This window comes from Dendronalium sp. ChiSLP03b, from assembly GCF_034531165.2.
GTDB lineage: Bacteria > Cyanobacteriota > Cyanobacteriia > Cyanobacteriales > Nostocaceae > Dendronalium > Dendronalium minutum.
The window spans coordinates 1-57,671 of the sequence record NZ_JAVRBR020000122.1 but is presented as its reverse complement, the minus strand read 5'-3'; the positions used below and the strand labels follow the sequence as shown (position 1 = coordinate 57,671).

Genomic DNA, 57,671 nt, shown 5'->3' with positions numbered 1-57,671 from the left:
AACTGCAAAACAGCTAGCGCAGTAGGTGAAAAATAACTATGCAGAATAGAAACAAAGCAAAAAACTTATGTATTTCTCCTTCTAACTTTCTACCTTCTGCCTTCTGGAGACATTGCGGGTTTGGGGTCTCACACCACTTCATACCCAGCGCGAAGGTGTTCCGCCGACAACAGGGGTGACTCTCCCGCAGCACTGATTCACCGCAACGGAGTGGCTCCCCAAGTGGAGCAACTACCGTCCTTCTTCACTAGTTTTATCCACGACAACCAATACTATGAATCAAGATATTCCCGGCATTAGTGGCAACTTCAATAAAAAAATCAATCCCGAACAATTTGACCAAATAGTTGAGGCGATTTTAGCCGGAAAGTATTCTTGGGCATGTGTTTTGATACTACGTTTGGCTGGGTACAATCCTTTACACTACATTCCCTACCGCACCTATAACCGATTGCTCAAAGAAAACTCCCAAGCTAACAAATCGCACCAACAGCATCAGGAAAATGTAAAAAATACTCACCCATCTGCTGACAACAAATGTGATACTCATATTGCGACAAGCTGCTTAGGTAAAATTAAAGATGTTGCTTATCTTGAAGTAGTTGGGAAAAAAACAGAAATCCGTGGTGGAAGTCTGGATCGTCAATGGTTAGGTAAGCAAATTCACGAATCTCAATCCATAAAATCTGAACCACATCCTGAAAGTGCTTAAGATTTGCCTTTGAAATTCTGTGAAATCAATTAAAAAATTTATTGAATCAATAGATTTGGCTCTACCGTTCGTGAGTGCCTTGTTGTCTACCATGCCGATCAAAAATCATAGCTTGGCAAGTTGTTTATATAGCAATCCTAAATCATTGGTGAAATATTCAAATTCCCAACTTATTAAATAAGTTGGGAATTTGAATATTTCAATTTTAAAAAACTTAAATAGGATTGCGACAGTGATAGTTATTTCAAATTAACCACTTAATTTATTACTAAATTCTGCCAAAATGGCAATTTTTTAGCACCAAAATCCTATAAATTATAGATAACTATTTAAATGCTAAGGAGTAAATTTGTTTTCAAAAATAACATCAATGATTATCTGACTATCAAACACATCTAACTGATTGCTATTGCTGAAGTAGTCAGTGTCTTGTGGTAGTAAATAACTTCTACACTTAGACTGACGAGCTACTGTTACTGCTGGTGGTTCTTTTTCCAAGAAAGTCCGAGCTAAGAAAAGTGAGAATGGCAGCTTACCCTAGTCTTAACTTTGAATGCTTGGTGTCGAGTTTCCCTGTGGTGGAGGAAATTAGATAGAACTTTCCATACTCCGGCTGGTGTTGCTTGAGCCAAAAAAGCTTTTTAGCACTATTACCGAGAGCGGAACAAGAAGACGTAACGGTTTAATCGTTGTGGCTGATAGGACTTATAGCTTTTACGCTTCTCTTTGGATTAATCATAATCCTAATTCTCCCAATTAGGATTATTTTTTTCGTATTAATTTGCAATTTATATAGTAATACGGTTCAGTTAAGTCTCAGATCCCCCCTAGCTTAAAAAGGGGGGGGAATTAGATTCAAAGTCCCCCTTTTTAAGCTAGGGGGGATTTAGGGGATCTTCAATAATTGAGTTTCACTAGCTGAACTGTATTGATTTATATAGTAATTACTGGAAGCTAAAAAAATTGAACAGCTTCCAGTTTTTTATATATCAAAAAATTTGCAACCCTATAATTAGATAGAGTTTGGTTCCCAGACAAGTATGTAATTTAACTGCAAAGTATTATTGCATCAATTCCTCAGCTTTCATCAGTAGATGTTTGACATTGTCTTGATGATGATCCAAAAGCTCCTCATCAAACACAAAGCAGAACTGTGTTTAATTAATTTCGTCAGAGGGAAATACTAAAAAACTTTGTTTCACGTTGTTTTTGATGTACTTGTGTACCACGCTCACCTTGCGTTCTAGTTTGCCCAGACACATTTGAGGACGAAGACGCACTGATTATGTTGATGAGACGATCTCTATGTATGTAGGATCGTACTGGCTACTTTTTTCCATAATTTTCTAACTTCTCAAGAATGTAAATTTCAAGCTTTTAGTGCAACTTTATATAATTTTTATACTAGAGATAGATACTTAAACATAAAAAAACCTAAGTAGATTAAGCGAGCCCAATATATACTTTTATTGCTAGAGATAGATGTAAAACTAACAAATAATATCAAAAATAGTTATTTTATATCAAACTTATGTATGAAGAAAATAGAGTTAAATAGTAACAGTTACAATTCAATCAGTAATTTCCGATGTTAAATGTTTTGGCAACGATCAATTCAATAATTCACTTATTTTTTTTAGACAAATAAAATTATGAAATTTAAGTAAAAATATTATCAAGTTTTCGTAAAAAACTGACTTTCCTGTTAAAAACTATTGACTATGTAGAGAAAAATTTTTAAAAAAATAACAGTGGAGTAAGACAACAGCGTGAGGAAGTGTCACTTTGTAGTTGAAACTTTCTTTTAGGTTAATTCAGATGTTTCACAATCAGTTGATGAAACTATAGCTAGTGTTACGCTATTGTAAGAAGTAGATTTGTATTTATACCTGATCTTAGCTGCCTCTAGGTTCCAATCCATGGAACAGGTTGCAACCTTTTTTGGGAATCTAAACATAACCAGTTTAAATGTCTTGAGGTTGAACTATAAACATGTCTTGTATAGTTCAATAACATTCTCCAACTAGGAATGACTAGAAGGCTCAAACTAGCTTGCCTGTAATTATCAACTCAAGCAATTGGTTGAAACTAATACCAGCGTTACACCAGTCTTTAGGAAAGTCTGTCAAATTTTTGTAGTTAATGAGTGAACTACTCACTGGTTTTAGGTGTTTTACCAAAAACTGCTGTTTATTAGGGAAGACAACAGCTATGCTTGCTGCATATTTTGTCAGGTTTGCTAACTACTATTCACGAAATATCTACTCTTACCCCTTGAGAGCGCAGTCTCTAACAAAATTTTTACTGGCTGGCAAGATAGAAAAATCCCATGATGCGCCAGAAATTTAATTACCCTCTTATCCTGGCACAGCACATTAACGCAGGATATGGAGGGTTAAAAGTGGCGGTAGCTCAGAAATAACTCCCCTAGTTCACAATACCAGGGGGGTAAACACTCGGCATCGCATCTGACTTTTCAATGCAAAATTAAAAATTAAAGATATTTTTTTAATTTTTAATTTCTTTGAGTATAGAGATTTTTGCAACAGACACAACGGGCATAACTGCCTGGATTTTACAGTGGACAGGAACTGGTAATAATTATGTCAAACTATTCTAGTCAAGACAAAGGTTTTGAAAACTACGATACACAGGAGAGCAAGTTTTTAACACCTTTTCAAAGAAAAACTTTGTTAAAACACTTGCAGAATAATTTACAACCAGAATATCGGCGACGGATTGAAATTATGTTATTGGCAGATATGGGTAAATCTCAAACCCAAATCTGTGAAATATTAGGTTGTTCTCAGGAGATGGCACGCTACTGGGTTGGGTTAGCGGAAGCAGGTTTAGCACACAAATGGAATGAACGGCCGATAGGTAGACCCAAGATTGTGAATGCTCAATATACCGAACGATTGAAAGAATTAGTTAGCAACAGTCCTCGTGATTATGGTTACGCATTTACTTATTGGACAGCCCAATGGTTAAGCAAGCATCTAGCCAATGAGTTAGGGATTGAAATTAGCGATCGCCATGTTAATCGCCTGTTAAAACAAATGGGACTTTCCACCAAACGCAAAAGTTCCTGCCAACAAGAAACTGAGCAAAATCAAGATGCTGGTATTAAAATTGGCGACTTGCAATCTAATCGTGAACCTGGCTTCAATTGGTCATTCAATCTAATGCGGACTAATCAATAAGCGATTACGCATAAAAGTTGCATATTAACTTGAGTGGGGTGTTGACTGTTAACTGTTGAACGCCAGTAGCTACCCTGCGGGAAGGCGGAACGCCTGAAACGGGGGAAACTTTAACGGACACTTGCTACCGTCTACAACGCTCTTAACCCGCGCAACGCAGTGTGTTTGCAACGTACTGGCTCTTGTTGATTGTAAACAACTACTACCAGAGCTGTGCTTTTCTAAGATGTTTTTGCTTAATACTGTCTTGGAGGTCAGGAAATGCCATCAGCGTTTTCCCAGCAGCAGTTAGCGCAACAACTCACCCAAACTTTAGGTGAGTCTTTGTCAGATAGTGAAATAGATATGTGTTTGGCAGTGGTCGAAATTGTCGAACCACCAGTAGCCAAGCAGTTTTGGCAAGCAGTAGCAGCATCTGCGGGAATTTATATCATCCTTGGGGGTAAAGTCAGACTACTAGATAGCTTTAATAACTTAATTACTACCCTCTCAACTGGCGCATCATTTGGCGAGTTAACTTTATTTCCCGAAGAACAGTTTAATGCTTACGTTGCTAGAGCTTCTGTGAACTTAAAACTTTGCTATGTTCCACAAGCAGCGTTGCAGGAGTTGATGCACAAATATCCTAGCATTAGCGATCGCCTGACAAAACGTGCAGAAATTTGGGATTTATTGTTATTACGTTGTCAGAATGGTTTACTTCCTCACAATGGCTCTGTAGAAGAAGTTCTCAAAGCGTTATCTTTATTCGAGCGACACACCTTAGAAAATGGCTCATTTTCAGCCAAACTATTCAAAAACATTAAACTCTGGCTATTACATCGAGGAGAACTGCTAAATACTGACGGGCACACACTGATACCAGGAAACATCTATGTGTGTCCGAAGCTAGGAAATTGGCAGGTGACACAACCAACAATTATTTACACTCTCAAGAATGATGATTGGCAAATAGCAATAGAATACTGGCCGCAATTGGCAGAGTTAATCAAATTGCAAGAGATGGGGAGACAGAGGACTGCGGAAGAAGACACGGAGACACAGAGACACGGAGACACGGAAAATGTCTCACAAACACTCTCCACGTCCCCGCGTCCTCCAATCTCCGCGTCTTCCTTCACCGCATCATCTTCCAACATTCTGCGTTTTCCGCAATCAGATTCTCAGCCAAAACAAAGACAACGACGAGCTTACTTTCCCAGTCCGAAAGTGAGGGCAGGTCATTGGTGGGGACGCTTGACCAAGCGATATCCATTTTTTGAACAACAAAGCGCCTCGGACTGTGGGGCAGCCTGCTTAGTGATGATTAGTCGCTATTGGGGTAAGCGTTTGAGTGTCAATCGACTGCGGGAGCAAGCTAACGTCAACCGCAGTGGGGCATCACTACGAGGTTTAACAGTGGCGGCGGAAAGTATTGGTTTTACTACCCGTCCTGTCAAAGCCAGCCTCGATCGATTAGCGCAACAAACCTTACCAGCGATCGCTCACTGGGAAGGTAAGCACTACATTGTCGTCTATGAAATCAACAAAAAACAAGTGATTGTCGGCGACCCTGCGATCGGGCAACGCACTCTCACCTATGCTGAATTCAAAGCAGGCTGGACTGGTTATGCGTTGTTATTGCAACCTACACCCCTACTCAAAGACACCGAAGAAACAAGCACAACATTGTGGCAGTTTTTTGATTTAGTCAAACCCTATTCGCGAGTGCTTTTAGAAGTCTTCGTCGCTTCGGTGCTGATTCAGGTGTTTGGACTAATTACACCGCTATTCACCCAGTTGTTGCTAGACCGAGTAATTGTCCAAGGCAGCACTCTGACATTAAACGCCGTAGGTTTAGGGCTGATCTTTTTTGGATTATTCCGCGTTGGCATTAATGGACTGCGGCAATATCTCTTGGATCACACAGCCAATCGCATCAGCTTAGCTTTGTTGGTAGGTTTTATCAAACATACCTTTCGCTTGCCTCTGGCATTTTTTGAGTCGCGTTACGTTGGCGATATTGTTTCTCGCGTCCAAGAAAATCAGAAAATTCAACGCTTCCTGACTGGAGAGGCACTGTCTATTACTTTGGATTTGCTGACGGTGTTTATCTATGTAGGATTGATGTTTTGGTACAGCTGGCAAATGGCATTACTCAGTTTGCTGATTGTACCGCCCTTTGTTTTACTGGCGCTGGTCGCCACACCTTTCTTGCGCCGCATTAGCCGTGAGGTGTTTAATGCTTCAGCCAATGAGAATAGTTATCTGATTCAATCGCTTACAGGTATTCGCTCAATTCGCTCAATGGCTATCGAGCAAACAGTGCGCTGGCATTGGGAAGAACTGCTAAACAATGTGATTAAAAAAACCTTTAGCGGGCAGATCATTAGTAACCAATTACAAATCTTCAGTTCTGCGATCGAATCCTTGGTAACTACAGCATTACTGTGGTTTGGCGCATGGTTGGTGATTCAAAATCAACTCACAATTGGGCAATTAGTTGCTTTCAATATGTTGTTAGGTAACATTATTCGCCCTTTTCAGCGGCTCGTGGTGTTGTGGAATCAATTGCAGGAAGTAATCATTTCTACTGAGCGGATTAATGATGTTCTGGAAGCCGAGCCAGAAGAAGATTTACAACATCAACCGCGTCAATCGTTACCGAGGTTGCGCGGTCACATTCGCTTTGAAAATGTCACTTTCCGTTATCACCCAGAAAGTGATATGAATGTCCTCGAAAATCTCAGTTTTGAAATTCTGCCCGAGCAAACTGTAGCTGTTGTCGGACGTAGTGGTTCTGGGAAAACTACACTTTCCAAATTGATTTTGGGTCTATATCCGGCGACAGATGGCAAAGTATTAATTGACGCTCAAGATGTGAGTAGTATTGCCCTGCGATCGCTGCGATCGCAAATTGGTGTTGTCGATCAAGATACCTTTTTGTTTGGCGGCACAATTCGCGAAAATATCAGCATTGCTCATCCAGAAGCCACCCTCGAAGAAATTATTGAAGCGGCGCGTCTAGCAGGAGCAAATGACTTTATTCAGCAACTACCAAGGGGTTACGAAACCCAAATTGGTGAAGGCGGCGGTATGTTATCTGGCGGACAACGCCAACGGCTAGCGATCGCCCGTGCTTTGCTAGGAAATCCCCGCTTATTACTGTTAGATGAAGCAACCAGCCACCTCGATGCTGAATCTGAGCGGATTATTCAAAATCACCTGAAAACAATTCTCAAAGGGCGGACAAGTTTAATCATCGCTCATCGCCTGTCCACCGTGCGTCATGCTGACCTAATTCTGGTATTGGATCGCGGCTTATTAGTAGAAAGCGGTACTCACGATGAATTAATTGCCAGAAAAGGTCATTACTTTTATCTCAACCAGCAACAACTAGCACCTACAGGTTGAGAACCTGGGAAATTTCCGAGTGAACTAGTGACTGGGGACTGGGAACTAAGGACTAGGAAAAAATTTTCCAATATCCAATCCCCAATCCCCATAGCCCCTAATCCCCAGAGGGGGCCCGAGTTCCCCAATCCCCAATACCCAGTCCTCTAAATTACTTATGCCAAACCCATATCAAAATTTATTATCCATACTTGCCACACCAAGGCAAGATCGGGTTTCCCAGGTTGAGGGTTCTAATGCCGTTGTTGATTATCAGACAGAGGTAGAAACTGAGGCAAATGATTGGTATTACGGCACTGAGGAATTACTAGATGCCTTACCAAAACTCTGGACACGCTCAATGCTGTACTTGCTGGCAGGCTTTGCAGCGATTATCTTACCTTGGGCGATGCTGGCCAAGGTTGATGAGACAGGAAGTGCCAGAGGGCGTTTAGAACCCAAAGGAGCAACGCAAACATTGGGTATTGCAGTTGCTGGTAGCGTCAAATCTGTGAACGTCAAAGAAGGCCAGACTGTCAAAGCAGGGCAAGTTTTGCTGGCACTGGATTCGGATGTCTTGCAAACAGATTTGCAACAGACAAATACAAAGCTAGAAGGGCTAATCAGTAGGCGATCGCAACTGGATTTGCTGAAAAATCAATTAATGCTGGCAATTAATATCCAAGAGCAACAAAACCAAGCTCAAGCCTTGGAAAAAATGGCTCAAGTCAATCAGGCACAGCAAAATCTGGATGTGAAACAGAGTACGTATAACTTACAAAAATTGGAAAAACTAGCTTTAGTCGAGCAGGCTAGGCAGAGCATCAATTCTACTGCGATCGCCCAAAAGTTAGCTAGCAGTCGTTTGCGCCGAGATGTAGCGGAAATTGCCCGCTATCGCCAACTTTTAGAGCAAGGTGCAATTCCCCAAATCAAAGTTGTGGAACTAGAGAAGACGGCAGAAGAAAGCCTGATCTCCCAAGAACAAGCAAAATCAGAGGCTACACTAGCTCAACTACGTTTACAAGAAGAGTTGGGTCGCTATCAGACGACAATGAGTCAGGCCATAGCAGATATTCAGCAGGCAAAACTTCGCCTGGAAGAACAGCAAAGTAGCTATCAAGGCGTGGTGCAAGCAGGTAAACTGGCGGTGCTGAAAAATCAGGAACAACTCAAAGACCTGCAAACGCAAATTACTAGCCTGCAAACGGAAATGACTCAAACTCAAAGCCAAATCCTTTCCTTGCAGCTTCAGTTACAGCAACGAGTGGTGCGATCGCCTATTGATGGCACAATTTTTGAGTTACCCATCCAAAAACCAGGGCCAGCAGTAGAAGCAGGACAGGTAATTGCCCAAATTGCACCTAACAATACTCCTTTGATTGTGAAAGCGCAAATGCCTAGTCAAAACAGTGGTTTCTTGAAAGTGGGAATGCCAGTCAAAGTCAAGTTTGATGCTTATCCCTTCCAAGATTATGGAGTGCTGCCAGGGCGTGTCAGTTGGATATCACCTAACTCGAAAATTCAGACGAACAATGAAAACAGAATAGAAACTTATGAGTTGGATATTATCTTGGATCGTCCTTATATCCAAGCTGGCAACAAATACATCACCTTAACTCCTGGTCAGACAGCAACCGCAGAGGTGATTATTCGTCAGCGTCGAGTGATTGACTTTATTTTAGATCCTTTTAAGAAATTGCAAAAAGGCGGTCTGGAGCTTTAATAATTAGTCTGAAATAAGTTTCTAGTTACTCGTCATTTAGAACATATATCTTGAACATGAAGTAGGGCAGACTTGTATCACCTGCCCTATTTTTTACGCTTCAAGGTCAACACCTCTGAACTTGAAGATTGTAATTGAGCCGTTTCAGCTTATCTGCTATAAATTAGCAAAAGCTCATAATATATCAATTAAGAAGATGAAATTCATCGTTAATCCTGAAAAGTCAATAGTGAACAACTTATTTCCCTCTATACTATATAAACTAGATTTCTCGGATTTATTATTTACACCATCTTGAATGTTAGTTAATGTCAGATCCGAACCTCCTGAAGCTGTAGCCATTTCTATTGGTGTTAGGTCATGAAATAATTTGTTTACACCAATAGTTTTTGATTCAGAACTTACTAGTTTAGCCATGATTTTATTCTCCTTTGTCAGGTTTTGTTACTTAGTGAAAAACTCTATCCATCAACTCCTAAAATCAAAGCACTTAACTCTCAATCAAAAATATAGAACCAATTGTAATTAGATCTGGAATAGTCTACAGTGTGAATTTTATTATCACGATAGTTAAATGAATCTGAACCTTCATATGTATTCTCGGTATTGTTTACGCCATCACTAATGTTAGTTACAGAAATAGAGTTAGAACCTCCACGTATAATACTTGCTTGTATTGGAGTCAAATCGTGCAGAAATACTCCTACATCAGTAGGATGTAAGTTGGAAGTTAATATTTTAGTCATTGTCTTACTTTCTTAGTCAGGTTATTTGGTCTGGATTTTTCAACCAGAAACTGAGCAATTGTAGAAATTGATTGCGACGCAACTACTTATAACTAATAAAACTAATCTGCCTTATACCTGCTGTGTCACAGTATCGGTAACTATGTTATTCGGCTTTTGTGACACAAGGGCATAAAATATTTATCAATAAGAAAAAATCCTATTGTAATTTGACCTTGAAAAATCTACAGTATTCACCTTATTTTCACGGTAGCTTATCGAATCTGTACCTTCAATTGTAGTATCTCCTTGACTATTTATGTTTACAGTATCAGTAATATTAGTTATATAGATATATGGAGAATAACCTCCAATTATAGTTTCCGCTTGTGCTGGAGTTACATCGTGTATAAATGTCTCTACTTCAGGAGGATGTAAATCAGAAATTATGATTATTTTACTCATTTTTTAGGTTGTATGCTAAGTAGATAACGGACTTTTAAATTATTACATTAGTCAGGCAATATTTAAGCTGGTATTATATGAAGTTTTGATATAGGTAAGCAATTCTTGAGAATATTTTAGGACATAATCCCAGTAGTTTTGTCTGTGCAAAAAATATTTATTTATAATAAATAGCTGAATATATAAATTTAATTACCTCTAGTAGTTATATCGTCTTTCTTGCTGCTAAGAAACTGTTTACTGAAATAACATATACGTTGTAAATTGACAGCAACGGTACTTATCTAGTTTCAGTAGTTACATATATCGATCCTAAACTCTGAGTTAAATAATATATTATTCCGATACTAACGGATTTGATATAAAGACTCCACGGAGCAATTTAACATAAGTAGCTAAAACTATACTATAAAGTTTTATAACTTGCTAAATATAAAATTTAATTAATTTATAGCTCTTAGATAAACGTGCAATAGTTGATGAATTATTTTTCAGATGTATTGGTTTATAAACAGTGAGTTTGTGTGTTTTCTTTTAATTTATAATAGTTATATAGAATACATAGCTTTTTATTACATCGAATTGTACTAATTATTAATCATTATATTAAAAGTATCATTAGATAGAGACATGAAATTATATATAAAGTGAATATGATAGATACGCTACTAATTTATCTGAAAACTTCGAGTAACTAATTCAAAATTAATTGTGTGACCGGAGGAATTACATGATGCTAAGTATTTTAAATCTTTCTCATGAAGATATTATTTACCATCTCAGGTTATCTTGCCAAATTCCTAGCTTGGTAGAAGCGATCGCTACTCGAAAAATTATTACTGATACCGCTGAAAAATCCGGAATTGAAGTTGAGACAGAAGAACTTCAACAAGCAGCAGATAACATGCGCTTGGCTAACAAACTGATTAAAGCAGAAGATACTTGGGTCTGGTTAGGAAAACATCATCTTTCTCTAGATGACTTTGAAGAAATTGCCAAAACAAACCTAATATCTGCAAAGTTAGCAAATTATTTATTTGCAGATAAAGTTGAACCATTTTTTTATGCTCACCAAATTGACTATTCTGGGGCAGTAACTTATGAAGTTGTCTTAGATGATGAAGACTTGGCGCTAGAAATATTTTATGCTCTACAAGAAGGTGAAATCAGTTTCCAAGAAATTGCTCGCCAATACATCCAAAATCCAGAAATCCGCCGTGCTGGTGGCTATCAAGGAATCCGCCATCGTAGCGATTTTAGACCAGAAATTGCAGCCGCAGTCTTTGCCGCCACTCCGCCACAGATTATTAAGCCAATTATTACACCAAAAGGAGTACATATAATTGCAGTCGAGGAAATTATTAAACCACAATTAGATGAAAAGTTACGTTTGAAAATTATGGGAGATTTCTTTGCCAATTGGTTACAGCAACAAATCGCAGCTGTAGAAATTGTAGTGCAGCTTCAGGATAATGTGAATTCTCAATTATCTAAAGAACTGCTAGAATCAGCTTAAGCTAGCAATAATAATTTAATTAACCAAACACAAAGAAAGACAAGAGCGGTATTAAAATGCTAAGTATTATGTCTATCTTTGTGTTTATTTTTAAATTATTTTATTCTAATTTACTGCTACTCAGTTCTGTCCATCTTGATTTGATAGTAAAAAATTGTAATTTCATCCCGTTAGTTTTATTTTTACTGCTTTTGGCAAGTATGCAGTTATTTTTTAGTAATCGCATATAAGTGCGATAGGGTATATATTCAATAGGATTTAACCCAATAACGTGGAGGGTTAAAATACAAGCCCAGGAATACTTGCCAGCTACAATCGCTTTGATAATTGGTTCCCATTCTTCAGAACTGATTATTTTATTTAAAGTTTGACTACAGTTAGAAAATTCTTCATTCATCGTATTAGCTCTCATGCGAGAATTTACACCAGCGGGGAGAAAAGCACCAAGCGAATAGAAATCGCAGCTATACAGGCAAAACCACTTTGGGTGACGCACCAGAAGGAGCGTCTGCTACACGAACCTCGCTAACGCCAGTCGTCGCCTGGGTCAATAATCCTTCCCGCAACACTGGACTCACCGCCTGCGCGGGCTTGAAACCTTTGATTTCCAATCGCTAGGGCTAGGTGCAAGTATCAGTCAACTACCACAAGGTTATTGAATTTTATATGTGTAAGGGAGTGTAGATATCCTCAGAGTTGGCATTGAGGTAAGGACGTTGTAATTCAATTTCCTGGAAGGAGAAATGTTGGAGAATCGATGACATCCGAACTGCTGGCGTATCATTTCCTTGCTGCCAAGCATCTATCAACCCGTTAGCAACAATTTGGCAGCGGTGCGTACCGAAACTTTCTTTATCACCAAATTTACGGTCTGGTTCTTCTGCGATCGCCAATCCTGGTGCCATCAACTTGGTGAACAAAGGCACTTGTTCTTGAAAATAAGATTGATTTTCTACATACACCCTCTCTAATACTGGGTGAACAGCGACATAGTTGTATTTGTCAAAGTAAAGCACTGCTGAGTCGCAACGCCCATAATCGGAAGGGTTGTACAATGTTTTAAAAGAAAAGGAAACACCTATGGAGTTGAGTTGTGTAGTTAAACTTTCCATGACTGCAACTGCACCTTCTGGGGTTAAGTTGAAGTAAACGCGCACAATATTTTGACTACCATGGGAAGCTGCATTACTAACTGCCATGTAAAATGCGCTTTGTACCAAATTCTTGGGCATTTTGATTGCAACTGAGTCGCCGACAGTAACAACTCGTTCTTCTGGTTGTAGATGAACATCGCGCTCAATGTACAGTTTCAAACCATTCTTCTCGACCACCAAAATGCCATCCATTTCTTCTTTAATCACAAGCCAATCGCGGCTCAGATAGCCTTCACCTTTGTTGCTTGTATGCAAGCGTTCGTAAAAAGCCACATCTACACCTAATTTTGTATTATTTTCCAGATTTTGGCTTAATGGTACATTTGTTGTCTCTGCATCGGGTGCGAGCGAAAGTTTCATTGAACCGTTGTAATAAATGCCATAGAGAAAACTACGCAATTGCAAACTCAAATACTTGTTTTGGAGATCTAAGGGCATTTCCAGAAAGCGCGAAACTGCTGATTCTGGCAATTCCAATGCTTTGTAGTCTGGGTGCTTAATACAATACCGTGACTGAATTTCAACCTTATGAACAATATCTTGCAGTGATGTCTGCAATGGCTCTGGAATATCTGATAGTTGAGTTGACAACGAATCTAATAGTTGCATAAGTGCTGGCCTGTGAATTAAGAGGGATTAGGGAGAGATAAGGGAGAATTTCTCCCTTGTCTCTACATGAGTTGTCTTTATCTACCTCTGTATGGGAGACAAACTGGTGGGATACAAATCTAATGCTTCTATACCAAAAATTGTTTGTATAGATGCTTCCGGACGGCACAATAAACTCTTAGCAACCTGAAGCATACAGATACCGACATTACCAAAGGTTTTTTGGTGCTGGAGTTGTGCTTGAATAGCTCTAATCAAAGCTAGACCGCAAAATTGCATGACTCGCTCGATGAAATCAGGACGAAGCTCTAGGATTTCGGGGAAGTGAGCCAAATAAGTACTAACCAGCATCGCAATTGAAGGCTGAAGCAATTGCAGAGGAATTGTGGCTAGACGTAAAGACTCTTGGATCGCAATCATATTGCTAGCGACCAAGCTGTAAAGCCAGATTTGCAGGTAGCTGGCCACCAGTGTTCCTAAATCATTAGCTGGATCTCCCCAATTACCGCGTTCCCAGTCAATCAAGCGAATGATACTGTCATATCCGAGCGATTCTTGGAAAACTGCTTCTTCCCAATTTAAGGATAAAAGGATATTGTTCAGCTTCAGGTCATTATGGGTCAGACAACAAGGGGTAAAAGCATCACTCAAATCTGCGATCGCCTGTCCTAAGCTGTCGTACCGTTGATAAAGGGCAAAGAATTTCAATCCATCGGCAGGAACTCTACCATAAATTTCTGGGGTAATCCTATCCATTCCCAAATTTAGGTTTGGAGTTTTTTGACTAGATGCACCCTCAACATTTTGAAAGAATTCCTGGTAATCTTGCCGATTAATACTTACACGATGAATAGCTGCTAAAGTATTTCCGACTATCCTTGCAATTTCAGTTGGAAATAAATTCTCCTTAGTGTAGAAATCAGCTAAATCCCGATAGTTACTCAGATAATTGAAAACAATAATGGAATTTGCAGCATCAAAATGCAAAACTTCCGAACAATAAGAGCGAATGTGGTTAATTTCTGGAAACCTTCGGAAAAAATTATGAATTTTCCATTCCTCAAAAAATTCACCAACAGATTTTCCTTCTAGGTCGAGACGCTCTTGTTTAACTAGAAGTTGCCGACCATCAGACAAACTAATTAACAAATTAAAGTTCTTGGCAGGTTTTAGCTCAATCTTACTCAATGACTTTTCTTCTTGAGTACATAATCCTAGGGGAATCAGGTAGTCAATAACATTTTGAGAACTTAATAAGAAAGGCATAGTGTCAAATAATTATTAACAGAAGTGAAATTTGCTGTTGGTTAATCAAGAAACTGTAAAACCACAGTAATGCTAACCATGCATAGATTGCACATAACATCTTATTGGTCATCATGTCAATTTCCAGTTCAATCATCAAAGATAAATAGACAAAGAAGAATTAGACTCACTAGCATTGAAGGATTTTGCTAGTAATGCAATGTTGTAGATGCCAAAAATAGCTACAACAAAATCCAGAAATTTATAAGCAAAGTTAATAAGCTCAGATAATGCATAGTCATCACCACCATATACAAACATGGAATCGATATCATTCATCACGGTCAGGTAAGTTTCTGAATCAGCAGTATGCAGATCAGAAATTATGATTTTTGCCATTTAATTACTTCCCACAAAAATCATTGATGAAATAGTCTATGTAAGCCTGATTAAGTTCTTGATTACTAGCTCAGACTCAGCATATAAACCTCGTCCATGTTGAAACCTGGAGTTGACAATAATTCAGATGCGTCATTGCGACATAAGGAAGCAATCTTAGTATCTTGGCAAAAAACTACAGTTCTCAAGGTAGATGAGGTTTAACTACAAATTAATTAAATATAGTGTGGGTAATATGAGTATTGGTTACAAAGTGGAAATGTCAGTCATATTGTTCAAGTACTTGAGGAAGATTTCCAGCTATTGCAAAAGTACAAAATCCCTAATAGATAGTTTCGGAATATTGAAACTAGCAATTGTTACTTCCTGAATTAATTGTTAAAACCTGGCTCTTTAAGATTATAGCTATTAAATAAATCTCAAAAAAATAGATTACTTTTTAGTTTAATCCTTGAAGAGCCATCTAGCCTAGTAGTTAATTACAAAGCTATTAGACTGTGTAGTCATGGCTGTATGAGGTTACTAAAACGGCAATGTGACCAACTCCATATGTCAGGACATATGCTTCAGCTAGTTTTGTTAGTCCCGATAGATCGCTGACGTTGCTAAGACTCTCAGAACCACCAGAGATAGAATCTACATCGCTCAGTTCATTAAGAAAGCTTTCGGTATCTTGGAACAGTTCAGAACCAGCAGCGTGTAGTTCAAAAAGATTGATAGTTGCCATGATTTACTCCTAAAAGATTTGTTGCAAGTGAGCTGTAGATTAATTAATTTGGCTGGCTTTCAGGGATTGTTAGTCACAAATAAACTTCATGTTTATCGCGGAGATTACTTTTGAGATTAAATCCCTGAACAGCCATCTAACTTAGTAGTTAATTACTAAGCTATTAGTAGTTATTGCTGTATGACTTGGTTAAAACGACAATGTGACCAACGCCATATGTCAGAACAAATGCCTCAGCTAGCTTTGTCAGTCCCGATAGGTCGCTGACGGACTCCGTAGCATAACTACCACCAGAGATAGAATCTACATCGCTCAATTCATTAAGAAAGCTTTCGGTATCTTGGAACAATTCAGAACCAGCAGCGTGTAGTTCAAAAAGATTGATAGTTGCCATGATTTACTCCTAAAAGATTTGTTGCAAGTGAGCTGTAGATTAATTAATTTGGCTGGCTTTCAAGGATTGTTAGTCACAAAGAAACCTCATATTTATCGCAGAGATTACTTTTGAGATTAAATCCCTGAACAGCCAGCTGGCTTAGTAGTTAACTACAAAGCTATTAGTAGTCATTGCTGTACGACTTGGTTAAAACGACAATGTGACCAATGCCATATGTCAGAACAAATGCCTCAGCTAGCTTTGTCAGTCCAGAAAGGTCGCTTACAGACTCCGTAGCGGAACTACCACCAGAGATAGAATCTACATCGCTCAGTTCATTGAGAAAGCTTTCAGAGTCTTGAAATAGTTCAGAACCAGCAGCGTGCAATTCAGAAAGATTAATAGTGGCCATGATTTACTCCTAAAATATTTGTTGCAAAGAAGGTGTAGATTGATTAATCTGGCTGACTATCAGAGATTATTAGTAATAAAGAAACCTCATATTTATCGCAGAGATTACTTTTGAGATTAAATCCCTGAACAGCCAGCTGGCTTAATAGTTCACTACAAAGCTATTAGTAGTTATTGCTGTATGACTTGGTTAAAACGACAATGTGACCAACGCCATATGTCAGAACAAATGCCTCAGCTAGCTTTGTCAGTCCCGATAGGTCGCTGACGGACTCCGTAGCGTAACTACCACCAGAGATAGAATCTACATCGCTCAATTCATTAAGAAAACTTTCGGAATCTTGGAACAATTCAGAACCAGCAGCGTGTAATTCAGAAAGAGTGATATTTGCCATTTTTTACTCCTAAAATATTTGTTGTAAAGAAGGTGTAGATTAATTAACTTGCCTAGCTCTTCAGGGATGATTGATAATCAAGAAATCTCATATTTATCCAAGAGGTTACTTTTGAGATTGAATCCCTGAAGAGCCATTTAGTTTAGTAGTTAACTACTAAACGATTAGTAACCGAAGCCGTAACCACCATGGCTGTATGACTTGGTGATAACAGCAATATGACCAACGCCATATGTTAGAACATATGCTTCAGCTAACTTTGTCAGTCCTGAATTATCGCTGACATTGCTACCGTAATTTCCACCAGAGATAGAATCTACATCGCTCAGCTCATTGAGAAAGCTTTCGGTATCTTGGAACAATTCAGAACCAGCAGCGTGTAGTTCAGAAAGATTGATATTTGCCATTTTTTACTCCGAAAACATTTGTTGCCAATAAGGTGTAGATTGATTAATCTAACTGACTCTCAGGGATTATTAGTAATAAAGAAACCTCATGTTTATTGCAGAGATTACTTTTGAGGTTGAATCCCTGAAGAGTTATTTAGCTTAGTAGCTAACTACTAAGCTATTAGTAACCGAAGCCGTAACCACCATGGCTGTATGACTTGGTGATAACAGCAATATGACCAACGCCATATGTTAGAACATATGCTTCAGCTAGCTTTGTCAGTCCTGAAATATCGCTGACATTGCTACCGTAATTTCCACCAGAGATAGAATCTACATCGCTCAGCTCATTGAGAAAGCTTTCGGTATCTTGGAACAATTCAGAACCAGCAGCATATAATTCCGCAAGATTAATAGTTGCCATGATTTACTCCTAAAATATTTGTGGAACGTAAGTGATAGATGCTAGCAAGTAAGCTGTGTTTGCTTAGTTGCTAATGCAATTTTTATTTATAGAAACTGAGAAAGTCAAGGCTATAAACCTGCATAAAAAGACATAAACGAGCAATTTGTGTCTTTCTTAAAAATTAATTTAATTATGAATATTTTTTTGAATTGATAGTAATACTGGTTTGGATAATTGCACCATACCAACTACAGATTTAATATTGTCTTGTCTTTAATCTCTTGAAGCTACAAGCTTATAAAAACTGTCACAAATCCCAAGCTTACTTTGAGAAGTAGGGAATCTTGTGTAAGTAGATAGCTCAAAATATTTACAGTCATTGCAAGCGTTAGCGTCAACGTCTCGTACCCCTGCGGGGAATCAATCGCAAGGGCTGGGATTGCTTCACTCCGCTTCGCTCTATTTGCAATGACGTTGTGTAATTAATTCTGTTCGACTGCTTACGATGAATAATTTAGGATTGCTGTAGAGCATCCATAGGGAACCTCACGCCAGTTTGCTCAAGTCGGGAGACCTTTCGGTAGTCGCTCATGGGGGAAACCACGCCAGATGCTCCACTTGGGGAGCTACTCCGTTGCGGTGAGCAGTCCGTTGGGCGGCTTCGCCGACTTGAAGGAACTGCGAACCCGAAGGGGGGTTCCCCCCGTTGTAGGCGGAACGCCTTCCCGCAGGGTAGGAAGTAGCGTGAGACCCCAAGACCGCGCTGCCTCACCACGCAACTGGCTCCGCAACTTATTGTCTCCCCAACGGAGTGCCTTGGAAACCCGCGCAAGCCATTGCTTCCCCGTTGTGGCAAGTGGCGTGATTGGGAATACGCACAGTTAGCCCTCTTTAGTCACTCTGGGAAAATAAAAATAGTAGCCAATTTTTCAACTGTAGATAGAGCGAGCATTTGAGCGTTTATTTTCTAACACAATGGCTGAAATCAAGATTTTTGGTAAAAATCCTATGCTGTAAGGATTCTAGATTATTCTCTCCCGAAAATGATAAAAGAGGGGTTAGTCTGTTTTGTCAATTTCAAATAATACTATATATCCCAATTTGCTATGAATTGGCGTTCTAGCTACTCAATTTATACTGTTAACTATAATTCGTATAAATATGTTTTTTGAAAATTTATCTAAAAAAATCGTGCATTCCAATGTCAATGAGACTCAGAATACACGATAATCAGGAGAGTATAGAATTAGGCCATGTCCGCAGTTTGCTGCTGTAGTTGACTTTGCACATTGGACATTTCTTCGTCTATCTGTTTCCTTAAGTTACCGAGAAGATTATAAACCTGGTTTAGTGAACCTGATATAGCATCATTTGTGCTAGTTGTGGTGTCAGTTGTATTTGATGTATTTGACCTTCCTCTTCTGTAACCACCTGCCACAGATTTAATTTCTAAAGGTTCTAGTTCAGTAAGTAAGTTTTCACTATTAGTATCCAAATTGGAGATTATTATTCTTGCCATTTTTAGATCCCACAATACAGTGATAGTAAGTAAAACGCTCTTGGATAAGATTAAACTGCAAATACAAAAGCTCTCTTTTCTATTTTGTAATGTAATTTGATAAAGTCAATATTTGTCTGCTAATTTTCAAGACAGAACAAAAGATATTTTGTCTTTAAAAGTGTATTTTTCATAGTGTTGATAGTTTTTTTGTCTTGCTAATCGTTTCATATAAGTAGAGACGCGCCATGACGCGTCTCTAACCGCAGTTTTTATGAATAAGTAACCTCAATTAATTCTTCGCTTGTGGTGGCGAGGGAATTGTCACGTCTATTGGTATTACCTTTGCTGCTAGCTGCGTCAAGGGCGGTTGAATGGCGGTTTGGTTGCCCACTACTAGAGTCACTGTATTTTCTGGCTTGAGGTATTGCTTGGCTACCCGCTGGACATCAGCCGTTGTTGTTGCGGCTACGGCTTTTTGATAGCGAAACAGAAAATCAGCCGGATAGCCGTAATATTCGTAGCGCATCAACCGCGATAAGGTTTGGCTGGGATCTTGAAAATTGAACACAAAGGAGTTGAGTGTGGACTCTTTAGCAAAAGCTAGTTCTTCTGCTGTCACTCTTTGAGCTTGGATACGTTTAATTTCAGCTTGTAACGCTTTGACAAACTGTACGGTAGCATCAGAGCGTGTTTGTCCGCCAGCAACGAACATGCCTGGGTAGTCGAAGCGGGGATTCCAGTAGCCATATACCGAGTAAGCTAAACCTTGACGCGATCGCAACTCATTAAATAAGCGTCTGCCAAACCCATTTAACACTCCATTCAGCACATCTAGGGCTGGATAGTCTGGATTGTCAAACCGCCCGCCTAAATGCCCTATGAGAACGCTACTTTGGGTCAGTTGCGGCTGATTGACAAAAAACACTCCACCTGTGTTGGCTGGCGACACTTCTGCTAACTGGGGTTTAGTGAATTTGGGGTTAGGCTGCCAGTCGCCCAACTTAGCTTGAATGAGCGATCGCATTTTCTTAGTATCAAAATCCCCAACAATCCCCAAAATTATATTATTGGGATGAAAATACTGCTCGTAAAACTTGACTAAATCGTCACGAGATATGCGATCGACTGTGGCATACTCTATCGTGCGCGCATAGGGGCTATCTTTCCCATAGATTAATTTGCGAAATTCGCGAGTAGCAATCTCATCTGGGTCGTCATTGCGACGGGCAATACCACCTCTAGCCTGTGTCTTAGCCAAATCTAACTTTTCGGCAGCAAACACTGGTTCTCGCAGCACCTCAGCAAACAGCCCAAACACCGTTTCTAAATCTTCGCTAAGTGCTTCAAAGCTAGCACTACCCGTAGCTTCGCTAATACTAGTTTCTACAGCAGCTGCCCGTTGTTCTAATATTTGATTGAGTTCATCAGGTGAATGCTTCTTAGTTCCCCCTGTACGCATCACTGCGCCTGTAAAACCAGCCAACCCGACTTTAGCCGCTGGTTCTAAGCGACTTCCTGTACGCACCAACGCCGTACCATTCACCAACGGCAGTTCGCGATCCTCTACTAAATACACAACCAAGCCATTTTGGAGAACAAACCGCTCATATTTGGGTAACTTAATCTCGCTTAGCGGTGCAAACTTCAACTCTGTGTAGTACTTTGCCTCCGCTGTCGCCGCTAGAGAAAAGTTAAAAGTTGCAAGTAAAAAGGCAAAAACCAGCATCAAAGCAAAAACAAGCTGCTGACTCTTTTTAACTTTGAATTTTAAATTTTTAATTTTCAATTCCATCTGCCTTCTACTCTTCACCTTGTACCTCTGCATACTCTCTCCCTTCGCGTTCTTTGCGTCCTAGGTGGTCTGTTTCTCATCCCTGTTTCGACAACAGCTTACCAATTGTGCGATTCTCAGGCGTAAAAGTCTGCTTTGCCACCCGCTGAATATCCGCAGGTGTCACCGCTGCAATTTCATCCAACTGCTTAAATAAATTCCGCCAAGAGCCAGTTTTCACTTCAAATTCCAATAATTGCTGAGCCATCCCCGTATTTGAATCGAGGGTGCGTAACAAACCCGCTCGTGCTTGGGTTTTCACCCGCTGCAATTCATCTGTTGCCACAGGCTCAGTTTTCAAAGAGTCAATTTCCTGGCGCAAAGCCAGCGCCAACTCATCTACTGTGCGTCCAGGAGCTGTGAGAGCATAAAACAGCATCAGGTTCGGGTACTTATCCCCAGGAAATCCACTAAAACCCTGTGCATTTAGCGCCAAGCGTTGCTTTTCTACCAAAGACTTGTACAGCCGCGATGTTCGCCCGTTACTTAATAAACTACCAATGATTTCATAAATCACATTATCGGGATGAGTAACTGCTGGACGATGATAACCTTCTAAATACCAGGGTTGAGAAGGTAGCTGCAAAGTAACTTCCCGTGTTTGTTTTTGTGGTGGTTCCACCAGGATTTTGGCAACAGCTTTTGGTTTGGTCTGAAAGCGTCCAAAATAAGTTTGCGCCAGTTTCTTCACCTCAGTTGGGTTGACATCTCCAACAATGGCGATCGCTATATTACTGGGAACATAGTGGGTATTAAAAAACTTTTGCACATCTTCCGGTGTCAGGTTACGGATATCTTCGTCATAACCAATTACCGGCCGCCTGTAAGGATGAACTTTATAAGCTGTATCGATAAACTTCTCCACCATCAATCCGATGGGTGAATTCTCTATCCGCATCCGTCGCTCTTCTAAAATCACATCTTTTTCTTTATAAAATTCGCGAAATACAGGGTTGAGAAATCGCTCTGACTCTAATGACATCCAGAGTTCCAGCTTATTGGCAGGAAAGCTGTAAAAGTAACAAGTGGCTTCTGTCGAAGTATTGGCATTTAAACCTACACCTCCCGCTTGTTCGACAATTTGCCCCATCTCGTTTGGCTTGACTAGCTTGGCAGCTTGCGATTCCAATTGCTGAAACTCAGCTTGTAAACGGACGACTTCATCTTTTTTACCGTTGGTTTTCGCGGTTTTAATTTGAGCATCTAACTGCTCCAATCGGTCTAGTAGAGGTTTTTCTGCCTTGTAGTCTTTTGTACCAATGCGTGTTGTACCTTTAAATGCCAGATGCTCTAAAAAGTGTGCTACACCAGTTTTCTTGTCTGGTTCATCCACACCACCTACATCCGCATAGGTAAGAAAGGAAACTACTGGTGCTTGATGCCTTTCTAAGACAATGAACTTCATCCCATTTTCGAGGCGAAACTCTGTCAACTGCTTAATCACTCGATCCAGATAGGGTTGAATCGAACTTGGCGCTGGTGGAATTTCGGTTTTGCTGGGTTGTGTCCTTTGAGGAGGAGGTGCAGTCTGAGTCTGTGCTAGAGCAACTTCTGGAATTAGCCCACACCAGAAAATTATCAGTGCTGTTAACATTGCCAATAGCCGACGCAACATTACAGATACTTGATGGGATAAATCCCAAATTGAACGGCTGTGCTGATTCATAAGCGACAATTGAGTAAAATTTCACTACCGAAGAAAAAAACGACTTGGCAAACAGGGCGTTAATCTAGTATTAAGCTTTCGGTGCTTTTTTACTTGACGTTAGACAATAATGCTACAAGTCGTGTTCCGAAAATCACACAATAATTGTTAGTTATGCGAGTTTTTAATTCTCCCCCACCCTCAGAGGCTCAAACGCGTACCCGCATTTTACAGGCGGCACAACGGTTGTTTGCCTCCCAAGGATTTGATGGCACTACTACCCGCGACTTGGCACAAGCCGCGGGTGTCGCTGAGGGCACTCTGTTTCGTCATTTTCCCAACAAAAAGTCGATTTTGGTGGAAGTAGCAACTAGTGGCTGGGTGGAAATTTTGACAGATTTACTCACAGAATTGAGTGAAATGGGCAGCTATAAGGCTGTAGCTCAGGTGATGCGTCGCCGGATGTGGAATTTTCACAAGAATGTAGATTTGATGCGGGTTTGTTTTATGGAGGTGCAGTTTCACCCAGACTTGCGCGATCGCATCCAAATGGAAGTGATTAACAAAATGACCGATGTTGCGGAAGCATTCTTTCAAACGGCAATGGATAAAGGCATCTATCGCCAAACTGATGCCAAACTTGTTGCCAAAGTTTTCTTAGGAATGTTTGCGATCGCTGGATTTTCTAACAACACCCTCATGGAACCCGATGCTTCCCCCCAAGAAATGCAGCAGATGGCAGAAGGACTCGCTGATATCTTCCTCAATGGAGTTTTAGCCAAAGAATGAGGAAGTTAGAGACGCGATTAATCGCATCTATACAGGAGTTAAGAGTTATAAATTAATCACTCAGCACTCAGCACTATTTTCGCTTGCTGATTCCACTGTTGCACCAGTTCAATCGCTGGACACAAATCTCGTCGTTGCATTGTTGCTACCTGTAAGCGCAAAATTTGTTGATGCAATCTGTGAGTGGGAACCTGAGCCAACTGCGCTACAGAACCAATACCCGCATGAAGCAATAAACTGCAATATTGTGTGCCGACACTAGGAACACGCGCTAAATCAGCCAAAGCCACTCATTTATTTACATACTGAAGATGAACTTGTAATTTATTTGCCATTGCCAGCCTAGCTGCTGGACTATTGCCTTGTTTGAATAGCATTCCTGTGGTTGCGATACCACAATTTTGCAGTTGGGATTGTTCTTCCTGACTCAATCCAGGCAATAGCTCAATAGGCCAGTCACAAGATGTGATGGTACTTCTACTATTTGTGTGTTTAGTAGACATTTCTCAAACTCAAACATAGGCTTATTTTAATATTGTGACTTACAGAAAATCCTATGCTATATTGCACAACGACAGCAAAGTTATGTTCGCCCAAACCGTTTGCTAGCTAATTCCTGTAATATCGAAATCTTATGTAATTGCTTGATTGCTACCCTTTGACCCTTGCGATCGCATCACTTGCAACTCAGGTTAGTGTGGCAAACTACAGATATCCCATACTTAATACTTAACTGTAACGCCTACTTTCAAACTGCCCTCAGAAGTTTGGTGGGAAGCAAAACTCACACGTTTTGTTTATGGAGTTCGGGGAATTTGTGGCAGATAAATCAAGCTAAAATCCTGATGCTTCCCTGTTCTCTTCCTCATGTAATATCAGGTTCAAACTTGAGGGGGATGTAACTAATACTCTATTTTTATTTATAGTGTCTTAAGAAGTGTTGCCTGAATTAGGAGAATATACTCAATGCATTTACATTTATTCATGCAAGCAGCAGATTCTGTTGCAGTAGGTGGCGAGCATTTTCCTTTTGCTTTCACCTTGGTATATGTGGTTGGCTTTATTGCTGCTGTAACCATTGGTTCTATTGCTTGGTATAACTCTAAACGTCCTCCTGGTTGGGAAAGCAAAGAACGCCCTGACTTTGTTCCCAAGGTTGAAAAAGAAGAAACTCCGGGTCTGGGCGAACCGAAGTCATAAGCAGTCATTGGTCAATGGTCAATAGTCAACAGTCAAAACTTTAAACTCTTGACTTGGACTCTTGACTCTTGACTTATGATTAGTTTTGCACTTCAACCCAACGACGGTAAAGCTTTTGAATTTGTTTGAGTAACGCATTAAAAGCTGGTTGGTTGGATTCATTCAGCTTGCCTAACTCCTGTAATTTCGTCAGAAGCCTAGCTTCTTCGATCGCCACATCACCATCGCTATAAATTAAGCCACTGATAGCTTCAATTAAGTTTTCGTAATCTTCCAAGCTGGGGCGATCGCCTAAGTAATCTTTCACCCATGCATAACACTCTTTTGGTTGTACAGGAACTAATTCGTACAGCCAAGGCTTAATTTCTGGATCGGTTGCCAAACCTTTTGCTTGAGCTATTTCGCGCAGATATTGCCGTTCCTCTGGCTGAATTCTGCCATCAATCCAAGCGGCTCCAATTAAGATTTTAACTAAGTTTTTTACATTGGAATCAGTAACCATTGCTGCCTCCTCTGGTAGATTCGGGGCTTTCACCAAATCGTACAATCCCAAACAGTATTCACGCGGAATCGTTGGTTTTTCTTAAGCGCACCATGAAAAAGCCATCCATGTTCTGACGATGAGGCCAGACCTTTAGCCAGCCTTGGGGCGTAGAATAGGCAGAGTAAGGCGAATCAGTCCTAGGAGGCTCAATTTGCCAATTAGGATTCTCAGCTAAAAATGCGGCGAGCGCATCTTCATTTTCTGCCGGATGCAGCGTACAGGTGGCATAAACGAGTACACCACCAGACTTGACAAAATTAGATGTATGTGAAATAAGTTCTTTTTGTAAAATCGAGAGTTCCTGGACAGATTCTGGTGTCTGTCGCCAACGAGCATCAGCATGACGATGCAGGGTTCCCAAACCAGAGCATGGTGCATCTACTAATACGCGGTCAGCAGTATTGTAAAATTGCAGTAAATTGCGGCTATCGCCAGTGCAAACTTGAATAGATTGCAAATTCAGCCGTTCTGCATTTTGTTGAAGTTTGCGAAGACGAGAAGGAGTGCGATCGCAAGCCCAAATTTTTCCCTTATCTCCCATTAATTCCGCTATATGAGTTGTTTTACCCCCTGGTGCTGCACAAACATCGATCGCTAATTCTCCTGGTTGGGGGTCGAGCAAGTGACTGACTAGTTGAGCGCTACTATCTTGTACAGACCACCAACCCTCACTAAAACCAGGTAGATTTTGAATTGGCCCGGTGCTACCAATCAATCGTAAAGCTTGAGGCAAATAAGGAATTCGCCTAACTAAAATCCCAGCCGATTGCAACGCTGCCTCAACTGTCTCTATATCAGTGCAGAGGGGATTGATTCTGAGGTCGATCGTTGGTGTTTGGTTCATCCATTCACACAATTTTTCTGTCTCAGCAAAACCAATTTGGTCTAACCACACTTGAATAATCCAGTCAGGAAAGCTGTGTAAAATGCCCAAGCGTTCCACCGGATTTTCTGGTAGTTGTAAAGGAAGATGGGGAGATAAGGGAGATGAGGGAGATGAGGTAGACAAGGGAGAATTTTCTTTCTTATCTCCCCCTGCCTCCCCTGCTCCCCCTGCTCTCCTACTCCCCTGCTCCTTTTCCACAAGGCGGATATACTGCCGCAATAGACCATTCACAAAACCCGTGAGTCCAGAAAAACCATTTTCTTTGGCTAGTTGCACAGTGGTATTAACAGCAGCTGAGGCTGGAATACGCTCTTGGTAGCACAGTTGGTATAAACCTAGATTGAGAATAGTGCGGAGGTCTTTTGGCTGTTGGTGGGATTTCTTTTTGCCGAGTTGGTCAATGAGGGTGTCAAGGGTGCGCTGCCTCCTGACGCTACCATAAACTAATTCTGTCACCAGACGGCGATCGCTATCAGACAAGTTAACTTTTTGCAGCACTCTATCTAGGGCAACATCAGCATAAGCTCCTTTGTGAACGTCTCGCAGGGCAATAAAAGCTATTTGACGGGGGTTTGTCATGGAAATATTTAAAACCGTTAAATTTGAGTTACCCTCTGTCTCTAGAGGTATAAATAATTGGACTTTCAAGAAATCAGGCAGAAGGCAGAAGGGAAGAGCATTTGACTTGTTTGTTTCATTTATAGTGGGTGGCGCACCGCCTATCGTCTGCTTTGAAGCATCACAGCTTTTCTTAAATGTAATATCTTGCACTGTATATGCTCTTTTGACTAATTTTTTGGCATAACAGATACTGAAAGATCCTCAAAAATTTTTATCATTCAGCTTTCAACTTTTATCCTTCTGCTTTAGCAGTACAGCAAGCCGCTACTCTACCCTTCGGGAACGACTTCGTCGAACGAGAACGACTTCGTCGAACGCGTCTACATACTTCATGTTGCACAATTATTGTGATGTAAAACTTCGCGTATTTGCATGAGGCGATCGCCGATAAAAATATGTGCAACGCTTGATTTTATATTTTTCCTTGAATGCAAAACCCCAAATCTCCAAATCAAAGTTACTTATGGCAAAAATTTTTGCAGTCCATCCTGATAATCCGCAAACCCGGCGAATAGAGGAAATAAAATCAGCGCTCTCTGGTGGCGCAGTTATGCTCTACCCTACAGATACAGTCTATGCGATTGGTTGCGATTTAAATGCTAAGTCAGCGGTGGAACGAGTGCGGCACATCAAACAGCTAGCAAACGATAAACCACTGACATTTTTGTGTCCCTCACTGTCAAATGTGGCGACTTATGCCTTTGTCAACGATACAGCTTATCGAATTATGAGGCATCTGATCCCAGGACCGTACACATTTTTGCTACCTGCGACCAAGTTAGTTCCGCGACTAGTACAAAGTCCTAAGCGCAAGACTACCGGGATTCGCGTACCAGATCATAATGTATGCTTAGCACTGCTGGCAGCGTTAGGAAATCCAATTATTTCGACTTCGGCACACCTCCCGCCAGATGAGGAAGATGAACATTCAGGGCTAGATTCAGAACTTAGACTATCGCGTGTGGAGCTATTTGACCGTTTGGATAACTTAGTAGATGTAATTATTGACACTGGTAAAGAACCAACATACGAAGTGTCTACGATTTTAGACTTGACGGGAGATGAACCAATGATTACAAGGCGAGGTTTAGGTTGGGAAGCAGTGACAGCATGGGTATAAAAACTAATACTTCACGGGGCACTTTGTCAGTTTCGGAATCATGTAAAATAAATGCTCCAGTTTGGCGATCGTCATACTTAAAATAACTGGTAGTGGGTAAAATAGAATGGCAGTAAAAGTCGGCACAGCAAATGTTGTGGCTACTTTTATGGCATGGTGGATATCTTTGTGCCACCGTCAAATTGGTTGCATGTGAAAAAGCGACACACTAATTGACCTGTAACTTTTTTGAATTTATTACAGTCTTAATATGTCAGCAGTACTTGCAGTAGGTCTTGATGGATCAACTAGCAATTGATTATCCTAGCAAGATTAGTTTTAAGTGCTGTCTCTGCGTTGTAGTTAAGGTGCAATACCACACCCAGGAAAAGTTATGAAAGTTAACCTTGCAAATCTACCAATCTCTACGTCTACTATTGACCGCTGCATTTCAACTAAAGAATTGCCAGCCAATAATACTGATATTTTGATGCAACTGCTGTGTCAAGAAATGCAGGCTCAAGTGAAAGCAGCTTCTGGGTGTGTACAAGCCGTGGCACAACGCATAGCTATAGAAGTTAAACGCATTTGTGATAAAAGCTCACGCATTCAAACATCAGGAGAAATTCAGTCTTGGCAACTTACTTTGTCTAGACATCGCCTGCAAAAGTGCCTGCATTATTATCGTCTGGGTTCCAGAAGAGGACGTGTAGAATTACACAGCACTTTGGGCGCTATGGTTTACCGTCATGTGACTGTTGCAGGCTCTGAGTTAGGTTTTGACGCTCGTTACAGCCTGATTGAAGATTTTCTCCAAGCATTTTACATTGAAGCCATCAAAGCTTTCCGGCGCGAAAATGAACTGCCTGAAGATTATACACCGCGCACGCAGTTGCAACTAGCAGAATATATGGCGTTTACAGAGCAATATGCCAAGCGCCGGATTAATTTACCTGGTGGTAATAATCAGCAATTAATTATCTTACGTGCCCAAGGTTTTGCGCGTCGTCAGCCCCAAGAAACTACAGTAGATATTGAAATGGCGGTGGAATCTGCCAAGGGTGAAGAAGCAGAATCTTACCAGCGGAACTCGGCGGTGCAACAAATTCGATCGCAAATGATTGCCCAAGCTAATTTTGACCCATCGGAAGCATCAGAACGCGATCGCGTCATCTCAGAATTAATCAAATACTTGGAATCTCAAGGTCAATCTGACTGCGTGGACTATCTCACCCTCAAACTCCAAGACCTCTCCGCACCAGAAATTGACCAAATTCTCGGTCTAACTAGCCGTCAGCGCGACTATCTCCAACAGCGTTTCAAATATCATGCCGAAAAGTTTGCTAAGCAGCACCAATGGCAGTTAGTACATCAATGGTTAGGCGCAGGTTTAGAGCAAAAGTTAGGATTGTCTTGTCAGCAGTGGGAAAAGTTTTTGAGTTCGCTGTCTCCCGAACAACAGCAAATATTAGAGTTGAAAATATCACGCCAGAGTGACCAAGCGATCGCCAGAGCAATCAAATGCACTCCCAAACAAGTCCAAAAGCGCTGGACTCAACTTTTAGAACTAGCATGGGCTATCCGCAACGGTAACACTGAAGTGCAAACAGGTTTAAGCTAAGAAAAAATTCTAGAATTAAACTTAGTTCAATCTCGCTGATTACCGATGTTGTTACAGATAAATTTCTCCATAAACCGACCACCACAAAACAGACCCTCTACTTCTTTGCCACTTATGGAAGAATTAGAGGGAACGGTAGGGAAATAGTCCAAATTTACTCCTATTTAGAAACTATTCAAGTTTGCAATATTGGCATTTTTTAGTACAAAAGTATTAATATTTATTCCTTTCTACCTATTAATCCAGCCTTGTACAGCCAAAATTAAAAATTCATATTAAGTAGGCGATCGCTTGCTGCTACTTCCATGAAATTCTAGAATACATGGGACTTGTGGCACAGGAATTTGAGATGACTATGACTCAAGGCGCACGGGCTAATCAGGCAGGGAAAATTTTAGAAAGTAACGTAGAGACAATATTAAGTGTACATGGTTATTTCCAAGTAGGAAATCATGTATCCAAGGAATTTTTATTTGATGCTAGTTTATTAGCAAAACGCTATGCAAAGCAAGTTTATATCGGTTCTGGAATTTATAAAACTACCCTAAAAGTTGATTTTTATGTGGTGGGTTCACCTGTAATGCCATCTGGACTAATTATCGAATGTAAATGGCAAGAAAGCGGTGGTTCGGTGGATGAAAAGTTTCCTTATTTAAACTTGAATATTCAGGACTCATATCCTGCACCAACTATTGTAGTTATAGGGGGTGAAGGCATGAGAGAAGGAGCTATTAAATGGCTCAGACAGCAAGTTGCATGTAACCATAATTTATTAGCGGTTCATACTTTAGATAGATTTATAGCTTGGAGCAATAATCATCTATAAAATTTCATATGATGTAATTAACAATTCGTAAATCATCCCTCTTTTTTTAGTATTAGAATTAATAGAACGTGAAGCTGCTATTGTGTAGATATTAAAATTAATCTGCTTGTATAAGTTTTTTATAAAGTCACAATCAGAATTACATACCATTACTTTCACACCACGACTTGCTAGTTCTGCACAAGTATCTCTCAAAAGTTCTTGCTCTTTGTCACCAAAAGAATTACCATTATATCCGGTGAAATAGCTGGTACTACTTATAGGATGATAAGGTGGATCGCAAAACACGAAATCTTCACTACTAGTCGCCTGATTCAGCACATCTGTGAAATCTGCCTGTTGAATTTTAGATTTAGAAAGTGCTGTAGAAGCTACTCGCAGCAAGTCTTCAGGACAAATATTAGGATTTTTATACTTGCCTAATGGCACGTTAAATTTCCCCTGAGAATTAACTCTATACAGACCGTTATAACAAGTTTTATTCAGATAAATTAAACGTGCAGCTCGTTCTATATCATTAATTCGGGAATTTGCTCTTACATCATAATAATAATCTCGATCGTGGTTAATTTTATGTTCTTTAAGTAAGCAGATTAATTCCTCAACATTATCTCTAACACAGCGATAAGTAGTAATCAATTCAGAATTAATATCAGTTAAAATTGCTTGTGAGGGTTGCAGATGGAAAAAAACAGCACCGCCGCCCAAAAATGGCTCATAGTAAGTTTTATAATCCTTAGGAAAATAAGGATTATATTGTTGAATTAACCTGCTTTTACCTCCCGCCCACTTTAAAAATGGACGTGGGTAAGCTGCTTTAGGGATTTGAATTACCATTTAATCGAAATTTAGCTGAAACTAAGCTACTGAATATAACAAAATTTAACTGAAAAACCATATTTTATATTAACTGAGTAATATTTCACCTATATAGATTACAATTGGTATAGATAAAACACATCCCAAGAAACGTAAGTTTATAGCAAGGCAGTTTATATTCAGATGTTTGACGGATTTTGGAATAACGTCTTTCGCTACCCCCGCTACTTTGTTACTGTTCTCTTAGGCGTGTTTCTGAACACGATCGCGCCATTAATGCCCCTATTGAAACGCCCTGTCACCTTAATCGCCCTCTTGGGTTTATTTGTAGGTAGCTTGGTCTTTGTCACTTTTACCTTACGTGCAATGCTTGGATTGAGTACAATCTAGACTAAATCTATATCAAGGATCTGCCCCAAAAGCAGTTTCCGATGGCTTTGCAAGCGTCAAGGGCTGTCCTTCACTCTGCGGGTGATGCTCGAAGACTCGCTAACGCTTTTAGCGTCGTCCCTTGGGCGAAGACTCGCTAACAGCAGTCGCTCATGGGGTTTCCCCCAAGACCCTACCCTGGGGGTTGTGCTTTAGCAGTACGGGTGACGTTCCTGCGTCGCTAACGCTGCGCTCACGCCACTTGCTCCACTTGGGGAAACCCAAGACCGGACTGGACTCACCGCGCTGCTTCACCAACTTGCTTTTTATTGATGTCGTATAACCTCCCAGAAGAGGCGTAACTATTATGGCTACAAATCGCCGCATTTCCCGTGTTGCTGAATTGATCAAACGGGAAGTTAGCCAAATGCTGCTCAACGGTATTAAAGACGATCGTGTGGGTACAGGAATGGTAAGTGTTACTGATGTAGATGTTTCTGGCGATCTACAACATGCCAAAATCTACGTCAGTATTTATGGTACAGAAGAAGCTAAGGCAGAAACAATGGCAGGCTTAAAGTCGGCGACAGGTTTTGTCCGCAGCGAACTCGGTGCGCGGGTAAGGCTGCGTCGCACACCAGAAGTAATTTTTATCGAAGATCGCTCTATAGAACGCGGTACTAAAGTATTGTCACTCTTGAACCAACTCCAGTATGAGCGATCGCCTGAAACTCAAGCAGTAGCAGAAGATACTACAGATGAATATGATGAACAATCTTGGGAATAAGTAACTAACACAACAATGTAATATTAGAACAATTCATCCCTAGGGAATTCGCCAAACAGTTTACAGACGTGACTCAATCGCGTCTGTTTCAATGTGAGTATACAGGAGCATCCTACTTAGAGTTAAAAACTTATCATTAAGGCTGACGCGGTGGGGCAGTCGCAGTTTTGGATGCCACTTCCTCTACTTCGGGAGCTATTTCCGTGGGCGGGTCTCCCACGTCACTTGCCAGAACGGAGGGAACCCCGCAAGGCAGTCTCGATTTGAGGGGCGTGGCGTGAGACCTCAAGACCCTTTGGGCAAGAAGGAAGACAAGAGGAGTAAAAAGAATAGTTGCTAACTACTTTCCTCTGTCTTTCTTCAGTAACTTTACTGTTAGCACAAAGCATTAGTTTAATAAAACTTCACAATTTTAACACTTAGAATTTACCTAAATCCAAGGTGGTAGATGAAGGTTTAACTAGTGATTGTTTGAATCATTACCCCCTAGCTACGACTTAAATGGGCGATTTGGCCAGCTTTTCACATAAGTTACTGCTACTCTAGAGGCACATCATCTCAATTTGCTCCTAATGTTTATCCAGGGCAGTCTATTTATTTGCAGTGCTGCAATTAACCAAGAAACTACGGTCATTTTTAAAAAATTATTAACAGATGGCGCGTTACAAGTTTTCGTGGTGTACGGTAGCCGTTAGATTTTGCAACACTTTATACCCATGCTTCTACCAGAAATCCCTGGATTGCTAACTCAGGGAAAAATCCCAACGTCTCTAGCTAGGGTCTCATGGTGATTATTTGGTACATCAGCAATCCGTCATAGGAACTATTCTCACCCACACAATTATGCCTAAAAGTAGTAACAGCAAAACTTTTAAACCTGGGAAATGCCAGTTATACAAAGTTTTTAGCAGGTAAGTTAATAACCTACTTATGTCAAAGTGAAGCACATTTACCGAAAATGTCAGCATTTGTTGACTTTCTTAACATTTCTTTGGATAATTTGAGGATATGTAGCGTCAAAATGGAATTAGTTCCGTATAGCAAACTACAAAACCCTAGCCACAAGTCTCATCCCTGCCATGTTTGTTCCCAATAGTTAATGGGAACACTATCTACGTGTAAATTTGTGAGTAAAAACCATGAGTGTGAATACGGTGCCCTCTATCAATTACTATTCTTTGGATGTAATTCAAGACGAAGCTCGCCGATTAGTGCAAAAGGGAATGATCAGCCGACAACAGCCAATATATACACTCTGCCAATACATTCCAGCGAGAGAGTGGGTGTGCGTCGAATGTGAACTGGAGAAATGTGACTTTCTGTTACGCGATCGCATCGGCGATTTAATTGGTCGCGAACAATGGGAAAACGACTAGTGCCAGAAGGCAACCATGCTGAAGGCAGTTCGACGTACTCTTCGGAGAACCCGAAGGGTGGTTGTTCTCGAAGAGTATGCAGAAAGAGAGAAAGCTTACTATATGAGCTTTTTAACCTTTTAAAACTGGATAGTTATTTCCGCCACCTGGCACTAGTTGATTGTGTAATTTCAGATTTTGGATTGGGAGTTTATTTTGGATCTTTAGATGTAACAAGAAACGATTCAATAACCTAATTTGAGGGATGATCTCTGATTTTGATGAATATTTCCCAATTCAAAATCTTTAATTTTTTACTAACGCAGAAGCATTAAAGCCTGATTTATACAACTTTTAGAGTTAGCGATCGCATTAAAATTAAGCTTTCTAGAGAGTCATTGTTAAGTAAGTAAACAGAATTAATTACACAAAGTCATTGCCAAGAGAGTCTTTGCCCTTGGCCTTCCCGTTCGCGTAGCGTCTCCGACAGGAAAAGGGTCGCGGAATGTATACGCATTCGCGGTGAGGGGGTCGCAGTCTTGTCGGTAAGGCAGTCCGGTGAAGCACTTGCTGTCTTTTCCCAAAGGGGAGACACTGGCGCGAAGGCGGTTTTCGTCGATAGCAAAGTGCTGTTAGCGTAGCGAAGCGCGACGTTAGGAGCATCACCCGTACTGCTAAAGCAGAACCCGCAGGGTAGAGTCTTGAGGTATCTCTAAATAGAGGAACTGCTGTTAGCGAGTCTTCTCTTCTCCCAAGTGGCGTGAGACGCTACGCGACAGCACAGCATTAAAGAGTCCTCGCCCAAGAGGCGACGCTAAAAGCAACCGAGCGTCACGAGCATCACCCAAAGGGTCAGAACTAAAGTCCTGATAACCCTGAAAAAGCCATAAATCGCTTACTACGAACTGACATTTGATTGTATGTATGTTTATTTGATTTAAAATCTAGGCAAAAAAAGCACTCTACAATAAATGCTAGAGTACAACAATACTTTTCGGAATAGAAGAGGGGAAAAGGACGGATTTTTCTCTTTCCTTTTCCCCAACGAAGCCTTACCCGAAGGGCTTTTCCCTTTCTCTGTGAATCGTCAAGTCTTGAGAGAGAGTAGACCTTAATGCTATTCGTCTTCCTCTAATTCGTCGTCTTCCTCTTCTTCATTAGCCTTCGCCACAGAGTTAGCAGAAACAACAGCTCCTTTGTCTAGCTTTTCACGCACCTGTTGCTTAATTTGTTCAGCAAATTCCGTTTTTTCTTCTAGATACTTAATGGCGTTATCTCGTCCTTGGGAAATATTATCACCGTTGTAACTATACCAAGCACCTTTGCGAACGAGGATGCCAGTTTCTTCTGCCAAATCCACAAGACAACCTAAAGTAGAAACTCCCTTGCCAAAAATGATGTCAAATTCCGCCACTCTAAAAGGCGGTGCTACTTTATTTTTGGCAACTTTGACTTTGACTCGGTTGCCAAATTCATCTGTACCTTTTTTCAAAGTTTGAATCCGGCGAATATCCAAGCGCACCGAAGCGTAAAACTTCAATGCATTACCACCAGTTGTGGTTTCTGGGCTACCGTAAGTAACGCCGATTTTTTGCCGTAACTGGTTAATGAAAATTACAGTGCAGCCAGATTTACCGATATTACCAGTAATTTTACGTAAAGCTTGGCTCATCAATCGCGCTTGTAGACCAACGTGAGCATCACCCATATCGCCTTCAATTTCAGCGCGAGGAACCAATGCTGCCACTGAGTCGATAACTACAATGTCAACTGCTGCTGAACGGACAAGTTGATCGACAATTTCTAAAGCGGCTTCCCCTGTATCTGGTTGAGAAACTAGCAGATTTTCTATATCTACACCCAAAGCTGCGGCGTAGGTGGGGTCAAGGGCATGTTCAGCATCAACAAAGGCAGCAATACCGCCATTTTTTTGCACTTCGGCGAGCGCGTGTAGTGCTACTGTCGTTTTACCAGAACTTTCCGGCCCATAAATCTCAATCACCCGCCCCTTGGGTAAACCACCACCCAATGCTAGATCCAGGGTAAGCGCCCCAGTGGAAATCGTCTCCACCCGCATCCGGGTAGCATCGCCCAAGCGCATGATTGCTCCCTTACCGAAGCTGCGCTCAATCTGGTTAAGCACCATATTCAGCGCTTTTTGCTTGCCAGAAGTATCGGTGTTGATAGCCATTCCTGCCTCTAAAGTATATGGATTTTAAGGAGTGTTGGTTTCGGAGTCTGAGTAGAACAGATATACTATTTTAGCCAGAAAAATTCGCGAATAGGACTTCTGAAATTAAAAAGTCAGCGTGACAAGATCCTAACCCAATCGTTACCTCATTGGGGTAGTCCTGCACAATGATACTAACTTGGATTGCGACATAGCTTCAGGGATCTTTAGACTCCGTTATTTTGAACAGAGAAACGCCCAGATACCATCTCAGTTCAAGACAAAACTTCTAACTTGCGAAAGCTTGGTGTTGTAAAAGATTTTCAAAACTTTAGGTGATTCCCACCCGCGAGATATTGCCTACAATTTTGGCTTACACTCCAGTATACCGCTGGAATTGTTAGTCTAACTAAAAACACGGGTATACTAAACTTGTAAATTGTAATATATTTTACATTAACTCTTATAAAGAACCGTGAATAAGTCACAGGCTATTAAGCTACTAGAAAGTGAAGGATGGACAAAAGCAGATGCTATGCGTGCCCTAGAAGTGATTGACTTTAGGATTAATCCTGATGAAATTACTATTCGCAGAGGTATTTCTTCTTTTGCTGGTTCTGAACTAAGTAAGCGTCAACGTCTTCAAGCTGCTCAGAAAGGTATGGTAACGAAGAAAACTAAAGAGATAGAGAGGAATAATCAGGAATATGCTACAAAAATTGAAGAAGTGAAAAAATATAAAAAACAGGAGCAGGAAAAATCCGAAGCTGAAATTCAACGTTTATCTGACACAAACAAAGTGTTAGAAATGAAAATTAAAACAATAAATTCTCATAATAATGAGCTAATTCAAGCAAATGACCAACTAAAACAAGATAATAAAGCATTGAAAAATTTAATAGATGAAATCAGGCTGAAATTAGCTATTAATACGAAAAAGCTTCTTCAGTACGAAGATAGTGAAATTCGTAAAGCTTTAATTATTATGTTCAAATCGACATTGGGTTAAACAATTAGCTTTGTGACTAAAAATAAAAGTAAAAAAAGAACTTTTCAAGGAATGAGTTATCGTGATGTTCAACGTACTAACTCAAATAATCGAGTTAAGCTTCATCAAGAAGACCAAGCTTGGCTAAAAGAAAACTTTTATAAAAACATTGGCTGGAATAATGTTATTAATCTTTATCAAAAAATCAAGGATTTCCTAAATAGATGCCAATTTGAAGATTTAACGCTTGAGGAATTATTTTTAGAGTGCGATCGCATTGGAAATAAATATCTCACAATTCAAGAAATCGAAAATTTTTATCAGAGTTTATCTAGAGAAGTTAATGAGATTGCAGAAGAAATAGATAAGCAGTTTCCGGAAACAGAAATTGAATTTATTGATTTTAGTAAAAATACTAGTAATATATATCGAAAAAAATATAATTAAAAATTATTTACAACTATTAATATTTAGTGATAAAGACGGTGAATTTTAAAGGAAAAGAACTGAAAGAATTATTTGAGCTTGCAAATAAAATTGGTAATAGACGATATCACAAGCTAACTAATCAAGATTTTGAAAATTACAGAAAATTCGATTACTGGCGCTATGTTAATGGTGATTATGAATGTGGAACAACCCAAGAAAGCAAAGATTGGGTAAAAGAAAATTCAAACTGGTACTGTCCAATTTGTGGGGATCGCTACTCTGACAAAGGTGGTAAGACAATAGATCATAAACTACCTCGTTCACAGTATCCCTGGTTATCAATGGAATTCAAGAATTTATGGGTTATTTGCCAAGTTTGCAACCAAGAAAAAGCTGAGATGCATTGGTATGATTATGAACACTATATATTTGTTCGCTATCCTAATTTGTATCTTTCTGTGAAAGCTGCGCGTCCTAGCTCGGTGCTTCAATCTTTAAAAGATTAAACTAACCAGGACTTTTTGATTGCTCTAAACAGACTTTATTAGAGAAAATAAATGGAGCGATTGCTTCCACAACTAGTAAAATCGGGTATGTTAGGCTGATAGCAAAGCAAAACAAAAGTAACCAATTCTCTGTTTTACAGTTACAAATCAGTATTTGATTTCATCCTGATTTCATTTTTGGCTGTCAAACTATGTAGTAAGTATAGTCGCGTTGTAAGCAAACAATTATCTAAGCGGTTTGATTACTCCAGCCAAGGATAAATCATCTGAAAGCTTAATCTAGCTAACCAGATATGTGTAACATCAGGAAACTATCTCAATCATCTCTATGCAATTACCTAATCTGAAAAACAACTTTTTGGCATTTATTTTAGTGGCGATCGCTTCTTTTTCTAGCAGCGTGCTAACAGCTTGTTCTACAACTTCTTCCAAGAACCAAAGCCAAGCACAAAACACTACTACCACCGCTACTGATACTATCAACAAGCAACCGATGAACCACAACATTGGAATGCATCACGGTAGTGGCATGAACCATAGTATGGCAATGGATTTAGGTGCAGCTGATGCTAACTATGATTTGCGGTTTGTTGATGCGATGATTTTACACCACCAGGGGGCAGTGGAAATGGCGAATGATGCACAGCAAAAATCAAAACGCCCGGAAATTAAAAAGCTAGCAGACGACATCATCAAAGCGCAAAATCAAGAGATTACGCAGATGAAAAAGTGGCGCACAGCTTGGTATCCCAAAGCGGGAGATAAACCAATTGCGTATGATGCCCAACAGAATAAAACAGTGCAGATGTCATCCGCACAAATGCAAGCCATGATGATGAACATGGATTTGGGCGCTGCTGATACAGAATTTGACTTGCGCTTTATCAACGCAATGATTCCTCACCATGAAGGAGCTGTAACTATGGCTAAAGATGCTTTACGAAAGTCTAAGCGTCCAGAAATCAAGAACTTAGCTCAAGAAATTATCAAAGCACAAAATACAGAGATTAAGCAAATGAAACAGTGGCGCAAAGCTTGGTATAACAAGTAATGTGAAAAATTAACTTATGTATTCTGTCCTTACGAACATTGGTTTTTGAGCTTACCGATCAGAGAATTAAGATTCAGTTGAGTTGGCCAACCTTGAGGTAGATTGGCTGAATTGTATCCTCTATCCCTTAAATCCTGGATAAATCGGTTACGAATGTAAGTTGTATCAAAAGTACCAAGACCATCGAAGTAAACATCAGTTAAGTGAGCGGGGTCTAAAGCCATCTCGCCCTTGTATACTGAGCCATCATTAGAATCATCCCAGCCCCAAGGTGCATTGGCGGAATTTGTACTGCAAGTTGGCGCACCAGCGCCACACCCACCACTAGAGTCTCCCTTGAACGTTCCCCAACTAGCGAAAGTTAGCGCAGAAGAACTTGATAGAGAGGTTTCATCTAATTGATGTTGCCACACTCCACTAGGGGCAAATACATCAAGCAACAAATATTGTACGTTGCGATCGTTTCCTGAAGCTGGAACTTCGGCAGTGGTTTTAGAAGGATAATAGATAATTCCATCCTCGTTGCTGGCTCCCTGAAAATCTCCAGCGTAGGGCCAAGCTTTTAGTCCATGACCTTTAGCTTCCTGAGTCGTCAACTGGTGCAAAGAACCGTTATAGCTACTCGTGGTAAGGGTTCCATCAATATTTTCCGTACCATTTCGCAAAGGACTACCAGATGGCGTATAAGAGTAAAAGTCATTATGAAATACAGTGACGATGCCTTCGAGTTTGCCAAAAGTTGAACCATCCTTACGAACGATCGCAAGCTGTCCCTCTAAATCATTTTCATGCTCTTGGTCGAAGGGAATATCAGTCCAGTCTTGGGGATGGAAAAAAGAATAAGTGATGAACCAATGAGTGCAAGTCTCTGCCACAGAATAGTAGGCATGAGCATTCAGCGGAAATTGTAGGTTGTCCCAGTTATTCGTTCCTCGCCAATCGCCATCGTAATCAAACCGCGTGATATAGTCTCCCCTATACTTGGTGCTGTCTGTATCTTGATAGTGAATTGGAGCATGATAAACAGCTAAATCTAGATCGGTGGGAGATTGGGCAATTACCTTGAAATGCGTCAAACTGCCAACTAATATTGCTGCGATCGCTCCAATTACTACCAGAAAAACCTTTTTTCGTACCATTTCCCATCACCCTGAGATTATTAACAAAACTCAGAATAAAGATTGATATTTAAGAATTGGTAATGGGAAGTATATAACACTAACCAATCGCTCTTGAAACTGGAGAGCAGGGGAGGCAGGGGGAAACAAAGAGAATAACTCCTGTACGGGCGTAGGGCTTTGCCCTTCCCGCAGGGTACAGCCGTTCGCCCCTACTAACTCCTAACTCAGCACTCAGCACTATTTTTGTGCTAAGGCTACTGCTGGTTGCTGCCAGCGTCCTACTGCTTTAGCAATCACTGCTAATTCTTGCATTAAATTGTCGAAACGCTCCGGTGTCAGCGATTGTGGCCCGTCAGATAAAGCTTTGGGAGGGTTGGGGTGAACCTCAATCATCAACGAATCAGATCCAGCTGCGATCGCTGCCATTGCCATAGAAGGAACAAATTCAGACCAGCCAGTGCCGTGGCTGGGGTCAATCATAATCGGTAGGTGAGTCAGCTTGCGTAACACTGGCACTACTGATAAATCTAGTGTATTCCTTGTATACTGGCGGTCAAAGGTACGGATGCCTCGCTCGCATAAAATCACATTCGGATTTCCCGCTGCCAAAATATACTCGGCTGCCATCAACCAATCTTCAATTGTTGCTGCCATTCCCCGCTTTAAGAGAACTGGTTTCGACTGTGCGCCCACTTTTTTCAGCAAGGAGAAGTTCTGCATATTCCTTGCACCCACCTGAACCACATCAGCAATTTCCGCGATTTTATCTAGTTCGGCGGCATCCATCACTTCTGTAATAATGCCCAATCCGCTTACTTGCCGGGCTTTTGCTAACAATTCCAAAGCACTCTCGCCGTGTCCTTGGAAAGCGTAAGGTGAAGTTCTGGGCTTGTATGCCCCACCACGTAAAAACTTGGCTCCTGCTGCCTTGACACGCTGCGCCGTTTCTACAATCATTTCTTCATTTTCGACCGAGCAGGGGCCAGCAACGACTACCAAGGGGTGATGTTCTCCAAACACAACCGGGCCATCAGGAGTACCAACTACTACCTCAGAAGCTTCGCCGTGACGGTACTGGCGGCTAGCTCGTTTGTAAGGCAGTTCTACCCGCAATACTTGCTCAATCCAAGGGCTGATTTCCTGAATTTGTAATGGGTCTAAGGCAGCAGTTTCACCTACTAGACCGATTACCACTTTGTGTTGACCAATAATTTTTTCTGGCGTTAGCCCCCAGCTAATTAGTTCCTCACTAATGCGGTTAATTTCCGCTTCCGGGGAACCACTTTTCATGACTACGATCATAGTTATTAAAGTAGTATAAATTTTTACGTAGCAATGTTGAAGTTATGAAATCTAAACTTCAACATTCCAAAACCGCAGTTATTTGATATCTAAGCGCCGAGCATCGTTACTTCTGCCGAGTTTCGCGCCAAACTGCCACCATTCGTCCCCAATTGGTGCTGAACTCACCCAAGCCCAGCAGGCTTCCAGCTCTTTCTTCATCCCAAGAGGCAGACAGAACGCCATAGGTTATCCCTAACACTCCTAAACCAAAAAATCCCATATTCACTAGTAATACAGCGATGGGAGGCAGTGTGATGTCAGAGTAGATGGTAAGCAGATAACTCGCCACGAGGGTGACAATACCCAAAGCTGTGGGTACACCACAGAATCCAGCTACGCGCCGGATCATCCGCTGGCTAACTACTTGGGGAATTGCCATCTCTTCTTTGCTAAAGAGCGGCTGTTTTTCAGGCTGTTTTGGCTGTACTGGTATTTTACTAGTAGCTTTTACAGGTTTTTGGCGCTTTGTTTTCGGTTCAAAGGGCAACCGAGACTCGGAAGCAGGAGATCCGCTAACTCGCTCAGATTCTTCAGCAGACATAAGCGCTAGTTCCTATCCACGAATACCAAGGCGAGCAATCAAGGCTTGATATTTTTCCCGGCTGTCTTGCTGAATATAAGCTAGAAGACGTTTGCGCTGACCAATTAGCTTCAACAATCCTCTGCGGGAAGAATGGTCTTTTTTATTCGCTTGCAGATGTAAGCTGAGGCGGTTAATCCGCTCGGTCAGCATGGCGATTTGAACATCGGCAGAACCAGTGTCGGTTTCATGAACCTGGTAGTTGGAAATTATTTCTTGTTTGCGCTGTTGCGTCAGAGCCATGATCGATTTAATTTCTAGTTTTTCAAATGTATGCAGCAGTCTCCCATAATATCACAGCAGCCCTTGAGGTGCATGTGGAATCGATAGGAGACAGAAGCTTTTTGAATTCTAGCTACTACCGAAACTTAACTACCGGGAAATGAGTATTTTGGCTGTATGGGCTGGCAAGTTTATAAGTATACCATCTTTTTCTATTTCTACCTCACGGTCGGCGAACCAATCTTGCCAAGAATTAGCAGTTGGGAAGTTGGGAATGTGATATTTATTTAGATTCTGGTCAGAGAAATTTCCCACAACGACGACACTAGAACCCCACTCATAATAGCGATGGAATGCTAGCACTTTAGCATCTGCATTTTCATAGAAAAACTCTATATTTCCATTTTGCAAGGCTGGAGTTTGCCGACGTAAAGCAATGAGTTTTTTATAATACTCGAATAGATTGTGATTCAGCTCGCCTGCCAATAAAGACCAAGAAATTGGCTGTGGCTGAGTGACGCTTTCACTTTTGGCTTGGTATTCGCCAAATTCTTCTCCCATCCACAGCATCGGTATACCCATTGCTGTAATCAAGAGAACGGCTGCTAATTTGGCTCGCTTAAATGCAGCTGTATCAAAAATACCGCGATCGCCTAATTCTCGCAACAGACGTTGGCGATCGTGAGTTGCCAGATAATTAATCGTATTAATAGCAGTCGCGTAACCTTGCTTTCTGGGGTCTAAAACTTCCTTTAGCCTTTCTAATTCAAATTTTTCCCCTGTGATATGAGGAATCATAAAATAGTGAAAACTCTCATGCCAACAACCATCCAATGGACCGTCTGGCTTGACTACAGTGTTGGTATCGGGAATGTGTTCGGCAATGTTGTAAAACGGTTTAGGAGCAGCATGAATTTGCCCTTGTTTAGCCAACCAATCTAGAAATTCAAAGTTAGCCAACTGACGCACAGCATCAAAGCGAATTCCATCTATGTGATACTCTTCAATCCAAAATTGCACTACATCGCCGATGTATTTCCACGCTGGCTTAACATCTAACTTTTCGTCGTAATTGTTGTAGTTAAATTCTGGCCCCCAGTAGTTATCTGGGTCTTCAGGATAATGCATGTGTTCGTAGTACCAATAGTTCCGGTCAATTAGCATTAATGGACATTCTTCATCTGTATGGTTATAAATTCCATCCATAAAAACGCGAATGCCTCTACCATGACACTCATCAATCAGATGCTTTAAATCTTCTGTTGTACCGTAACTGGATTCTGTAGCAAAAAAGTGGCGCACTTTATAACCCCAGCTATAGTTACCAGGGTACTCATTAACTGGCATTAGCTCAATTGCATTAATTCCCAGTTCGCATAGATAATCTAATTTTTCAATTACTCCTGTATATTTACCTCTTTTTTCTGGGTCAACCTCATCATCAGTAAAATCAGCAACATGCATTTCATATATGACTAATTCATGATTATTCGGCAATGGTTTATCATCGTGCTGCCAAACATAAGTATCAACAATACGTTGACCATCTTTAATTCGCACAACCCCGTATTTTCTTTCTTCATTGATATCTGTGGTATAGGGGTCTATAACATCTACCCATTCATCAGGTACAAAATTTGGACTCTTAGTTTGAACGCGGAATTTATATTGATAACTGCCGTCTTCTAATTTAACCTCTGTCCGAAAATAACCATCCTCACCTTTTTGCATTGGTATCTCTTCCCACTCAGAAAAAGACCCAATTAAAGCAGATTCTTGATTACGAGGAGCAAACAACTTAAATTCAATTAAGCCTGCCATTCTACACCTTTAAGGTAATTACTATATTTATAGTCAATAGAGTTATTTTTTCAGATTTAATTATTTAACACTTCTTGCTTAAGTAATAATAAATAACCCCCTTTGCTTCTTTAGAAAGGGGGGAATATTTTACTCTAATTTAAGTTTATTAGAGGATATTAAAAGAAAAATATTGACTTTCCACTCAGCTTAAATGTATGTGCTAAAAGTTAGATGCTTGTTGCACTAACTGCTAGGGGGACATCTGGCACAGTGCCATCATTCAAGATAGGCCGGCGAGTTTTGAGGTCAAATTTGTAACCATGTGGCAAAATATGCAGTTTTGCTCCGAAAACGGCTAACGGTTCATCCTTCAAGATTTCGTTAATATTATTATGTGTAGCTTCTGATTCATCGACAACTGTAACACAGCCTTCGCCAATCACTTCAATTTGGCTATCAGTCACAACCATAGCAGTATTCTCATCAATACCAAATCCTAGGTCAGCAGGTTCCTGTAACAAAGCAGAAATCAAGCGTCCTAGGCGACCACGCTGTGAGAAATGCTGATCGATGACAACTCCCGGCAAAAAGCCCATACCTGGACCCATTTCGACAATTTCAATCCGGGGATTGGTTTCGGAATCGCCTTCCACAATCATTTTATCTGGCATGACAGCGGCTCCGGCGCTTGTGCCTGCAATCACTATGCCTTCAGCAAAACGTTTGTGAATGGCTTTGTCGATTTCAGTATCCTTGAGGATACTGGTGATACGAGCTTGATCGCCTCCTGTAAAGAAAACGCCTGTTGCTTTAGCGATCGCTTCTAATGCTGTGGAAGAAGTTGCATCTTCACGGGTTTCCGTATCAACAATGCGAACATTTTCAGCTCCTAAGCGCTCAAACACTCTAATATAATTTTCTCCTACCTCTCTGGGTAATTCTGTCGCTGCTGTCATAATGACAATGTTCGCTTTCGTACTCCCAGCACGTCGCACAAAATCTCGTAGAATTTGAGAGTCTCCGTCTTTATCTTCAGCACCCCCAATGATCACTAATTGCCGTTTGGTTATACTATCCGCCATAGTGCCTCCCCGATATAAAGTTAATCTATTTCAATAAAGCATGACAATTACAGCTACCAAATCAGCCATTTGGTAGAATACACTGTAAAAAATAAGGTTAAGAAGTATATAGTTTATTCATTAAAAAATACTTAAGAAAAATCTCGTAAATTTATGTGCTAAAAAGACTCAACAGCCTCTAGAAACATTTTCTAGAGGCTTGATTATTGTAAGTATAGTTTAGTAATTGAGTTTTGTTATGTTGTTTTCAAGTACTGTTAGTACTTATTAACTATCAGGTAATGCATTTTATAGAATTACCTCTTCGAGAAATGAACAATTTTGATTGCGTTTTCGTATTAAGATTTAGACCCATGTAGTTGCCTATCTGGAGCTTCTATCTTCTACTGTGAATATTTAAAGCATCCGACTTCTGTAAAGCAAGTTAGTTAAGAAAAGACGTGCTTGTTCAAGTGGAAGATGTCTAGGTTTACCCTGGTATACAATCTGGTATTCTTTAATGTCTGGCCCATCTCCGTGACCAGAAATCAGTTTAGAGCGAAAAGCTTCCTCAGCAAGTTGTCTAACTTCATCTCTAAGAGCAGTTTGTGTACTATTCATTCTTTAGCTGTCTCCCGAAAATTTTTATTCTTATTATTCTAACAATTATATAATTTTTAAGAGATGATTGCACCTTTCAAAGGTTATATATTATATAGTCTGTGTCTGTATAGTGACTGAGTAGTGGGGCTTAATTATGCCCTGAGATAGTTGTAAATGCTTATAGATAGAGTTAGGGTGGCGCTAACCATCTTAATGGCAAACCAATCACTCCCTAGAAAACTCCCTAAAAAATAATGTGAGGTAATCTACAATCGAGAAGTCTAAGTAGCAACAACTTAGAGTCCAGATTTCAGGGTGTTTAGTCGAAGGTTTATTATCAATGGTTCAAGAAAAAAGCACTAGTTTAGTCCGCATTAATGCTAGAAAAAATGATGTCTTCGATATTTTCAACTTCAAGCATTACGTTGGGGCTAACCCTTATTTAGATACAGGGGCGCTAGTATTTGATTTTGCTCTGATTGAGTATAGAGAGCCTCTGCCCCTTGAGGATTATATTTCAGTTATTGGCGATCGCTATCCCCACCTTAGCAACCAAACCTACGAATCCTATGCCGATTTGTTTGCCCATGTGGCATCAGAGGTAGGAAAGCTGGATATGGGTTTGCACCTCAACCATTGGAGTGTCAAGCCTGATATTAGATATACGCGGATTAGCGTCCAATCCCTGTATGAACGCACAACCAGAGAGGTAGTTTATTTTGTTTGGGATTGGTTTGAAGCCATTACCCAAGATGATGATTTCGATTTTGAGGAGCGGCTTGAAAGGCTGCAAAGTAAATTTCGCGCCTCTGTTTACGGTGGCCCCACAGTTTATGCTTTATTGCGAACAGCCGCTGAAAAAGGTATTCCTTTCTTTTATTTGTGGGAAGAAGGACTAATGCAATATGGACTGGGGAAAAAACACGTTCGAGGTGTAGCAACAACATTTAATTGTGACAGCCACATAGATTCAGATTTCACAACCCGCAAGGATGATTGTAAAGCATTTCTTGATACCTTGGGTTTCCCAGTACCTAAGGGGGAAATCGTCATTTCCCAAAACGAAGCTTTATCAGTAGCGAGAGAAATTGGTTATCCAGTGGCAGTTAAACCTGTGGTAGGTCATAAAGGAATTGGCGTAACGGCTGACGTGCAGGATTCAAAAGAACTAGAATCTGCTTATGGCAGGGCACTGGCAGCGATTCCCGAAAACCAACCAACACGAATAATTGTTGAGAAAAGTATTTCCGGGTCGGATTTTCGCTTGTTGTGTGTCGATGGCAGATTTGTCGCCGCCACAGAACGCCGTCCAGCGTCGGTTGTTGGTGATGGCTATCTAACCATCGCTGAGTTAATTCGTCAAGAGAACCGAAAACCTGCACGTTTAGACTCACCAACCTCACCGATGAGTAAAATTCAGGTTGATGAAGCGATGGAACTCTACTTAGATGAACAGCGCTTGTCATTGAACAGTGTTATTGAGAAGGGACGTACTGTTTACCTACGTAAAGTCGCCAATCTTTCAGCTGGAGGCATAAGCATCAATGCAACAGACACGATTCATGACGATAATATTATCTTGGCCCAAGACATTGCCCAATATTTTCAGCTAACTTGCCTTGGTATTGATGTCATTGCCAAAAATCTGTCAGAATCTTGGAAATCTGGTGGCTTTGCTATCTTAGAAATCAACGCAGCACCGGGCGTTTTGATGCATCTTAATCCTTCTGTTGGTGAAAGCGTTGATGTACCGTCTCGTATCTTAGAAACCTTTTTTAATTCGGGTACAGATGCCAGGATACCGATTATTACCTTTAATAAAATCTCAGTTCAAGAACTGCAAGAAACGATTGATCGTATTCTTTTGCAGCATCCCGAATGGATAATAGGCGCTGTTTGTCGTGACGCAGTTTTTGTGAATCGGTCGAAAAAAGTATTACGTGAAGAATACAATAGCAACGTCCAAAGTTTACTACGCAATCCAAAACTGGATTTGCTGATTGCCGAATACCAGGAAGATATCCTAGAAGAAGAGGGTATGTTTTACCATGGGAGTAATATGGTAGTTCTGAATAATCCCACGGAAACTGAGATGATATTAATGCGAGATGTATTTGACGGTTCTACCGTGGTGATTAAGAAAGACAACGACATTTCTATTCGTCGCAAAGGGCTGATTGAAGACTACACCTTGGGAGAAGATGAACCATTTACGCGGGTTTATTTGAAAGAAATCGGCACTATTTCATAATATTTTCAACGCAGAGGTACACAGAGAAAAGGACTTCTAATTCAAAAATAGCTAACTTGTAGTGGCGTGGCACATCTAAAAATAGTGCAAATTTTAATGAGGTCAACTCAAGTTTTAGCAAAGCTTTTGCCTCTTGATTTATTGCACCAAATTAGCTGTGTTGCGCCAGTATTGGCATGGTATAGTTAAATACAGTACAACAGCGATTCTTTCCTTTCAACCTTCTTTCTGACTGAAAGGTAACTCTGCGTTAATTGCCTCAATTTCCTGCTGTTCCAGTTGATTTACTTCACTAATATAACGGCTTAAAATTTGTTCTAAACGACTATTGTAAAAGCGGTGTAAACTGTGATTGGGCATAGCAGGAAAACCACGGCGTTTTTTGTGTCGTCCACCTGCACCGGGATCGAAGATTTCGATATTGTTAGCGATCGCCCACTCAATCGGTGCATAATAGCAAGCATCAAAATGCAAACAATCTATTTCTTGAAAACTACCCCAATATCGCCCATAAAGTCGATCGCCCTTAAATAAACAAAAGGACATACCAATAGGTTGACGATAATCTTGCTCGTTATAGGCAGCGAAAAACACAACCCGATGGCGATAATCGCTGTGTAGTTGCTCAAAAAACCGCTTTGTCAGGTACTTGCTACCCCACCAACCAAACTTATCACAGGTATCAGCATAAAACTGGTACATCAAAGGAAACAAAGACTTGGGAATTTCATCACCAGTTAGCGGTTGCAGTCGTAAACCTACCTTCTCTACAGCTTTACGTTCCCGTTTGATATTGCGGCGCTGATTGGCGTTGAATACTGCTAAGTAATCATCAAAAGTCTGAAATCCGAGATTTTCCCAGATATAGCTATGGTGTAACCAAGTTGTAAAACCTTGCCGTTCCAACACTGGCCGCCATTGTGGATCGACATAGAGAAAATGACAGCCAGAAATTCCGTGTTGGATGCAGAAACTGTCAATTTCATGCACCATCATCGCTGTAATTTCATCTTCATCTTCCCCAGGAGCTATTAAGAATCGATAGCCTTCAGCGGGGGTAAATGGTGTCATGCCTAGAAGTTTGGGATAGTATTGCACGCCGATGCGATCGCTTAACTCTGCCCACTGATGATCGAAGACAAATTCACCTTGGCTATGTCCTTTCAGGTAAAGTGGGGCTACCGCAATCAGCATTCTGTCTCGCCATAGCGTTAAGTGATTTGGCAACCAACCAGTTTTGGCTGTAGCACTCTGGGAAGTTTCCAGATTGTTCAGCCATCGCCACTCTAAAAAAGGAGTTTTGAGTGGCAGTGCTAGAGCATCCCAGGCATCTTGGGGTACTTCGGCGATTTTATTAATCCAAACAATAGAATAGCGAGGCTTGAGTTGTTCCATGTCAGGGGGCAAGGAGGCAGGGGAGCAGGGGAGGCAGGGGGAGCAGGGGGAGCAGGTGAGAGTATTAATAACTGACCACTGACCACTGACTACTGACCACCGACCCATGCCTTACTTAAGGTAATCTAATCTACCAGTCTTTGCAGCCGATAGTGCAAAAATACTTCTTGCTCAACTGTGTGAACTTCCAGAAGTTCTAATCTAGGAGCTAGTTGAGATAAAAATCCCTTGCCCTCTACTGGTGTAGGTGCAGTAGTACCGCCTAAAATCAATGGGCAAACGGTAAGCCATAATTCGTCTATTAAATCTGATTCCAACATAGAAGCGACTAATTCGCCACCACCCAATACCGCTAAGCGTGTTATATCTATAGATGCCAGGTGTTGTAGAGCAGCTAGAGTGTCAATCTTCCCTGTTCGTGTCTCAAAAACTAGAATCTGCTCAAATTCTCGAGGATACTTCTGTGCGGGAGTTCTCTCGGTTGAGGAAAGTGTCCGTGAGCGTCCTTGCCAAAAGATTGCTCCTGTTGCTGTCGTAATTAACCAGCGTTTGACTGGTTGTTGAAAAAACTTAATTTCCGGATTGAGGTCAGCAGAGTGTGTAATGACTATATGAATCGGCTGGGCAGGCTTGCCCTCCTGTATTCGATGTTGCAGCAGAATGGGTTGTGATACGGTAAGGGTAGTACCGTAGGCACGGAGAGTGCCAGCGCCAAACAAAACGGCATCAGAGGCAGCGATTTGTTTTTCGAGGTGTGCTTTATCAGCCCCTGAACCAAACCGAGCAGGCGATCGCCTAAAATCTGCTATTTTGCCATCTGCACTCATTGCCAAAACTACTGTGGTATGAGGACGATGTTGCACCATTGGGTTGGTTTGATAGTCTGGATATTTTCCTTGCTAAGTGTGTTGATTAAAAATCTATGCCTGCAAGCTAATGTTTACCAATTTCACAACTGTATCTATATGCAACACAAGTCTCTTTCACATATACCGTCTATAAGTTTTAGTATAGGATGTTTCTTTTTGTATTTTAAATACTTGGTATTGTTAGGGGCTGACAATAAAGTTATCATAACTTCATGAAATGTCTCCTTTCTCTGGTCTAATTGCATATCTTTGCTGTTGTGGTTTGCAGATGCGAAGTGAGACAATCGATGGCTAAGCACCGTCAATCATCCTTTCGTCGTATTTTAGTAACAAGAATTTTGCTGCTATTTGTCCCAGTTTTATTTATCGGGCAGATTGTAGCTTTGAATAAGGCACGCTCCAGTTTATTGAAAACTGCCCGTCAAAACTTGACAGACAGCGCCATTATTAAAGGAGAAAAGATTGTCAATGCGATCGCTACCCTCAAAACCAGCTTGTTAGTCGCAAGTCAGACAACGGTTGTTCAGTCTGGTTCACCTGATGAGGTAGAAAAATTTCTCACACAGCTAGCACAACAACTGCCAACTTACATTGAGTGTTTGCAATTAACTAATCTGCAAGACGGCAAAATTATTGCCAGCAGCTGTGGCGACAAAGCAATTACAGAATCGATACCACCTTTCCCTGGTGATGGGGTTGATGTCAAGACAATACTACCACCAAAGGCAGGAACAACTGGTCAACGCAACCCAGAGAATCAACTGCAATTAGTGTTATCTGCCCCAGTCTATAATCAAACTGGGCAATTACAGTATGCTTTGAGTCTTCAGTCGGCACTTTACCAGCAAACCCGCATCCAGCCCCAGCCGGGATCGCTAACAGGCTCGATGCTAGTAATTGCCGAGGACGGGACGATATTAGCACACCCATCAATACAGCGAGTGGGAACTAATATCAAACAGCATCCAGATGCTTCTAGACTACAAAACATTGTTAAAGATGCATTGGCGCATCCTGTCACAGGCATCACTGAACAAAATAATGCGATAAATTTATCTTTTGAAGACAGTAGAGAATTAGTCGCTGGCTATACAGTTATTGCCAATCCCGTTACACAACAGCAGGGGCAAAAATGGGTACTTCTAGCAATTACGAGTGTAGATAATGCTTTATTTGGTTTAGAAGAAATCAAACTCATCCTCATCGTTTTAACAGTTGGCTTGATTGGTGCGAGTTTGTTAGCATCGCTGTGTTTGGCTCCTTACCTTGCACGTCCCGTAGAAGAACTACGAGACTATGCTTTGAATATTCACAGCCACCACGCCGCACAGCCAGTTCCTCACAACTTCCAAATCCGGGAATTCAATCAACTGGCGCAAGCACTAGACCAAATGATGGAGAGACTCAAAGCTTGGGCAGAAGAATTAGAAATCGCTTGGCAAGAAGCGAAAACTGCTAACCAAAGTAAGAGCCACTTTTTAGCTACGACTTCCCACGAACTGCGGAACCCGTTAAATATTATTATTAACTGCGTGCGTCTGGTTCGAGATGACATGTGCGATAGTCGGGAAGAAGAAATGGAGTTTCTCAAGCGTGCCGACGACACAGCCATCCACTTGTTAGGTATCATTAACGATTTACTTGATATTTCTAAAATCGAAGCTAACAAACTCTCAGTAGTCACAGAACTGCTTGACTTGCGACAAATACTGCAAGATATCATTAATTTACAATCAGTGAATATTCAACAAAAAGGTTTGCAGTTGAAAATTGACCTAGGCGATGAGCCGATTTCCGTGAAAGCAGATGCAGCAAAGTTGAAGCAGGTACTGATTAATGTTATCGGCAATGCCACTAAGTTCACTGACGAGGGAACCATCACGATTGCTACAGCGATTCAACAAAGTGATGACAAATCTCAGGCGATCGTTACTGTTACAGATACAGGTTTAGGCATTGAACCTGCCCAACAGCACAAACTATTTCGCCCCTTTGTAATGGTGGATGGTAGCACCACACGTAAGTTTGAGGGTACGGGACTGGGATTAGCGATTTCACGGAACTTAATTGAACTCATGGGAGGTAGCATTACTCTTGAGAGTCCAGGACTGAATCAAGGCACGATAGTGAAGATCGCGCTGCCGATAATTGATCTTTCACCGTTACCTATTCCAGCTGAGGAAGAGGATTTAGAGAATCCAGAAGTTACTGCTGAGAATGAAGGAGCAATAGGAAATTGTTACCCTACCCTGCGATAGTTTAGGGAAAGGGGTATAGGGGTGTAGATGTTAAAAATCCCCATACCCTTACACCCCTATATCGAGAAAAACAGGGTTGCCGCCCTGCTGAAGAGATACTGTTAGAGCAGCTAGAATTTCTACTAACTCTTTGCCTACCCAGCCAGACGACACTTCTGAAGGAATGTTCTTAAGGACGGAGACAACAAAGCGATCGCACACTTGCCGTAACGGTTCGCCTGTTGCTAGTTCCAGCACCTCACGCCTTTGATTCACAGGCAGAAAGTGATTACCTTGAACTTCAAACTCACCATGTAGTAAGGTCAAAGGTGATGAGGGTGACATTTCATCAAAAATCAAGCTGCCAAGGCTACCCACAATCGCAAGTCGCCTTTGTTTATCGGGATTAAGCCAGCACAGATGAATATACGCCTGAAAGCCATCTGGGTATGTCAGCGTTACCCAGACTAAATCAGCCAGTCCTGGAGGCAGAGGGGAAAAACTTACCGGAACTTTCTCTGTGTTCCCTTGCTCCCCCATCTCACTCTGCAACCACACAGTACCCGTTGCTTGTACTTTCACAGGTACTTGACCCAGCCAGTTGTTAAAAATAGCAATATCGTGAATGGCTAAGTCCCAGAGGGCATCGACATCTTGTCGCACAGGCCCTAAATGAGTACGAGTGGCGTAGCCATAGCGTAAATCGCCTAATTTACCTGCCTGAACTATAGCTTGCCCTTGCTGAACTGCTGGATGAAATAAATAGGTGTGGTCAACCATCAGCATCAGTTGCTGTTGTTCTGCCAAATAGCAAAGTTCCCGACATTCCTTTGGGTCTAAGGTTAATGGTTTTTCTGCTAAAACGTGGTATCCCTGCTTCAGGGCATCCTTAATTAAACCATAGTGGGTGGAAGCTGGAGTTGCGATCGCGACTGCTGTCAACCCCGGTACTTGTTGCAAATCTTGCCACTGAGTTGTCAATAGTATATTTTCATCTAAATTAAACTGCTGCTTCACTGCCGCCAATCTTTCCGGGTGTGGATCTACTACTGCAACTACTCTCACTTGGGGGTGTGCTACAAAATTTCGTAGTAAATGCACTCCCCAACGACCAACCCCGATAATTGCGATTTTAATCATTAGTCATTAGTCATTAGTACAGACGCGATTAATCGCGTCTGTACAATAGTCATAGGTAAATCTTCAATCGTCAATAGTTACTTTTATGACTTTTGACTATAGACTATTCAAATATTTTGCTGATTAGGAATTGCTAAAAAAGCTACTTTAGCTGCGGCTTGTTCCGCAGCTTTAATTGAACGCCCCTTACCTTCACCTAGTTTGTTGCCGTGCAGCCATACTTCAGCAACAAAACGGTCTTGATGGCGATTAGTTTGATTGACCTCTACGACCCGATAATCGGGTAAAACTTTAAAATGTGCTTGCGTCCATTCTTGCAGCGCAGCTTTGTAGTTAAGTCTGGCGGGGTCGAGACGAATTTCTGTTGCTAGGCGTTGGAAATGCGAGTCTAGCCAAGGGCGAATCAGGTCTAGATTATGAGTGCTGAGATAAAGCGCGCCCAGAACAGCTTCAAAAGCGTCTGCTAGTCGTGATTCTTGACCAACTTTATCACTAGTAGCACTACCAGCAACCAGCAAGTATAACTCTAAACCATATTCTCTTGCTAATTGTGCGAGGATGCGATCGCTCACCAGTACCGAACGTATTGCTGCAAAATCTCCCACTTGGCAATCTGGATAATTTTCCCACAACACAACTGCTGCTGCCAGCCGTACCACGGCATCACCGACAAACTCTAGTTGTTCGTAATTTGCTGATTCAGAGACAGTAGGATGAGTCAACGCCAAATCCAGCAGTTGCCATTTAATAGGTGCTTCTATTGGTAGACCTAACTTTCTAACTAAGCTTTCAAGCTGCCGCTGACGGCGTGGGTAAACAAGTGTCATTAAGGGAGATAGGGTGCAGAGGAGTGGAAGACAGAGAGAGCATCGGGAAATAAGATTTCTAACTCCTAACTCAAACAAGAGAGCAGGATATTAAGCCGATTTATGTTTACATATAATTTTCCCAATTTGCAAGCATTTCTGCCTATACAAATTTGAAATCTACAAGTTTTGTACATTTTAACGATATTTTAGGCTTCTAAAAGGCGTTCAAAATATTACTTATAGTACAGAATCTTGACAAATGCACACTAAACAGTATGTTCAAAAATTACCTGTATCTTCCTACCTTTCCTTTAGTCATCTCAAGTTTTCTAAGCTTTCTAGAACTTCTGTCAGGCTAATATCGGGAATGCCAAGCGATCGCTGTTTTGACTCAACAATTTGTGATTGGAAGCTAAATGATGAAGCTTGGAGGTCGAGCGATCGCCCTTTCAACTCGACAAATCGCGTTCAAAAGTCGAATGATGAAGCTTTGAGGTCGAGCAATGACTCTTTTTGCTCGACAATTGGTGTTTAGAAGTTGAATAATGAGGCTTTGAGGTGAAGCGATCATCCTTTTTACTCGACAATTCGTGTTCGGAAGTTGAATAATGAAGCTTTGAGGTCGAGCGATCGCTTTTTTTGCTCGACAATTCGTATTCAAGCGCAACAAATCGGCTTTTTTTTGCGTAGACACGAAGCGGCGAGTCAAAAGACATCACCCCAATATAACCGTTGATACCAGCTAAATTAGTAATTACAGCGTTTTTTAATTCATTGGAATACATTATTCCCTACTCTCCACTCCCTACTCGCTGTTTGCCATACTCTGCTCATGATCAACCGAGAACTGCTAAAAACCATTGAAAAAGCAGCCAAAGACAAAGTTACAAAATTAGACCTTTCTCACAAAGGCTTAATAACACTGCCAGCAGAGATTGGTCAACTCTCCAACCTCAGCAAACTTTCTCTCTACTCCAATCGACTGACGACGCTGCCTAAAGAGATTGGTCAACTCTCCAATCTCAGCGTACTTTACCTCGACTCCAATCAACTGACGACGCTGCCTAAAGAGATTGGTCAATTCTCCAACCTCAGCGTACTTTCCCTCTACTCCAATCAACTGACGACGCTGCCTAAAGAGATTGGTCAACTCACCAACCTCAGCAGACTTAACCTCCACTCCAATCAACTGACGACGCTGCCTAAAGAGATTGGTCAACTCACCAACCTCAGCCAACTTTCCCTCGGCTCCAATCAACTGACAACGCTGCCTAAAGAGATTGGTCAACTCACCAACCTCAGCAAACTTTACCTTGACAAAAATCCCCTAGAATCACCTCCACCAGAAATTCTAAAGGAAGGATTGAAAGCAATTCTGAACTTTTACAAGCAACAGCTAGAACAGGAAACCGATCGCCTCTACGAAGCCAAATTACTAATTGTGGGAGAAGGTGGTGCTGGTAAAACTACCCTAGCCAAAAAAATCCAAGACCCAAATTATCAGCTACGGCAAGATGAAAATACTACTGAAGGCATTGACATAATTAAATGGAAATTTCCACTAGAAAATGGGAAAGAATTTCAAATTAACATCTGGGACTTTGGTGGTCAGGAAATTTATCATACTACCCACCAGTTTTTCCTCACAAAGCGTTCCCTTTATATTTTAGTTGCAGATACTCGTAAAGAAGATACAGATTTTTACTACTGGCTAAATGTAGTTGAGTTACTTAGCGGCGATAGTCCCTTACTAATTATCAAAAATGAAAAGCAAGAACGCAAACGAGAAATAAACGAGCGAGATTTACGGAGTCAATTCCTCAATTTTAAAGAAACACTCACTACAAACTTTGCTACTAATCGCGGTCTGTCAGAAATCCTAAATAAAGTTAAACATTATATTAGTAACCTAACCCATGTAGGAACAGAACTACCCAAAACATGGGTGAAAGTGCGGGAAGCTTTAGAACGCGACCCCCGCGAACATATTAGCTTAGAAGAATATTTCAACATCTGCCAGGAACATGGGTTTACAACACAAAAAGATAAACTCCAACTGAGCGGCTATTTACATGATTTAGGTGTATGTCTTCACTTCCAAGATGATGACTTGCTAAGAAAAACTATAATTCTCAAACCCACTTGGGGTACAGATGCCGTTTACAAAGTATTAGATAACCCGCAAGTCATTCAAAATCTGGGTAAATTTGACCGCAATGATTTAGCAAAGATTTGGCATGAAAACAAATATGCCAATATGCGACCAGAACTGTTGCAGCTAATGAGGAAATTTAAGCTGTGCTACGAAATACCTAGTCGTCCCGATACTTATATTGCGCCTCAATTACTTTCTGTCAACCAACCTGAATATAACTGGGATGAGTCCAACAACTTAATCCTGCGCTACACTTATACATTCATGCCCAAAGGTATCCTTACCCGCTTTATCGTCGAGATACATCCTCATATTGAGCAACAAAAGCTTATTTGGAGAAGCGGCGTTATTCTCAGCAAAAACGAAGCCCGTGCTGAAGTGATTGAACACTACAATTTACGAGAAATTAAAGTCCGCGTAGCAGGAAAGCGAAAAAAAGAACTGCTGGCAGTTATCAGTCATGAACTCGAAAAAATACATAACTCTTATAAACGTCTGAAATATGAAACACTTGTTCCTTGTAACTGTGAAAAATGTAAGGATAGTCAAACGCCTCATTTTTATCCCATAGAGGTGTTGTACAAATGCCTGAATGTTCCTCCGTTCAAAATTCAGTGTCAGAAAACCTTTGATATGGTAGATGTCCAAAAACTGATTGACGATGTTTTAACGACTGAGAAGGATTCGCAAACACTCATATCGGAATCTGTCACTAGAAATAAAGTTTTTATTAGCTACAGTCATGAAGATGAGGAGTGGCTGACCAAACTCCAAAAACACCTCATACCCATGATTCGCAACCAAACCCTAGATGTATGGGACGATACCAAGATTAAACCAGGTGATGAGTGGCGCAAAGAAATTGAAAATGCTTTAGCAGGAGCAAAAGTCGCAGTGTTGATGGTTAGTCCTGACTTTCTGGCATCAGATTTTATTGATAAGAAAGTGTTACCCCCATTATTAGATGCTGCTGAGGGAAAAGGACTGACTATTATTTGGATACCGTTAAGTTATAGCAGCTATGAAGAAACAGAAATAGAAAAGTATAAAGCAGTCCACGAGCCTAACCAACCTTTACAGCACTTCCCGTTGTTATGAGGTACAGTTAGTAAGAAGAAAAATAATATCTTTTCATGAAAGCATATTCAATCGATCTCCGAGAAAAAATAGTTGCAGCACATATTCAGGAGAAAATATCAATTCGTCAAGTGGCA

General features: G+C 40.9%; 53 protein-coding genes and 1 pseudogene. 23 read left to right on the top strand and 31 right to left on the bottom strand.

Going from position 1 to position 57,671, the window contains the following annotated elements; genetic code table 11:
• Window positions 1–274: 274 nt before the first annotated feature.
• From RMY31_RS27750 to RMY31_RS27735, 4 genes are all read left to right on the top strand, one after another.
• The gene (locus tag RMY31_RS27750; RefSeq protein WP_322657459.1) at window positions 275–712 is read left to right on the top strand and encodes a HetP family heterocyst commitment protein; all 438 of its coding nucleotides are present in this window, start codon (window positions 275–277) and stop codon (window positions 710–712) included.
• Window positions 713–3,315: 2,603 nt separating this feature from the next.
• Entirely contained in the window at window positions 3,316–3,915 is a 600-nt protein-coding gene (locus RMY31_RS27745; RefSeq protein ID WP_322657458.1) for a helix-turn-helix domain-containing protein, read from the top strand.
• Window positions 3,916–4,176: 261 nt separating this feature from the next.
• Window positions 4,177–7,308, top strand: a complete 3,132-nt coding sequence (locus RMY31_RS27740; protein ID WP_322657457.1) for a peptidase domain-containing ABC transporter — start codon at window positions 4,177–4,179, stop codon at window positions 7,306–7,308.
• A gap of 157 nt (window positions 7,309–7,465) precedes the next feature.
• Window positions 7,466–9,013, top strand: a complete 1,548-nt coding sequence (locus RMY31_RS27735) for an HlyD family efflux transporter periplasmic adaptor subunit (RefSeq protein WP_322657456.1) — start codon at window positions 7,466–7,468, stop codon at window positions 9,011–9,013.
• Window positions 9,014–9,187: 174 nt separating this feature from the next.
• Here RMY31_RS27735 and RMY31_RS27730 read toward each other — a convergent pair whose 3' ends face one another.
• Together RMY31_RS27730 and RMY31_RS27725 are read right to left on the bottom strand one after the other, a co-directional pair.
• Window positions 9,188–9,430 carry a hypothetical protein gene (locus tag RMY31_RS27730; protein WP_322657455.1) on the bottom strand — a complete coding sequence of 81 codons (243 nt, stop codon included), beginning with the start codon at window positions 9,428–9,430 and terminating at the stop codon, window positions 9,188–9,190.
• Between the two features lie 512 nt (window positions 9,431–9,942).
• Window positions 9,943–10,203, bottom strand: a complete 261-nt coding sequence (locus RMY31_RS27725) for a hypothetical protein (RefSeq protein WP_409878627.1) — start codon at window positions 10,201–10,203, stop codon at window positions 9,943–9,945.
• Between the two features lie 733 nt (window positions 10,204–10,936).
• Here RMY31_RS27725 and RMY31_RS27720 point away from each other — a divergent pair.
• The gene (locus RMY31_RS27720) at window positions 10,937–11,719 is read left to right on the top strand and encodes a peptidylprolyl isomerase (RefSeq protein ID WP_322657542.1); all 783 of its coding nucleotides are present in this window, start codon (window positions 10,937–10,939) and stop codon (window positions 11,717–11,719) included.
• A 100-nt stretch (window positions 11,720–11,819) separates the two neighbouring features.
• Here the strand turns inward: RMY31_RS27720 and RMY31_RS27715 are convergent, their stop codons facing one another.
• The 10 genes from RMY31_RS27715 to RMY31_RS27670 all read right to left on the bottom strand — a co-directional run bounded on the left by RMY31_RS27715 (window position 11,820) and on the right by RMY31_RS27670 (window position 17,848).
• On the bottom strand, window positions 11,820–12,116 hold the full coding sequence (locus RMY31_RS27715; protein ID WP_322657454.1) for a HetP family heterocyst commitment protein: 297 nt from the start codon (window positions 12,114–12,116) through the stop codon (window positions 11,820–11,822).
• 265 nt (window positions 12,117–12,381) lie between these two features.
• Entirely contained in the window at window positions 12,382–13,482 is a 1,101-nt protein-coding gene (locus tag RMY31_RS27710; RefSeq protein WP_322657453.1) for a T3SS effector HopA1 family protein, read from the bottom strand.
• A gap of 81 nt (window positions 13,483–13,563) precedes the next feature.
• Window positions 13,564–14,748, bottom strand: coding sequence for an aminoglycoside phosphotransferase family protein (locus RMY31_RS27705; RefSeq protein WP_322657452.1), 1,185 nt, complete (start codon window positions 14,746–14,748; stop codon window positions 13,564–13,566).
• A gap of 135 nt (window positions 14,749–14,883) precedes the next feature.
• On the bottom strand, window positions 14,884–15,126 hold the full coding sequence (locus tag RMY31_RS27700; RefSeq protein ID WP_322657451.1) for a hypothetical protein: 243 nt from the start codon (window positions 15,124–15,126) through the stop codon (window positions 14,884–14,886).
• Window positions 15,127–15,616: 490 nt separating this feature from the next.
• Complete coding sequence (locus RMY31_RS27695) at window positions 15,617–15,853, bottom strand: hypothetical protein (RefSeq protein ID WP_409878624.1); 237 nt, start codon at window positions 15,851–15,853, stop codon at window positions 15,617–15,619.
• Between the two features lie 163 nt (window positions 15,854–16,016).
• Entirely contained in the window at window positions 16,017–16,247 is a 231-nt protein-coding gene (locus RMY31_RS27690) for a hypothetical protein (protein WP_409878622.1), read from the bottom strand.
• A gap of 163 nt (window positions 16,248–16,410) precedes the next feature.
• Complete coding sequence (locus RMY31_RS27685) at window positions 16,411–16,641, bottom strand: hypothetical protein (protein WP_409878620.1); 231 nt, start codon at window positions 16,639–16,641, stop codon at window positions 16,411–16,413.
• 163 nt (window positions 16,642–16,804) lie between these two features.
• Window positions 16,805–17,035 carry a hypothetical protein gene (locus tag RMY31_RS27680; protein WP_322657449.1) on the bottom strand — a complete coding sequence of 77 codons (231 nt, stop codon included), beginning with the start codon at window positions 17,033–17,035 and terminating at the stop codon, window positions 16,805–16,807.
• Between the two features lie 164 nt (window positions 17,036–17,199).
• Window positions 17,200–17,442 (bottom strand): hypothetical protein, encoded by a 243-nt coding sequence (locus RMY31_RS27675; RefSeq protein ID WP_409878618.1) that lies wholly within the window; start codon window positions 17,440–17,442, stop codon window positions 17,200–17,202.
• A 163-nt stretch (window positions 17,443–17,605) separates the two neighbouring features.
• Window positions 17,606–17,848, bottom strand: coding sequence for a hypothetical protein (locus tag RMY31_RS27670; protein ID WP_322657447.1), 243 nt, complete (start codon window positions 17,846–17,848; stop codon window positions 17,606–17,608).
• Window positions 17,849–18,469: 621 nt separating this feature from the next.
• Here RMY31_RS27670 and RMY31_RS27665 point away from each other — a divergent pair.
• Window positions 18,470–18,715 (top strand): hypothetical protein, encoded by a 246-nt coding sequence (locus RMY31_RS27665; protein ID WP_409878616.1) that lies wholly within the window; start codon window positions 18,470–18,472, stop codon window positions 18,713–18,715.
• A 361-nt stretch (window positions 18,716–19,076) separates the two neighbouring features.
• On the opposite strand, the gene RMY31_RS27660 is transcribed toward RMY31_RS27665, so the two are convergent.
• From RMY31_RS27660 to RMY31_RS27650, 3 genes are all read right to left on the bottom strand, one after another.
• A complete protein-coding gene (locus tag RMY31_RS27660; RefSeq protein ID WP_322657444.1) occupies window positions 19,077–19,349 on the bottom strand; it encodes a hypothetical protein in 273 nt (90 codons plus the stop codon).
• A gap of 271 nt (window positions 19,350–19,620) precedes the next feature.
• Window positions 19,621–21,123 carry a pitrilysin family protein gene (locus RMY31_RS27655; RefSeq protein WP_322657443.1) on the bottom strand — a complete coding sequence of 501 codons (1,503 nt, stop codon included), beginning with the start codon at window positions 21,121–21,123 and terminating at the stop codon, window positions 19,621–19,623.
• A 76-nt stretch (window positions 21,124–21,199) separates the two neighbouring features.
• Window positions 21,200–22,828, bottom strand: a complete 1,629-nt coding sequence (locus RMY31_RS27650; protein WP_322657442.1) for a pitrilysin family protein — start codon at window positions 22,826–22,828, stop codon at window positions 21,200–21,202.
• A 153-nt stretch (window positions 22,829–22,981) separates the two neighbouring features.
• Here RMY31_RS27650 and RMY31_RS27645 point away from each other — a divergent pair, with 153 nt between their 5' ends.
• Entirely contained in the window at window positions 22,982–23,596 is a 615-nt protein-coding gene (locus RMY31_RS27645) for a TetR/AcrR family transcriptional regulator (RefSeq protein ID WP_322657440.1), read from the top strand.
• A 56-nt stretch (window positions 23,597–23,652) separates the two neighbouring features.
• Here RMY31_RS27645 and RMY31_RS27640 read toward each other — a convergent pair.
• Window positions 23,653–24,099 (bottom strand): annotated as a pseudogene (locus RMY31_RS27640) (DUF4332 domain-containing protein).
• Between the two features lie 463 nt (window positions 24,100–24,562).
• On the opposite strand from RMY31_RS27640, the gene psb35 reads away from it, so the two are divergent.
• Window positions 24,563–24,796: a photosystem II assembly protein Psb35 gene (gene psb35, locus RMY31_RS27635; protein ID WP_322657439.1), complete on the top strand. Its 234-nt coding sequence runs from the start codon at window positions 24,563–24,565 to the stop codon at window positions 24,794–24,796.
• A 79-nt stretch (window positions 24,797–24,875) separates the two neighbouring features.
• Here psb35 and RMY31_RS27630 read toward each other — a convergent pair whose 3' ends face one another.
• Complete coding sequence (locus RMY31_RS27630; RefSeq protein ID WP_322657438.1) at window positions 24,876–25,298, bottom strand: TerB family tellurite resistance protein; 423 nt, start codon at window positions 25,296–25,298, stop codon at window positions 24,876–24,878.
• 58 nt (window positions 25,299–25,356) lie between these two features.
• On the bottom strand, window positions 25,357–26,805 hold the full coding sequence (locus RMY31_RS27625; protein WP_322657541.1) for a 16S rRNA (cytosine(967)-C(5))-methyltransferase: 1,449 nt from the start codon (window positions 26,803–26,805) through the stop codon (window positions 25,357–25,359).
• Window positions 26,806–27,310: 505 nt separating this feature from the next.
• On the opposite strand from RMY31_RS27625, the gene RMY31_RS27620 reads away from it, so the two are divergent.
• The 3 genes from RMY31_RS27620 (at window position 27,311) to RMY31_RS27610 (ending at window position 30,393) form a co-directional block, all read left to right on the top strand.
• Window positions 27,311–27,967 carry an L-threonylcarbamoyladenylate synthase gene (locus RMY31_RS27620; RefSeq protein ID WP_322657437.1) on the top strand — a complete coding sequence of 219 codons (657 nt, stop codon included), beginning with the start codon at window positions 27,311–27,313 and terminating at the stop codon, window positions 27,965–27,967.
• Window positions 27,968–28,340: 373 nt separating this feature from the next.
• On the top strand, window positions 28,341–29,567 hold the full coding sequence (locus RMY31_RS27615; protein ID WP_322657436.1) for a HetZ-related protein: 1,227 nt from the start codon (window positions 28,341–28,343) through the stop codon (window positions 29,565–29,567).
• Between the two features lie 349 nt (window positions 29,568–29,916).
• Window positions 29,917–30,393: a PD-(D/E)XK nuclease superfamily protein gene (locus RMY31_RS27610; RefSeq protein WP_322657540.1), complete on the top strand. Its 477-nt coding sequence runs from the start codon at window positions 29,917–29,919 to the stop codon at window positions 30,391–30,393.
• Here RMY31_RS27610 and RMY31_RS27605 read toward each other — a convergent pair.
• Window positions 30,388–31,230 (bottom strand): DNA adenine methylase, encoded by an 843-nt coding sequence (locus tag RMY31_RS27605; protein WP_322657435.1) that lies wholly within the window; start codon window positions 31,228–31,230, stop codon window positions 30,388–30,390. The two genes, RMY31_RS27610 and RMY31_RS27605, sit on opposite strands and share 6 nt — an antisense overlap.
• A 165-nt stretch (window positions 31,231–31,395) precedes the next feature.
• Here RMY31_RS27605 and RMY31_RS27600 point away from each other — a divergent pair, with 165 nt between their 5' ends.
• The 3 genes from RMY31_RS27600 to RMY31_RS27590 all read left to right on the top strand — a co-directional run bounded on the left by RMY31_RS27600 (window position 31,396) and on the right by RMY31_RS27590 (window position 33,744).
• On the top strand, window positions 31,396–31,602 hold the full coding sequence (locus tag RMY31_RS27600) for a DUF751 family protein (RefSeq protein ID WP_322657434.1): 207 nt from the start codon (window positions 31,396–31,398) through the stop codon (window positions 31,600–31,602).
• A 346-nt stretch (window positions 31,603–31,948) separates the two neighbouring features.
• A complete protein-coding gene (gene rbfA / locus RMY31_RS27595) occupies window positions 31,949–32,368 on the top strand; it encodes a 30S ribosome-binding factor RbfA (RefSeq protein WP_322657433.1) in 420 nt (139 codons plus the stop codon).
• 1,139 nt (window positions 32,369–33,507) lie between these two features.
• On the top strand, window positions 33,508–33,744 hold the full coding sequence (locus tag RMY31_RS27590; RefSeq protein WP_214433545.1) for a DUF4327 family protein: 237 nt from the start codon (window positions 33,508–33,510) through the stop codon (window positions 33,742–33,744).
• Between the two features lie 1,096 nt (window positions 33,745–34,840).
• On the opposite strand, the gene recA is transcribed toward RMY31_RS27590, so the two are convergent.
• On the bottom strand, window positions 34,841–35,914 hold the full coding sequence (gene recA, locus RMY31_RS27585; RefSeq protein WP_322657432.1) for a recombinase RecA: 1,074 nt from the start codon (window positions 35,912–35,914) through the stop codon (window positions 34,841–34,843).
• Between the two features lie 454 nt (window positions 35,915–36,368).
• On the opposite strand from recA, the gene RMY31_RS27580 reads away from it, so the two are divergent.
• The 4 genes from RMY31_RS27580 (at window position 36,369) to RMY31_RS27565 (ending at window position 38,867) form a co-directional block, all read left to right on the top strand.
• A complete protein-coding gene (locus RMY31_RS27580; RefSeq protein ID WP_322657431.1) occupies window positions 36,369–36,902 on the top strand; it encodes a hypothetical protein in 534 nt (177 codons plus the stop codon).
• 12 nt (window positions 36,903–36,914) lie between these two features.
• Window positions 36,915–37,328, top strand: coding sequence for a hypothetical protein (locus RMY31_RS27575; RefSeq protein WP_322657430.1), 414 nt, complete (start codon window positions 36,915–36,917; stop codon window positions 37,326–37,328).
• Between the two features lie 38 nt (window positions 37,329–37,366).
• Window positions 37,367–37,816, top strand: a complete 450-nt coding sequence (locus RMY31_RS27570; RefSeq protein WP_322657429.1) for an HNH endonuclease signature motif containing protein — start codon at window positions 37,367–37,369, stop codon at window positions 37,814–37,816.
• A 328-nt stretch (window positions 37,817–38,144) separates the two neighbouring features.
• A complete protein-coding gene (locus RMY31_RS27565; protein WP_322657428.1) occupies window positions 38,145–38,867 on the top strand; it encodes a DUF305 domain-containing protein in 723 nt (240 codons plus the stop codon).
• A gap of 29 nt (window positions 38,868–38,896) precedes the next feature.
• On the opposite strand, the gene RMY31_RS27560 is transcribed toward RMY31_RS27565, so the two are convergent.
• From RMY31_RS27560 to RMY31_RS27530, 7 genes are all read right to left on the bottom strand, one after another.
• Entirely contained in the window at window positions 38,897–40,006 is a 1,110-nt protein-coding gene (locus RMY31_RS27560; protein WP_322657427.1) for a hypothetical protein, read from the bottom strand.
• A gap of 219 nt (window positions 40,007–40,225) precedes the next feature.
• Window positions 40,226–41,290, bottom strand: coding sequence for a 3-deoxy-7-phosphoheptulonate synthase (gene aroF / locus RMY31_RS27555; RefSeq protein ID WP_322657426.1), 1,065 nt, complete (start codon window positions 41,288–41,290; stop codon window positions 40,226–40,228).
• A gap of 106 nt (window positions 41,291–41,396) precedes the next feature.
• Window positions 41,397–41,873, bottom strand: a complete 477-nt coding sequence (locus RMY31_RS27550; protein ID WP_322657425.1) for a PAM68 family protein — start codon at window positions 41,871–41,873, stop codon at window positions 41,397–41,399.
• A 12-nt stretch (window positions 41,874–41,885) separates the two neighbouring features.
• Complete coding sequence (gene rpsO, locus RMY31_RS27545) at window positions 41,886–42,155, bottom strand: 30S ribosomal protein S15 (protein WP_206262468.1); 270 nt, start codon at window positions 42,153–42,155, stop codon at window positions 41,886–41,888.
• A 129-nt stretch (window positions 42,156–42,284) separates the two neighbouring features.
• A complete protein-coding gene (locus RMY31_RS27540) occupies window positions 42,285–43,955 on the bottom strand; it encodes an alpha-amylase family glycosyl hydrolase (RefSeq protein ID WP_322657424.1) in 1,671 nt (556 codons plus the stop codon).
• Window positions 43,956–44,164: 209 nt separating this feature from the next.
• Entirely contained in the window at window positions 44,165–45,019 is an 855-nt protein-coding gene (locus RMY31_RS27535; RefSeq protein ID WP_322657423.1) for a cyanophycinase, read from the bottom strand.
• Window positions 45,020–45,415: 396 nt separating this feature from the next.
• Window positions 45,416–45,619 (bottom strand): hypothetical protein, encoded by a 204-nt coding sequence (locus RMY31_RS27530; RefSeq protein WP_322657422.1) that lies wholly within the window; start codon window positions 45,617–45,619, stop codon window positions 45,416–45,418.
• 322 nt (window positions 45,620–45,941) lie between these two features.
• Between RMY31_RS27530 and RMY31_RS27525 the strand changes: the two genes are divergently transcribed.
• Window positions 45,942–47,852 (top strand): acetate--CoA ligase family protein, encoded by a 1,911-nt coding sequence (locus RMY31_RS27525; protein WP_322657421.1) that lies wholly within the window; start codon window positions 45,942–45,944, stop codon window positions 47,850–47,852.
• 216 nt (window positions 47,853–48,068) lie between these two features.
• On the opposite strand, the gene RMY31_RS27520 is transcribed toward RMY31_RS27525, so the two are convergent.
• Window positions 48,069–49,247 (bottom strand): GNAT family N-acetyltransferase, encoded by a 1,179-nt coding sequence (locus tag RMY31_RS27520; RefSeq protein WP_322657420.1) that lies wholly within the window; start codon window positions 49,245–49,247, stop codon window positions 48,069–48,071.
• A gap of 125 nt (window positions 49,248–49,372) precedes the next feature.
• Window positions 49,373–50,113 carry a RibD family protein gene (locus RMY31_RS27515; protein ID WP_322657419.1) on the bottom strand — a complete coding sequence of 247 codons (741 nt, stop codon included), beginning with the start codon at window positions 50,111–50,113 and terminating at the stop codon, window positions 49,373–49,375.
• Window positions 50,114–50,403: 290 nt separating this feature from the next.
• Between RMY31_RS27515 and RMY31_RS27510 the strand changes: the two genes are divergently transcribed.
• Window positions 50,404–52,374 (top strand): ATP-binding protein, encoded by a 1,971-nt coding sequence (locus tag RMY31_RS27510; RefSeq protein WP_322657417.1) that lies wholly within the window; start codon window positions 50,404–50,406, stop codon window positions 52,372–52,374.
• Window positions 52,375–52,422: 48 nt separating this feature from the next.
• On the opposite strand, the gene RMY31_RS27505 is transcribed toward RMY31_RS27510, so the two are convergent.
• On the bottom strand, window positions 52,423–53,493 hold the full coding sequence (locus RMY31_RS27505) for a Gfo/Idh/MocA family oxidoreductase (protein WP_322657416.1): 1,071 nt from the start codon (window positions 53,491–53,493) through the stop codon (window positions 52,423–52,425).
• Between the two features lie 107 nt (window positions 53,494–53,600).
• The gene (rnc, locus tag RMY31_RS27500) at window positions 53,601–54,320 is read right to left on the bottom strand and encodes a ribonuclease III (protein ID WP_322657415.1); all 720 of its coding nucleotides are present in this window, start codon (window positions 54,318–54,320) and stop codon (window positions 53,601–53,603) included.
• A gap of 241 nt (window positions 54,321–54,561) precedes the next feature.
• Between rnc and RMY31_RS27495 the strand changes: the two genes are divergently transcribed.
• The 3 genes from RMY31_RS27495 (at window position 54,562) to RMY31_RS27485 (ending at window position 57,555) form a co-directional block, all read left to right on the top strand.
• Entirely contained in the window at window positions 54,562–54,837 is a 276-nt protein-coding gene (locus RMY31_RS27495) for a hypothetical protein (protein ID WP_322657414.1), read from the top strand.
• Window positions 54,838–54,903: 66 nt separating this feature from the next.
• A complete protein-coding gene (locus tag RMY31_RS27490) occupies window positions 54,904–55,038 on the top strand; it encodes a hypothetical protein (RefSeq protein ID WP_409878605.1) in 135 nt (44 codons plus the stop codon).
• A gap of 96 nt (window positions 55,039–55,134) precedes the next feature.
• A complete protein-coding gene (locus tag RMY31_RS27485) occupies window positions 55,135–57,555 on the top strand; it encodes a COR domain-containing protein (protein ID WP_409878603.1) in 2,421 nt (806 codons plus the stop codon).
• Window positions 57,556–57,671 lie beyond the last annotated feature (116 nt).

Bases quoted from the DNA above. Each gene is read 5' to 3' on its own strand.
- RMY31_RS27705 (WP_322657452.1), bottom strand. From the start codon at position 14,748: ATGCCTTTCTTATTAAGTTCTCAAAATGTTATTGACTACCTGATTCCC.
- RMY31_RS27740 (WP_322657457.1), top strand. From the start codon at position 4,177: ATGCCATCAGCGTTTTCCCAGCAGCAGTTAGCGCAACAACTCACCCAA.
- RMY31_RS27485 (WP_409878603.1), top strand. From the start codon at position 55,135: ATGATCAACCGAGAACTGCTAAAAACCATTGAAAAAGCAGCCAAAGAC.
- RMY31_RS27715 (WP_322657454.1), bottom strand. From the start codon at position 12,116: ATGAATGAAGAATTTTCTAACTGTAGTCAAACTTTAAATAAAATAATC.
- RMY31_RS27630 (WP_322657438.1), bottom strand. From the start codon at position 25,298: ATGGTTACTGATTCCAATGTAAAAAACTTAGTTAAAATCTTAATTGGA.
- rbfA (WP_322657433.1), top strand. From the start codon at position 31,949: ATGGCTACAAATCGCCGCATTTCCCGTGTTGCTGAATTGATCAAACGG.
- rnc (WP_322657415.1), bottom strand. From the start codon at position 54,320: ATGACACTTGTTTACCCACGCCGTCAGCGGCAGCTTGAAAGCTTAGTT.
- RMY31_RS27610 (WP_322657540.1), top strand. From the start codon at position 29,917: ATGACTATGACTCAAGGCGCACGGGCTAATCAGGCAGGGAAAATTTTA.
- RMY31_RS27675 (WP_409878618.1), bottom strand. From the start codon at position 17,442: ATGGCAAATATCAATCTTTCTGAACTACACGCTGCTGGTTCTGAATTG.
- psb35 (WP_322657439.1), top strand. From the start codon at position 24,563: ATGCATTTACATTTATTCATGCAAGCAGCAGATTCTGTTGCAGTAGGT.
- RMY31_RS27710 (WP_322657453.1), bottom strand. From the start codon at position 13,482: ATGCAACTATTAGATTCGTTGTCAACTCAACTATCAGATATTCCAGAG.
- RMY31_RS27560 (WP_322657427.1), bottom strand. From the start codon at position 40,006: ATGGTACGAAAAAAGGTTTTTCTGGTAGTAATTGGAGCGATCGCAGCA.
- RMY31_RS27690 (WP_409878622.1), bottom strand. From the start codon at position 16,247: ATGGCAACTATCAATCTTTTTGAACTACACGCTGCTGGTTCTGAATTG.
- RMY31_RS27685 (WP_409878620.1), bottom strand. From the start codon at position 16,641: ATGGCCACTATTAATCTTTCTGAATTGCACGCTGCTGGTTCTGAACTA.
- RMY31_RS27720 (WP_322657542.1), top strand. From the start codon at position 10,937: ATGCTAAGTATTTTAAATCTTTCTCATGAAGATATTATTTACCATCTC.
- RMY31_RS27655 (WP_322657443.1), bottom strand. From the start codon at position 21,123: ATGGAATTGAAAATTAAAAATTTAAAATTCAAAGTTAAAAAGAGTCAG.
- RMY31_RS27680 (WP_322657449.1), bottom strand. From the start codon at position 17,035: ATGGCAAATATCACTCTTTCTGAATTACACGCTGCTGGTTCTGAATTG.
- RMY31_RS27700 (WP_322657451.1), bottom strand. From the start codon at position 15,126: ATGGCAAAAATCATAATTTCTGATCTGCATACTGCTGATTCAGAAACT.
- RMY31_RS27725 (WP_409878627.1), bottom strand. From the start codon at position 10,203: ATGAGTAAAATAATCATAATTTCTGATTTACATCCTCCTGAAGTAGAG.
- RMY31_RS27510 (WP_322657417.1), top strand. From the start codon at position 50,404: ATGGCTAAGCACCGTCAATCATCCTTTCGTCGTATTTTAGTAACAAGA.
- RMY31_RS27515 (WP_322657419.1), bottom strand. From the start codon at position 50,113: ATGGTGCAACATCGTCCTCATACCACAGTAGTTTTGGCAATGAGTGCA.
- RMY31_RS27565 (WP_322657428.1), top strand. From the start codon at position 38,145: ATGCAATTACCTAATCTGAAAAACAACTTTTTGGCATTTATTTTAGTG.
- RMY31_RS27645 (WP_322657440.1), top strand. From the start codon at position 22,982: ATGCGAGTTTTTAATTCTCCCCCACCCTCAGAGGCTCAAACGCGTACC.
- rpsO (WP_206262468.1), bottom strand. From the start codon at position 42,155: ATGGCTCTGACGCAACAGCGCAAACAAGAAATAATTTCCAACTACCAG.
- RMY31_RS27620 (WP_322657437.1), top strand. From the start codon at position 27,311: ATGGCAAAAATTTTTGCAGTCCATCCTGATAATCCGCAAACCCGGCGA.
- RMY31_RS27495 (WP_322657414.1), top strand. From the start codon at position 54,562: ATGCACACTAAACAGTATGTTCAAAAATTACCTGTATCTTCCTACCTT.
- RMY31_RS27505 (WP_322657416.1), bottom strand. From the start codon at position 53,493: ATGATTAAAATCGCAATTATCGGGGTTGGTCGTTGGGGAGTGCATTTA.
- RMY31_RS27750 (WP_322657459.1), top strand. From the start codon at position 275: ATGAATCAAGATATTCCCGGCATTAGTGGCAACTTCAATAAAAAAATC.
- RMY31_RS27735 (WP_322657456.1), top strand. From the start codon at position 7,466: ATGCCAAACCCATATCAAAATTTATTATCCATACTTGCCACACCAAGG.
- RMY31_RS27530 (WP_322657422.1), bottom strand. From the start codon at position 45,619: ATGAATAGTACACAAACTGCTCTTAGAGATGAAGTTAGACAACTTGCT.
- RMY31_RS27590 (WP_214433545.1), top strand. From the start codon at position 33,508: ATGAGTGTGAATACGGTGCCCTCTATCAATTACTATTCTTTGGATGTA.
- RMY31_RS27550 (WP_322657425.1), bottom strand. From the start codon at position 41,873: ATGTCTGCTGAAGAATCTGAGCGAGTTAGCGGATCTCCTGCTTCCGAG.
- aroF (WP_322657426.1), bottom strand. From the start codon at position 41,290: ATGATCGTAGTCATGAAAAGTGGTTCCCCGGAAGCGGAAATTAACCGC.
- RMY31_RS27520 (WP_322657420.1), bottom strand. From the start codon at position 49,247: ATGGAACAACTCAAGCCTCGCTATTCTATTGTTTGGATTAATAAAATC.
- RMY31_RS27605 (WP_322657435.1), bottom strand. From the start codon at position 31,230: ATGGTAATTCAAATCCCTAAAGCAGCTTACCCACGTCCATTTTTAAAG.
- RMY31_RS27615 (WP_322657436.1), top strand. From the start codon at position 28,341: ATGAAAGTTAACCTTGCAAATCTACCAATCTCTACGTCTACTATTGAC.
- recA (WP_322657432.1), bottom strand. From the start codon at position 35,914: ATGGCTATCAACACCGATACTTCTGGCAAGCAAAAAGCGCTGAATATG.
- RMY31_RS27730 (WP_322657455.1), bottom strand. From the start codon at position 9,430: ATGGCTAAACTAGTAAGTTCTGAATCAAAAACTATTGGTGTAAACAAA.
- RMY31_RS27660 (WP_322657444.1), bottom strand. From the start codon at position 19,349: ATGGCAAGAATAATAATCTCCAATTTGGATACTAATAGTGAAAACTTA.
- RMY31_RS27745 (WP_322657458.1), top strand. From the start codon at position 3,316: ATGTCAAACTATTCTAGTCAAGACAAAGGTTTTGAAAACTACGATACA.
- RMY31_RS27540 (WP_322657424.1), bottom strand. From the start codon at position 43,955: ATGGCAGGCTTAATTGAATTTAAGTTGTTTGCTCCTCGTAATCAAGAA.
- RMY31_RS27525 (WP_322657421.1), top strand. From the start codon at position 45,942: ATGGTTCAAGAAAAAAGCACTAGTTTAGTCCGCATTAATGCTAGAAAA.
- RMY31_RS27650 (WP_322657442.1), bottom strand. From the start codon at position 22,828: ATGAATCAGCACAGCCGTTCAATTTGGGATTTATCCCATCAAGTATCT.
- RMY31_RS27535 (WP_322657423.1), bottom strand. From the start codon at position 45,019: ATGGCGGATAGTATAACCAAACGGCAATTAGTGATCATTGGGGGTGCT.
- RMY31_RS27695 (WP_409878624.1), bottom strand. From the start codon at position 15,853: ATGGCAACTATCAATCTTTTTGAACTACACGCTGCTGGTTCTGAACTG.
- RMY31_RS27670 (WP_322657447.1), bottom strand. From the start codon at position 17,848: ATGGCAACTATTAATCTTGCGGAATTATATGCTGCTGGTTCTGAATTG.
- RMY31_RS27625 (WP_322657541.1), bottom strand. From the start codon at position 26,805: ATGACAAACCCCCGTCAAATAGCTTTTATTGCCCTGCGAGACGTTCAC.
- RMY31_RS27600 (WP_322657434.1), top strand. From the start codon at position 31,396: ATGTTTGACGGATTTTGGAATAACGTCTTTCGCTACCCCCGCTACTTT.